Raw genomic sequence first — 57,333 nt, forward strand, 5'->3', positions numbered from 1 at the left:
ACAACCACCACCGCCGGCACTCCTCGCTCGGCTACCTAACCCCAGCCGAGTACGCTCGGCAGTGCACCCATCAAATGGAAACCGACGACTCACAGAACGTCCGGACCGAATGAAGGGGGCGGCTCAGAGTGACGCCTATCGCGACCCGACGCCCTCTTACCGGTAGTGTGTCCCGCAAGCGTGATTCAAGGAGGAGATCGTGGTTCCAATCAAGACCACTGTCGAGGACATTCAAAAGCTGCTCGCTTACCTCGGAAAGCAGATCGGCTGGGTGGAACCGGCAAAGATCGAGAAGGCTCTCGGATCGGTCGACGATCGCAAGGTTAGCGCGATGGTTGAGTTTGGTCTCATCCTCCGCGACGGCGGGAATCTTCGGACGACCCCTCGGGGGCAGCAGTTCAACACCGACCAAAGCACCGCACTCCGCGAGGTGTTGTCGAGCGTCGAGCTGTACCAGGCGACTCTGGAATGGGTCCACTACGGCAAGCGGTCTGAGGCGACAACGTCTGAAATCGGACAATACTGGGAGACGTCCCACAAGGACACCCTTGGCGGCTTGAGCGGCTCGACGCTCGCTTCTGGTGCGGTGACCTTCGGACGCATCGTCGGCGGAGCGGGGCTGGGAACCTTCGTGGTCGGCCGTAGCGGGAAGGAGACCCGCGTCACCTTCGATCTCGCTGACATAGACATGATGGTGAATGGGGCTCCTTCAGCGGAAGAAACCGAATCAGAGGTTGTCGAGGATGCGGAGGCCGAGGCAACAACGACCGCTGACACTCCGACACCCGCAGTTGCGCCTGAGGCAGCTCCGGCCATGGCCGCACCTACGCCCACAGTTTCCGTATCGACCAGCCCGAGCGTGCACGTCAACGTCGAGATTCACATCGCAGCCGACGCCACTGCGGACACTGTGCGAGAAATCTTCAAGAACATGGCTCGCTACGTCCTCGACAAGCCCGTCACCGATGACTGCGAGTGAGGACTCGGTACCTAATCTTGAACGGCTCCGAGAGTTCCAGGAGGCGTATCGGCTGCCCGTAACCGACATCGCGCGGCAGGCTCCAGCACAGGCTCTTCACTCGCTGCGAGACGCCACGAAGAACGCACCAGAGAACTACCGTCCGTATTTGGATGAGGCAGTGGACTGTTACGAAGCTGGCGCATATCGCGGCGCCGTGCTGATGGTGTGGGCGGCCACTATGGAGCACATCTACTCTGTGATCGAGGGTCATCGACAGGGATTCAAACTCCTCGAAACGGAGAACTTCAAGCGTTACGAGAAGGCGAGCTTCTACCGAAAGATCAGGAAGAAGAACGACTTACTGTATGTCAACGACGGGAATCTGCTGCTGATTTGCGAAGACGCCGGGTTGTTCAACAAGAACGCGCGCAGCATTCTCGAAGATGCTTTAAAGACGAGGAACCGTTGCGGGCATCCGACCGGCTACGTCGTTGGTCGCGAAGAAGTCGTCGTGTTCATTGAACGCCTAATTAACAACATCATCAGCGGGGCGATGGTCGACTGGGACTAGAGTTAGTCCACCCTGCCCAGCGCGTTAGCCCCGGGCGCGCTCGGAAGGAATCCCTTCGGGATCGGAATGCGCGTGACGCTCGACCGCGCGTCACGTAACGGCCGGGTATCGAGAACTCCCCGCCTCGTCTTGACGGCTGATCGTCCCGCATCGCAGGTGCCAGATAGCACGATCGCCTTGCGAGTACCCCTTGAGACGCTCCGGTCGAGATGTGGCTGGGGCCGACGGGCCGGGCGAGTCCGGCGGGTAAATCGAGGTCACTACCACTCGTGGACTCGCGACGCGAATCCCAATCGAACAGGCAGGTCTGTCCGAGTGTCGGCACGACAAAGGCGGCCCGACAGGTATCGCGTACTGTCGCGAAAGAAGCAATGCGCGGTTGATCGAGGATCGTGCCGACCCTTGCGTGCTTGGCTGATTGTGAAAATAGAGGCGTGCACGCGGCTGCACCGCCAGCGATGTTCGCGCTGGCCTCAGCCCCTAGAATCTTCATCCCCCGAGGCAAGTCCGCGGAACCGCTCGAAGAATCTGGAGAGCGCTTCGATGACCCGCTTCTTCTTGTCGCCGTGGTTGGACTCGCGGTTGAACCGTGACACTGGCGGCAAGATGCGGGTGATCTCAGTTCCCGCCGTGCGCAGCTGTCCGTCCCGGAACGCCTCATCCACGAACGACTGCGTCTCCTCCAGCTTGAGCTTGTGCGCTTCGATGAGCTCCTGAAGCTCAGCCTCGCGCTTCGCGGAGATATACGACTGCCACTGCTCATCGACCGCGCACTGCAGCGACACCGACTCGACGAAGTCCTCGACGAGGTCGCGCTTGCTGCGCAGGGTCGGGCTCGCGTCGACCGCGCGCGTGATCTCGGCACGGACTTCCTTGTCGTCGCCGTCGCCCTTCTCGGCGCGGAGCTTCTCGACGAGCATGAGGATGTAGTCGACGTTGATCTCGACCTGTTTGACGAGCTCGATTTCGAACACGACGTCGTCGTTGATGACTTCTCTGTCGCTGTCGCGGTCGCGCGTGTACTCGTCGCGGAGCCGCAGGTAGATGCTGGTGTAGTCCTGCCGCTGTCGCTCGGTGAGTGGATCGTTGCCGTCGAAGTCGTCGAACGATGTGAGGATGTTCTGCAGCCGCAGGATCGCGCCGAACAGCTGGATGAAGTCCTTCTGCGCCTGCTCCCCCACGATCTGCTGCCCGATCGGGAAGTGCGTGAGCAGCTCCGTGACCTTGTCGACGTACTCGCCGTAGTAGTCGCCGTACGGTTTCAACAGGACGACGCCGCGGGCATCCTTGTTGCCGAACAGCTCCAGCGCGGCGTTCGTCTCTTCCTCGAGGTCGCGGAAGGCGACGATGTTGCCATAGGTCTTCACCGAGTTGAGGATGCGGTTCGTGCGCGAGTACGCCTGGATCAGGCCATGGGCGCGCAGGTTCTTGTCGACGAACAGCGTGTTCAGGGTCGTCGCGTCGAAGCCGGTGAGGAACATGTTCACCACGATGACCAGGTCGATCTCGCGGTTCTTCATCCGCTGCGACAGGTCCTTGTAGTAGTTCTGGAACCGATCGGCACTCGTGTCGTAGCTGGTCCCGAACATGTCGTTGTAGTCCTGGATCGCGTCTTCCAGGAACGAGCGCGCGTCAAGGTCGAGCGCATCGGTGTCGAACGCTTCGTCATCGAGGATGCCGTCGGCTTCGGCCTCGTTCGCACCGTAGCTGAAGATCAGCCCGACCTTCAGCCGCTTGTCCGGTGGCAGCTCCTCCATCTGCAGCTGGAACTGGTTGTAGTAACGGCGTGCGGCATCGATCGACGCGGTCGCGAACAGGGCGTTGAAACCGCGAACCCGCTTCCGTTCCTTGACCGCCTCAGCCTGACGCCTGCCCCGCACCGAGTCGGCGACGTTCATCACGACGCCGTGTTCGTAGCTCGACGAGCGCTTCGTCTTCTGATCGAAGTGCTCCAGGGTGTATGCCACGACGTCCCGGATCCGACGCACATCCAGGAGAGCTCGCTCACGGTCGATCGCTGACACCTGCGAGTCGTCGGGGTTTCCGACCTTGATGGTATTGATGTAGTCGATCCGGAACGGAAGCACGTTCTTGTCTGTGATGGCGTCGACGATCGTGTACGTGTGCAGCTTGTCGCCGAACGCCTGCTCGGTCGTGCGCAGCTGGGGGTTGCCACCGCTGCTGGCGTTCGCGGCGAAGATCGGCGTGCCGGTGAACCCGAACAGGTTGTACCGCTTGAAGGCGCGTGTGATGTCGGTGTGCATGTCGCCGAACTGCGAACGGTGGCACTCATCGAAGATGATCACCGCGTGGCCCGAGAACACCTCGTGGCCCTTGTTCGCCTTGATGAACGTCGACAGCTTCTGGATCGTCGTGATGATGATCCGCGCACCACGGTCCTCAAGCTGCTTCTTCAGCACCGCCGTGGACGTGTTCGAGTTCGCCGCACCCTTCTCGAACCGGTCGTACTCACGCATCGTCTGGTAGTCGAGGTCTTTGCGGTCGACGACGAAAAGCACCTTGTCCACACTCGGCATCTTCGATGCGAGCTGCGCTGCCTTGAACGAAGTGAGCGTCTTGCCCGATCCGGTCGTGTGCCAGACGTATCCTCCGGCATCGAGTGTGCCGAGCGTCTTGTAGTTGGTCGAGATCTGGATCTTCTGCAGGATCCGCTCGGTGGCGACGATCTGGTACGGCCGCATCACCAGCAGGTCCCGATCCGCGGTGAGCACGCAGTACTTCGTCACGATGTTCAACAGCGAGTGCTTCGCGAAGAAGGTCTTCACGAACGCCGTCAGCTCGGTGATCGGCTTGTTGTTCGCATCCGCCCACCAGCTAGTGAACTCGAACGAGTTGCTCGTCTTCCTGCCCTTGCCAGCACCACCAGACTTCTTCTGCTCGGCCAGGTGCCTGTTGCGAGTGCTGTTGGAGTAGTACTTCGTGAGCGTGCCGTTGCTGATCACGAACAGCTGCACGTACTCGAACAGGCCCGAGCCCGCCCAAAAGCTGTCGCGCTGGTACCGGTTGATCTGGTTGAACGCCTCCCGGATGTCCACGCCGCGACGCTTCAGTTCGATGTGCACCATCGGCAGCCCGTTGACCAGCACGGTCACGTCGTAACGGTTGGCATACTTCGCACCACCATCGCTAGCGTCACCATCGCCGCGCGCGATCTCGTACTGGTTGATGACCTGCAGTCGATTGTTGTGGATGTTCGTCTTGTCAATCAGCGCGATGTTCTTCGTCGTCCCGTCGTCGCGCCTGAGGATCTGGACGTGATCCTCCTGCACACGCACAGTCTTCTCGACGATGCCGTCGTTGGCACCTGCGACCTTGGTTGTGAAGAACTGCTCCCACTCGGCATCCGAGAAGATCATCCTGTTGACCTTCTCGAGCTGAATGCGCACGTTCGCGACCAGCTCCGCCTCCGACGTGATCGGCAGGTAGTCGTACGCCTGCCCCTCAAGGAGTCGGATCAACTCCTTCTCGAGCCCAGACTCCGACTGATACGCATCAGCCTGCAACGGATCGTGAACATACTCAGCGACAACCGTACTCTCCGACGAGACAGCGATCGGATCGTACGTATGCGCCGGCGCATCACTCACGACGCCAGCTCCTTGAACGTCAACAGCCGATCACGATAGTGCTCGTACTGCTTGCGACGGGCAGCGAGTTCTGCCGGGAGACCGGTACTGATGTCGCCCACAAGAGCGTCAAACTTGTCAAGCGAGCGGACGATTGATTCCTGTTCCTCTAGCGATGGCACAGGGATCTCAATCGCGCCAAGACCCATCGCCGACAACCTCTTGACCTTTGCGCGCGACACGTGGCGCTCCTTCTGCTGATGGAAATCAGCAGTCTGAACCGCATATGCCACGTACTTCGGGTTGAGCTCGGAGCTAAAAGTAAACGTGTCGTCGTGCGTCGCGATCGGCTCTTCACCGAGCCAAGCCACTGCCTTCCCCACGTCTGCGACTGTCTCGCCGACGCCAGCGAACACAACGCTGCCGGATTGCGCATAACGAAGCTGATCCCGCAGCTCAGCTCGAACATTCCGCAAGGCCTGTGTCGCAGAAGTCCCGTAGGCAGTGTAGATCTCTCCGTAGTGGAGGCTTGGGATACCCGACTCAACGACGTCATTCTTGGTGAACCGGCGGCCTCGAACGAATGTCCCTAGATCGGCGAGCCTGATTCTTCGCCTACCGTTGGCACCCACGAGTTCGTCGCGATAGTGCTTGTACTGGGCGCGCCGCGCTTCCAGCTCCGCTTCCAGCTCCGCTTCCAGCTCCGCTTCCAACTGGGTGAACTTATCCAATACTTGCACGATCTCGCGCTGGACCTCGAGAGGCGGCACGGGGACGCGGAACCCACGCATCACGCTGGCGTTCAAGTTGTTGATAGTCGAGGTCGAGAGCGAGCGATCGAGGTGAGTCTTGAATCGCTCACCCGTGAGAAGATGAAACAGGAATCGACTTTCCACACGCGCATCAGTCGTGCGAAGCACCGCCATGAAGCCACCAAACGTCTGCTCGATGTCCTCACGAATGTATGCGACCTTGCCTATGTGATCGCGGCTACCGCTGCCAGCACAGATGAGTGTGTCGCCAGCTCGCAGGCGCTGTGCTTCGCGAACACGGACATGACTTGAAACACGCTTCACCTCCTCAAAGTTGAGCGTGTTGGAGGCGAGCGTGATGTTGTTGGCGCGGAGCACCTGAATCTCCCCCGCTGAATCCTCGTCGTTCTTGCTGTAAGTGATGCCACGCACATAGTCGGCGATATCGAGAACGCCAGTATGCTCCACCCCGTCCGGGCAAAGTTCCTGAATCAGGTCATCGATGCGGCTCACTTAGAGCCCTCCAGATCCGCCACGATCTCGTCGATCGCTGTCCGCAGCTCCGCTTGGCGAGCCACGATGCGCGCGATCTCGGCGTTCAGCTTGACGATGTCGACCTGCTCGCGGGTATCCTCCGCCTCCACGTACGACGACACCGCGATGTTGTACTCGTTAGCGGCAATGTCCTCGTTGCTGACGACGGCGGTGAAGTAGTCCTCGGGACCGCGGGTCGTGAATGCTTCGAGGATCCTCGCCTGGTGCTCCTCGAGCAGCTTGTTCTTGTTGCCGACGCGCTTGAACTCGGCTGACGCGTCAATGAACAGCACGTCGCTGGTCTTCTTCGACTTCTTCAGCACGAGGATGCAGGTCGCGATCGTCGTGCCGAAGAACAGGTCCGGCGGAAGCTGGATGACCGCGTCCACGTAGTTGTTGTCGACAAGGTACTGGCGGATCTTCTTCTCCGCCCCGCCGCGGTACAGCACACCGGGGAACTCGACTATTGCGGCCGTGCCGTTGACGGCGAGCCAGCTGAGCATGTGCATCGTGAACGCGAGGTCGGCCTTCGATTTCGGCGCGAGGACGCCGGCTGGCGAGAATCGCTCGTCGTTGATCAGGAGCGGGTTGGCGTCGCCTTCCCACTTGATCGAGTAGGGCGGGTTGGAGACGATCGCCTCGAACGGCTCGTCGTCCCAGTGGGCGGGGTCGAGTAGTGTGTCGCCGTGCGCGAGGTTGAAGTCCGCGTAGTTCACGTCGTGCAGGAACATGTTGATCCGCGCGAGGTTGTACGTGGTCAGGTTGATCTCCTGACCGTAGAACCCCTGGCGGACGTTGTTCTTCCCGAGCACCTTGTCGAACTTCAGCAGCAGCGACCCCGATCCGACGGCCGGGTCGTAGACCTTGTTGACCTGCTTCTTGCCGACCACAGTGATGCGCGCCAGCAGCTCCGAAACCTCCTGCGGCGTGTAGTACTCACCACCGGACTTACCCGCGTTGGCCGCATACATCTGCATCAGGTACTCGTAGGCATCACCGAACAGATCGATCGAGTTGTCCTCCCACCGCCCCAGCGGCAGATCACCGATTGCGTCGAGCAGCTTCACCAGCTGCTGATTGCGTTTGGCGACCGTCGGGCCGAGCTTGTTGCTGTTGACATCCAGGTCGTCGAACAGACCCTTGATGTCTTCCTCACTGTCTGTACCCAGCGCCGACGCCTCGATGTTCTTGAAGACCCGCTCGAGCGTCTCGTTGAGGTTCTCATCCCGCGCCGCACGCTTGCGAACGTTGGCGAACAGGTCGGACGGCAGAATGTAGAACCCCTTCTCCGCGACAACCTCGTCGCGCGCGAACTCCGCGTCGGAATCCGCCACCCGCCGGTAGTCGAACGACGCGTCGCCCGCATCGTGCTCGTGCTTGTTGAGGTACGCCGTGAGGTTCTCGGAGATGAACCGGTAGAACAGCATGCCCAGCACGTAGGACTTGAAGTCCCACCCATCGACGCTGCCACGCAGGTCGTTCGCGATACGCCAGATCGTCTTGTGCAATTCGGCTCGCTGCGCCTCTTTGGTGGTCGGTGCCATGGGTCATTCTCCTCGCGCCGCTGCGCAATCACGATGTTGGGTTGTTTGCTCTCACGCTATCGGGTGCCACTGACACTCGGGCCTCCCGCATCATCACCGCGTCGCGTAGAACGCCACAGCCGCTGCGGCCGTCACGTTCAACGAGTCGACGCAGCCCATAATCGGGAACGTGGCCCGGCGATCGAGCAGTGCATCTGTCTCCGGTGTGACGCAGTGGCCCTCCAGCTCACGCAGCGGGCATCAATGTCGAACGATCAGCGACTGGGCCTCAACTCCGAGTTGCTCTGCCAGGGCATCGACGGAGTCCAGGGTGAGGTTGCGCTCCCCACGCTCGATGCCGGCAAGGTACCGAGTCGACACTCCGAGTTCTTCGGCAAGACCTTCCTGCGACAGATGGCGCGCAAGACGCAGGTCGCGCACCTGCGCCCCAAGCACCTTCTTCAGCGGTTCTGTCACACATCCAGCCTCAGGTCTGGTAGTCATGACTTCCAGGAAGTTATCGCTTCCAGTTGCGGTCCAGGCGGGTCACGCACGACTCGCGCTGCAACCGCATCAGACCTCGAAGGAGAGCGAGACGATGTCCGATTCGCAGCAGATCCCCGACGGGAGCTCGACAGCTCTCCCCCGCGTCCTGCACACACCGCGTAGCCGCGCGTTGCTCTCGGAATCGTGGGCCCAAGCAGCGGAGGCAAAGCGGAGGGAGCGGGCAGGCGACAACCTGCAGCTGACGCACGAAGCCTATGCAGCGGGCGAACCATGTCGCGCGTGTGGGCGCGCCCTTCTCGGTGAGCCAGCCCTGGGAACTGATGAAGAGAGCCTTGCGCTGATCGATGCCGACAACGCCGAGTTCCGAGCCGAGCACACGGCATGCAACATGGGGGTTTGGCGTCTCGAGAACAACAGGGTGGAGCACTGCCATCTGTGCTGCCCGTTCCCGCCACTTTCGCCGACTCAGCGCGATGAGCTCCGACAGCTCCTATACCCACCCTCGTTGCACATCGACCGCAGCGCCACTTGGCGAGTGGAACTGACCTGCCAGCACGTCGAGACCTTGGTCGGGCATTCCCCTCGCTACGTGGAGCCAACCGTCCAATGCACCGAATGCGCTGTCATCCGCGGCGTGGTCAAAGCCGTGCGAATCGATGACCAGGCGAAGGATGGTGACGACTGCAGCGACATCGAGGGCCTCCAGTCGGACTATCAACGACTCACAGATGAGCAATGGAGCTGGATCAAGCACATCGTTCACACAGAAGATGGCCCTCGCCGCGGGCGGCCGCGCACTGACATACGCACGATCGTCGACGCCGCTCTCTACAAGACCCGCACCGGCATCCCGTGGCGCGAGCTCCCAGCAGAGTTCGGGTCATGGCAGACCGCCGTGCGCCGGCACAACCAATTGATCGCGAGCTCCCAGTGGGACGAGATCACTCGCACTCTGGCCAAACGAGACCTGCCCCAGTGAACCGCGGCGTCGTTGAGGCGACCGCCTTTCGAGTCAGACTGCTTATTGAGTCAGCGCACCTGCCGAGAGATCGCGCGTCGAACGGCTTGAACCCAACCCGGAGCTGGCCAGCCGAGACTGCGTCCCAGAGACGCTCCCGCACCGCAGAAAGCAGAATCGGCCTCTGCAGGAGCTCCGCAGAGGCCGATCAAAGTCCCAGGTCAGCGGGGCAAACGCTTAGCAACTGATGTTAAATCGGAACCCGTCCGCCGAGCCAGATCGGAAGCTGCGAGGGTAAAACCCCTGGTCAGAAGGCTTTTTTAGACATTGAATCTGAATTCAACCACGTCGCCGTCGGCCATCACGTAGTCCTTGCCCTCTAGGCGCATCTTGCCTGCGGCCTTCACGGCGGCTTCGGAGCCGTGCTCGATCAGGTCGTCGAAGGAGACGATCTGGGCCTTGATGAAACCCTTTTGGAAGTCGGTGTGGATCACCCCGGCGGCTTCGGGGGCGGTGGCGCCCTGGGGGATCGTCCAGGCGCGGGCCTCTTTGGGGCCGCCGGTGAGGTAGCTCTGCAGGCCGAGGGTGTCGTATCCGGCGCGGGCGAGCTTGTCCAGGCCCGGTTCGGTGACGCCCATCTCGGCAAGGAACTCTCGGGCTTCGTCCTCATCCATTTCGACAAGTTCGGATTCGAACTTGGCGTCGAGGAACACGGCGTCCGCGGGGGCGACGAGGGCCCGCATCCGCTCTTGGAGTTCGGTGTTGGCGAGTTCGTCCTGGTCGCAGTTGAACACGTAGATGAAGGGCTTGGCCGTCAGCAGGAACAGGTCACGCAGGTCGGTGGTGTCCATGCCGGACGCGAAGATCGTGGTGCCGGAGTTGAGCACCTCCTGGGCGGCCTGCATGGCCTCCAGCTTGGGGCGCGTCTCCTTCTTGATCCGCGCCTCCTTCTCCACCCGGGGCAGCGCCTTCTCCAGCGTTTGCAGGTCGGCGAGGATCAGTTCGGTGGTGACGGTCTCGATGTCGTTGCTGGGGTTCACCGACCCGTCGACGTGGGTGACGTCGGCGTCCTCGAACACGCGGGTGACCTGGCAGATCGCGTCCGCTTCACGGATGTTGGCCAGGAACGCGTTGCCCATCCCCTCGCCCTGGGAGGCGCCCTTCACGATGCCCGCAATGTCGACGAAGCTGACCGTGGCCGGAATGATCTTCTCCGACCCGTACACCTCGGCGAGCTTGGCCAGCCGCGGATCCGGCACCCCCACCACCCCAACGTTCGGCTCGATCGTCGCGAACGGGTAGTTCGCCGCGAGGACGTTGTTGCGCGTCAGCGCATTGAACAAGGTGGACTTGCCCGCGTTGGGGAGCCCGACGATTCCGATGGTGAGAGCCACAATCCACCATCTTATGGGAACCATGAGCCCGGACGCCGACGCCTGGCCCGTCTTGACCGGGCTCCCGCCGCTCCGCAGACTCGGGGCATGAGCGAGCACGAGTACCGGGTGGGGCTCACCTGGACGGGGAACCGCGGAACGGGCACCAGCGGCTACCGCGACTACGACAGGGCCGTCACGCTGCACGGGGCAGGTAAACCCGACCTGCTCGCCTCAGCCGATCCCCACTTTCGCGGGGATGACACCCGCTGGAACCCCGAGGAACTCCTCGTTGCCGCGCTGGCCGAGTGTCATCTGCTCAGCTACCTGCATGCCGCCGTCACGCTCGGGGTCGTGGTCGTGGATTATCGCGACACCGCCACCGCTGCCCTCACCCAATCCGGCAACGGCGGACGCATCACCTCCGTGACGTTGCGCCCTCACGTCACCGTCGAGGACGCCGCAATGGTGGACGCCGCCAGATCGGCCCACGCGCTCGCCCACGAGTGGTGCTTCATCGCCAACTCGGTCGCGTTCGAGGTCCGCATCGAACCGGAGACACTCATGGCACGCCCCACGCCCGAGTGACGCTCGGCTCGGCCTCAGGCTCCCGCGTAGTAGGCGCTCAGCGCGGCGGCCAGCCACCCCGGATCCTGGACTCCGGCCAGTTCGCGGGTCGAGTGCATGCTCAGCAGCGGAATCCCGACATCGCACATGACCAGCCCCAAGCGCTCGGCCGTCATGGGGCCGATCGTGGAGCCGCACGGGACGGCGTTGTTGCTGACGAAATCCTGCACCGGCACGTCGGCGGCGGCGCAGGCCCGGCGCCACAAGGCGTTGCCCGCGGCGTCCGTCGTGTAGCGCAGGTTCGCGTTGTGCTTGAGCAGGGGGCCCGCGTTCAGCAGCGGTCGGTGATCCGGGTCATGCAGGTGCGGATAGTTCGGGTGCACAGCATGCCCGGCGTCCGCGGAGATGCACGAACTGCGCGCCAGCATCCGCTGCCAGGCCTCCCCTTCGACGCCAAGGGCCCCAGCGATGCGGCGCAGCACCTGCTCCAGCAACGGCCCGGCCGCCCCCGAGCGTGACCCGGAGCCGACCTCCTCGTGATCGAACGCCGCCACGACGGTGATGTCGTCGCCCTCCTCGGCGGCCAGCAGCGCGGCCACGCCTGCGTGCACCGACGAGAGGTTGTCCAGCCGCGAGGACGCGAAGAACTCCCCCGTCGGGCCGAACACGGTCGGCGGCTGCGTGACATGGCAGTACAGGTCGTGCGCGACCACGTCGGCGGCGTCCAGACCTGTCTGCGCAGCGATGAGTTCCAGCAGATCCAGGTCGGGGCGCCCCACCGCGTACACCGGCTTGAGGTGCTGCTGGCGATCCAGATGCAGCGATTCGTTCACCGAACGATCCAGGTGCGGCGCCACCTGCGGCACGCGCAGCCATGCGGGCGTCGAGACGAGCACCTGACGCCCCTCCCGGGTGATCACCCGCCCGGCGACACCGAGTTCGCGGTCCAGCCACTGATTGAGCAGCGGCCCGCCATAGATTTCCACGGCGGCCTGCTGCCAGCCCGAACCGGACGCGCTGGGTTGCGGTTTGAGCTTCAACGCGGGCGAGTCGGTGTGCGCGCCGACGATCCGGAACCCGCTTCGCGCAGGATCGACGTGGGCGGGGCAGCGCCAAGCCACGATCGCGCCGTCGCGGATGAGATAGCCGCTGCCCGGGGTCGCCGCGAAGGCGTCCGCTTCCTGTTGCTCAGCAAAACCCGCCGCAGCGAGGCGGCGACCCGCCTCAGCGGCGGCGTGGAAGGAACTGGGCGAGGCGGTGATGAAGGCTGCCAAGTCGTCGATGTGTGCACGGGCGTCCATGACTTCCATCCTGCCCCACCAGGGGACCTATGACCGGGGCGTGGGAACAACCCGGGGGCATTCCCGCGGGGGACGCCCCAATTGTCGGAGCCTCCTGGCACGATCACCGACATGGACAACGTCGGCATTCTCCTGGTGGCCCTCCTGATCGGCGTCGCCCTCGGTGCGGGGGGCGCGTGGCTGGTGCTGCGCCGCGCCCCGGGCTCCCCCACCGAGGTCGCCAGTGAGCGGATGCGGGCGGCCGAGCAGACGGCCCGCGCCGATGCCGAACGCGCCCGCGCCGACATCGCCGCCGCCGAGGTACGCGTCAGTCAGGCCGTGGCACAGATGCAGGAGGCACGAACCGAAACGGAGCGCGCCCATCGCGCCGTGGCCGAAGCGCGGGCTGAGGCGTCCCGAGCCCAAGCGGCGGCAGCGGCGCAACAGGCCGATGCAGCGGCGTGGGAGGCCAAGGTGGTCGCCGCGAATGCGGCTCGAGACGTCGCCACGGCCCGTGCCACCGAGATCGCTGCCGACCGGGACGCCCTGGTCAAAGAGTTCACCGTGCTATCAGGTCGGGCCCTCGAAGATCAGGGCCGCAAGGCTGATGCGAGCGCTGAGCAGCGCCTCAAGGCCACCGAGCAACTCATGACCCCCATCAAGGAGAGCCTGGCTGCGTTCAACACGCGCCTCTCCGAGGTGGAGAAGGCCCGCGTCCAGATGTCGACGGAGTTGGCCGGCCAGGTCCGTGCCGTGCAGTTCACCGGCGAGCAGTTGCGTCGCGAAACCAACGCGCTCGCGACGGCGCTGCGTAAGCCGCAGGTGCGGGGTGCCTGGGGCGAACTCCAACTCAAGCGGGTCGCAGAGATGGCGGGCATGCTCGAATACTGCGACTTCGTCCAGCAGGAGACTTCCGCCACCAGCGAAGACCGCGTGATCCGACCAGACCTCAAGGTGACCCTCAGCGAGGGTAAGTTCATCTACGTGGACTCGAAGGTTCCGCTGTCCGCCTTCCTTGATGCGCAAGAGACCGACAACGACGCCGAACGAGACCGCCTGCTGGGGCTGTTCGCCAAGAACGTGCGCACCCACGTCGACCAGTTGTCGTCCAAGAACTACTGGAAGGCCGATCCGGGCACGCCCGAGTTCGTCGTCTTGTTCATCCCCAACGAGGCGCTCGGCTTCGAGGCGTTGCGTCTCATCCCCGACCTGCACGAATACGCCAACGCGCGCGACATCATCGTGGCGACCCCGACGACGCTCATCGCGCTCCTGCGGGCCATCGCCTATGGCTGGAAGCAGGCCAAACTGGCGACGGCCGCCGCCGAGGTCTCCCAACTCGGCCGGGAACTGTACGACCGCCTGGGCCGCATGGGGCACAACGTCGACCGGCTCGGTCGAGCCCTTGGCAGCGCGGTCAAGGCGTACAACGCGTCGGTGGGGTCGCTCGAGACCCGCGTCATGGTGACGGCGCGCCGGTTCCGGGATCTCAACGTCACCTCCGCCGACCTGGCGACCTTAACCACCGTCGAGGAACCGCTGCGGCAGATCGCGGCCCCCGAACTCGTCGAGGACGCCACCGCGGTGCCCTCCGCGGTCGGGCGCACACGCCGGGGTGAACTCACCCCGGGAGGCCTCCCGGCCGAAGCCGAGACCCTCGGCGGGGGCCCCGCCCCGCAGGCCGGGCACCCCGATGACGCTTTCCCCGAGGCCACCGACCTCCACCGGGGCGAGCCCCCTCTCCTGGATCTCATCGGCGACGCCGACGGCGAGGCCGAACGTGAGCGCGGCACAATGGCCGGGTGAGCCACCTTCCGGTCGGTAGCCGCCGCGAGCCGCTGCCCGTCACCGCTGCCGACGTCGACACCGCGAGCCGCCGCCTCGCCGGGGTCATCTCCGAGACCCCACTTCAGTACAACGAACGCCTCTCCGAGGCGACCGGTGCGCAGGTCTGGTTGAAGCGCGAGGACCTCCAGCCGGTGCGGTCCTACAAGATCCGGGGCGCCTACAACCTCATCGCCCAACTCACCGACGACGAACGTGCGGCAGGCGTCATCGCCGCATCCGCGGGCAACCACGGTCAAGGGGTAGCGATGGCCTGCGCCGCCCTCGGTATCCGCGGCCGAATCTTCGTCCCCTCCACGACACCGCGCCAAAAGCGCGATCGGATGCGCCACTTCGGCAAGGAGTTCATCGAGCTTGTCGTGGTGGGAGACGCCTACGACGAGGCGTCCGCCGCAGCCAAGCAGGCGGCCGCCGAATCCGGCGCCGTCATCGTCCCCGCCTTCGACGACGCGCGCACCATCGCTGGGCAAGGCACCGTCGCCAAGGAGACCGTCGAACAACTTGGCCGTGAACCTGACCGGATCATCCTGCCCGTGGGTGGCGGCGGTCTCCTTGCGGGGAGCCTCGTCTGGCTGGATGCACGCTCCCCCAAGACATCCGTCACCGCCGCGGAACCCACCGGTGCGGCCTGCCTGGCGGCGGCGCTGGACGCCGGGCACCCCACCACCCTGGGCACCATCGACACGTTCGTGGACGGAGCGGCTGTCCGGCGCGCCGGGGATCTCACCTTCGCCATCGCTGCTCAGCACAACCCGCGCCTGCTGTCGGTCCCCGAGGGCGCCATCTGCACCGAGATGCTCGCGCTGTATCAGTCCGACGGGATCATCGCCGAACCTGCCGGGGCGCTGGCCTGCGCGTCGCTGCGGCTGGATCCGCCCCGCCCCGGCGAGGTCGTCGTCGCCGTGGTTTCTGGTGGCAACAATGACGTGTCCCGGTATGCGGAGATCGTCGAACGATCTCTGGTGTACGAGGGTCGCAAGCACTACTTCCTCGTCAGCTTCCCGCAGGAGCCAGGAGCGCTGCGCCGGTTCCTCGACGAGGTCCTTGGCCGCGATGACGACATCACCCACTTCGAATACGTCAAGCGCAGCAACCGCGAAATCGGCCCTGCACTCGTCGGCATCGAACTCGGGGATCCGACCAGCCTGCCGGGCCTCCTGGAGCGCATCGACCGCAGCCCGATCAAAGCTGAACGCGTAGACCCGTCCAGCCCGTTCTATCGATTCATGCTCTGATGCAGGTCTACGCCCGCCCGTCGTGGCGCCTCACGCGCCAAATCCTCGCCGACCTGTTCGTGGTCGCCTGGGGGATCACGTGGTGGTGGGTGGGGCGCTTCACCGACGGGGTGATCCGTGCAGTAGCCGAGCCGTCACGGCAAGCCGGTCGACTCGCCGACGACCTTCGCACGCAGACGGCGGACGTCGCCAACCAGGCCGCAGGCATTCCGTGGGTGGGGGGCGGCCTGCGCCAGCCCTTCGATGGGATGTCGGGGACGCTCCACGACCTGTCCGCATCCGCGGCGACGCAAGTGGCGGCCATCGAACAGACCGCCACCGTGGCGGGGGCCTTGGCGTTCGTGATCCCTGTGGCCCTCATGATCGTGATCTGGTTGCCGCGTCGCATCGCGTTCGCCCGTCGCGCCGCCGAGGTCGCGGCGCTAGCGGGCACCGTGGATGGCACTGATCTGCTCGGCCTACGCGCCCTCGCGACCCAGCCTGTGGGGGCCTTGCGGAGCATCGGCCCGGATCCGGTTGGCGCGTGGCGAACCGGAGAACCCGCCGCCCTAGCCGCGCTAGCCGACCTCGAACTGGCCCGCGCGGGCGTCCGCTCCCGCTCCCTGCCCCCACGGCCCCGGGACGCCACCGGCGCCGGAGACAACCCGGCTGCTCGTTGAGGTAGCGCCCGCATCTCGTCGGGGCGGACTGCACCGACGACGACTTTTCGCGGAGACTCCCCGGCCATCACACCCGGGCGAGAGCCTCCGCAATCGTCAGATCGCCCGCGTTGAACGGGATCGTCTTCCCGATGGTGCTCGGGTCGGCCAGCACAGCGGCCACCACGGCCGCGACGTCCGCTCGGCTCACGGACCCGGCGGCGGGGGCGTCGGGATCGATGCGTCCGGTGGCGGGTTCCAGCGTCAGGGCGCTCGGCGCGACGATCGTCCAGGCCAGATCGCTGGCGCGCAGGTAGGCGTCGGCTGCCGCCTTGGCCTCCGCGTAGGGGAAGAAGGGGCTTTCCGCGGGCACGTCATGATTCAGGCTCGCACCGAAGTACGACACCATGACGTAGCGGCGCACCCCGGCCGCGATGGCCGCATCGATCGACCGAATCGCCGCGTCCTTATCCACGGCATACGTCCGCATCGGATCCCCACCTCCGGCACCAGCCGACCACACCACCGCGTCATGCTGAGAGACCAAGGACGTCAGATCCTCGGTGCCGCATTGTTCGACATCGCATACCAGGGGCGTGGCCCCCGCAGCGCGCACCGCGTCCGCTTGTTCGCTAAAGCGAATCACCGACTCAACATGGTCTCCACGCTCGGCGAGGAGCGGGGTCAACAACAGCGCCACTTTGCCGTGGCCACCGATGAGAAGGACGTCCATCCGTCGAATCTAGCGCCGCACACTGCCTATGTCAGCGGCTGTCCGGATTCACCCGTGCGTGGACTTGCGAAGAACTCCGTCCCCGCCCCGCGCCGGCGAGCCGCACGCCACCGTGCGGCGCCTCACGAGACCCGCTCTCCGGCCAGCACCCGGCGAGCCACATCGGCTTGGGTCGGGCTGCACTCGCGCCCATAGCCCGAGATCCAGCGCCCCGATGTGTTCCAGGATTCCCCCGACCGCGACACCCCCATCTGATCGGCGATGCAGTCAGCAAAGTGTTCGCCGGGCTTGTCCGTTCCGCCCCAGTACTTCTCCGAGACCTCCCCCAGCCCACCATTCAACGCGCCCGTCTGCGGGTCTGGCGGATAGACGCGGAACTGCACCACATGCCCGCATTCGTGGGAGTTGATGGACCGCACCAACGAGAATTCCGGATCCGGCAGGTCTTTACGCCCGAAATTGATAGCGATGCTGGAGGTCGCCGTCTTCACGCCATCGACCGTGGAGAACACGGCACTGTGTGACGCGTTGTACTTACCTGCCCGGTCAGGGGACGCGCTGACGTCGTAGCGCACATCGGGGCAAAAAGCCGCCACCTGACTTTGCAGCACCGCCGCATACTCCTGGTCGGTGTAGGAGTCCAGCGTTGCCCCCACTGTCGTCTTGTCGACCTGCTTCACATCGCCCAGATCAACCCAACCGCTGACGCCGCGGTAGTCGACGCGGACCCGGCTGCCTTCCACGGCCGCGTCGCGGGCCCCGAGCACATACTGACGCGGGATCACGACCGCCTGCGGGCCGGAGGATGAGTCTGCGTAGAAGCGGGTCGGGCCAGACGTCTTGTACCAGGAGGTGGCCTGACGGGTGACGTCAGCTATCGCGTCATCGCTGACGAGCGTCAGCGCCGCCCGGGTCGGCGTGAGAGCCCCGGAGGTGGGCGCGGCACCTGAGGGCCGGGATGCGGGCGTCGACGACGTCGGGGAGCCGCCCGCTGCACCCGTGGGGCTCGGTTGGGGTGCGGGGCGCTGCCGGGCGGCCTGGCTGCCTCGCGACGGCGAACCTGAAGCGGGTGTCGGCGCGGCAGGGACGCCCGAGCGCGGTGATGCGGGGGTTTCAGACGCCCCCGTTTCTGCCTGGCGCGCTGCGGGCCTCACCGGGGCGGACGGGGCCTGCGGGGGTGTTGCGGGGGTGTCTGGCCGGGGCGCCGACGAGGCAGGAACGCTTCGGTGCGCGGTCGGTTCAGCTTCCGCTTCCGACGGCAGCGGGGTGCTGGTGGGCGCGTCGTCCGCGTCGGGGGTGAAGGGGGTTGCGGAGACGGTCGGCCCCGTCAGCGTAGGGATGGGCGCCGGGGTTGCCCGATCGACGAGCGGCGATCGCGGAACCGCCGGGGTGCAGGCGCTGAGGGTCAGCGCAACCGCCGCGACGGCAATCACGCTGAGGCGTCTGCGGCCGTGAGGGCGCGGGGGTACTGGCACAAGGGGGTGGGCGTGCATGAATGCGAGGCTAACACGGCGGGGCCGACGCGCTTGTGGCGCGCGCCACGCGGCAGTTCCACGCCCCTAGCAGGTTCAGAGTTGTCGGGTGTAGCGCCAGGCGTAAGTGGCGTACTCCTCGGTCAGCGTCTCGGAACCGTGCTCCTCCAGCAGCGCCCGCCAACGGCGGAGCCGTTCAGCACGCTCGTCGGCGGAGGCCACGAGGAAAGGCGAATGCGTCATATACAAGGCGAGATACTCCCCGGCGGACACCTCCCGCTGCCAGGTGCTCGACCACTCCTCCCTCGGGCCAAAGAATGAGGGGGATACCTCCGCGGCGCCTTGCGCCGCATCGATCCCGCGGGGGTCGGGCTGCACCGCGTCGAAGCGCCGCTGCCACTCGTTGGCGAGCAAGCGCTGGTTCCAGATCATGGCAAGACGCCCGCCGGGGCGCAGCACCCGGGCGGCCTCCTGCGCGGCGGCGATCAGATCCAGCCAATGCCAGGCCTGCGCGACGAGGGCCGCATCAGCGGACTCGTCGGGCTGCCCTGAGTGCTCCGCGGCAGCGACCACCCGGGGCACGTCGGGGTGGCGAGCCGCCAGTTCCGCGAGCATGGACGCCGACGGATCCACAGCGATCACCCGCAATCTCCGCGCTACCAGGGAGTCGGTCAGCAGCCCCGTCCCAGCCCCCATTCGTGCAGGTCACGCGCTCGCGCAGGAAGCATCCAATCGAGCGCGTCGTCCGGGTAGGTCGGACGCAACCGGTGATAGTCCGAACCCGTGTTGAGGAAGGCTGCCGCCCGCTGACCTCGCTCCTGGCTGTCCATACCCTTCAGGCTACGACCGTGCCGGTAGCCGCGAGGAAGGCGCAGCGTCCACGCAACCCCAGTGCCCTCACAAACAAAACAGCACCCCATGCACGACGCTGTTCTCAGCGGCAGGGAGAACGTTTTCCTCGCGGGGATCAGGCCGCCCTCGATAGCGGCCGCCCAGAAATCACGACTTTTCGGTTCCGCAGCCACCCCGCACCGACTTACGATGAGCCGCATGAAGCCCCTTGTCCTGCGAAGCGCGCTCGTCGCTTCGATCGGCGGCCTCGTTTTCGGATTTGACACCGCCGTCATCTCCGGGACGACCGACCAGCTGAAAAGCTATTTCCTTCTCGATGACGCCCTTCTTGGGTGGACGGTCGGGATGGCCCTGCTGGGGACCATCCTCGGCGCCCTCACTGCGGGCAAACCCGCCGACCGTTTTGGCCGCAAACCCCTTCTGTTCACTATCGGGATCTTGTACCTGATCGGCGCCCTTGGCTCAGCCTTCGCCCACGACATTCTCACCTTGCAGATCGCCCGATTCCTCGGCGGGATCGGGGTCGGCGCCGCTTCGGTGTGCGCTCCGATCTACACCGCTGAAATCGCCCCCGCCAAGGTCCGCGGGCGCCTCGTGGGCCTGGTCCAGTTCAACATCGTCTTGGGCATCCTGCTGGCCTACCTCTCCAACACGATCATCCGGGCGGTCGTCCACGACACCACGACCGATTGGCGGTGGATGTTCGGCATCATGGCTGTGCCCGCCCTCCTCTTCCTGGTCTTGCTGTTCACCGTGCCGGAAACACCTCGGTGGTTGATGGCGCACGGACGGGAGGCCGACGGACGCGCGGTGATCGCCCGCCTCACGACCACCCCCGAGGAGGCGCAAGCCCAGATCCAGGAGATCGACGCCTCACTGTCGACCTCCGGCGAGTCGGCGAAGGTTCCCTTCTTTACCCGAGGGCACGCGAAGGTCATCTTGTTGGCCTTCACCATCGCCATGTTCAATCAAATGTCCGGCATCAACGCCATCTTGTATTACGCCCCCGTGGTGATGGAGAAGGCGGGCGCCTCGACCGATGCCGCCTTCCAGATGAGCGTCGCTGTCGGGTTCATGAACCTGGTGGCCACGATGGTGGCCCTGACCGTGATCGACAAAATCGGACGCCGGACCCTCATGATCTACGGATCGGTGGGCTACATTGTCAGCCTGGGCTTCCTCTCAGGCTTGATGTTCTTTTATGAGAAGGCCCGTGGCGGGGCCTTCGACGGCACATCCAGCATTCTGGTGCTCGTGGGGTTGCTCGTGTTCATCGCCGCGCACGCCTTCGGCCAAGGGTCGGTGATTTGGGTTTTCATCTCCGAGATCTTCCCCAACCGGATCCGGGGGCGCGGTCAATCGCTGGGGTCGATGACGCACTGGGTCTTCGCCTGGTTGACGTCGACCTTCTTTCCGCCGGTTATCGGTTCGTTGGGCGGTGGGGTGGCTTTCGCCGTGTTCGGCGTGTTCATGATCGGCCAGTTGATCTGGGTACTGAAGGTGATGCCGGAAACGCGCGGCGTCCCCTTGGAGGAGATGGAGGCGACCCTGGGGCTCTCCCACACCCAGGACGCCTGACGTGTGACGACGCCGTCGCGTCCCCCATCGGGGAGGGCGCGACGGCGTCGGGTCAGTTGCGCACCGGTCAGGCGACGGGCTGGCGCTGGGCCCACTCCGTCAGCTCGATCCGAGGCCCGGTGAAGAAGGGGGTCTCCTCACGGACGTGCAGGCGCGCCTCGACGGCCCGCTGGGCGCGCATGGCGTCCACCAGGCGGGTCAACTCGTCGGCCTCGAAGGCCAGCAGCCATTCGTAGTCGCCCAGCGCGAACGCCGAGGTGGTGGAGCCCAGCACGTCGGGGTACTCGCGGGCCGCCATCCCGTGCGTGCGCAGCATGTGCGAGCGCTTGGCCGGATCCATGTAGTACCACTCGTAGCTGCGGACGAACGGGTACACCGTCACCCACGGGCGCGGTGCGATCCCGGAGAAGCATGCGGGCGTGTGGGCGTTGTTGAACTCTGCGCCCCGATGGACGCCGACCGACGACCACACCGGGTCGAGGTGGCCGCCCAATTCGGAGTTCCGCAGCGCATGGTAGGCCGCCTGGAGCGCCTCGGGCGCTTCGGCGATGGTCCACATCATCAAGTCGGCGTCGGCGCGGAACCCGCTCACGTCGTACCACCCACGCAGGGTGACCCCGGTGTCGGTGACGGCGCGGACGGCGGCGTTCACCTGGTCGTCGCGGCTGGCCGGATCGGCGGGGAGCGGGGCGACGGTCGAGAAGACGCTGTACATCAAGTAGTGGTTGCTGGCGTTGACGTCTTCGGGCGACACGTAGGTGTCGCGCGGGTCACCGCTGAACGGGGCGCCGGCAACCTTCGCGGACGGTTGCGTCATGGGATTCTCCTTCGTTGAGGTGCGTCAGGACCCTGTCGCCGACTCGGTGCCACAGGCCGCCGGTTTGGCGTCCCCGGGTCGACCCGAGAGGCAGCAGTTCGCGCCGCAGGTGCGGCGCCCGCCGACCTCGCCGGGGCGCAGGTCGGCGATCTTGTCGGCCAGCATCGCGATGAAGGCGGGATGAGTGCCCGCCGTCGCCGCGCGCACATACGACAGTCCCTGTTCGGCGGCTGTCTGCGAGGCCTGAGTATCGAGGTCGTACACCACTTCCATGTGGTCGTTGATGAACCCAAACGGCACGGTGACCACCGAGGAGATTCCCTGCTCGGCAAGTTCCTCAAGGCGGTCGTTCACGTCGGGTTCCAGCCACGGAATGTGCGGGGCACCCGAGCGGCTGCAGTAGGCGATCTCCCAGCGGTCATCGTCGAGCCCTGCCTGGGCGGCGATGGCGGCGGCGACGCGCGCATGCTGGGTCGAGTAGGTGTTGTCCCCGCCCGGACCCGAGGCCGCGTCCATCGCAAGCGGAATGGAGTGGGTGACGAAGACGACGCGGGGCGTCCCTTCGGCGCGCGCCAGCGCGTCACGCAGCGCGTCAACGTTGGCGGCGATGAAGCCCTCGGTCTCGGCGAATGCTCCGACCTTGTCGATCTGCAGTTCGACGGCTGTCGCGTCCAGTGCCGCGGCGATGTCCTCGCGGTATTGGCGGCACCCCGAGTAGGACGCATACCCGGCGGTCGCCAGCGCGAGGACGCGGCGCGCGCCTGACGCGGCGAGGTCGGTGAAGGTGTCGGGAAGGAAGGGCGTCCAGTTACGGTTGCCGATCACGATCGGCACGTCGATGCCCCGCTCGCGCAGGGCGGCGCCGAGGGCTTCCATCAACTCTGCATTGCGCTCGTTGATCGGCGACGCTCCGCCGAAGAGGTCGTAGTGCTTGGAGACTTCGAGGAGACGCTCATCGGGGATCCCTCGCCCGCGGGTCGCGTTGCGCATGAACGGCAAGACGTCCTCGGGAACCCGGGGGCCTCCGTAGGAGACCACACAGATCGCGTCGTAGTCGAAACTCACATTGCCTCCAGGCGGGGTCGGGCCCCCAGATCGGAAAGCCGCAGGCCGGTGATCGGACAGGTATCGCATTCGAGCGTATCCGGCGGCACGAGAACGTCGATATCGCCCTCGCTCGCCGCAGCTACCTCGTCGTTCCCCAGGACGGACCGCAGTTGCGGCTCGATCCCCCACAGCTCTGAGAGGGCGGTGAGGTATTCGTCGGCGCGTCCTTCCTGGGCGGCCTTGCGCGCGCGCACGCTGGGCACGTGCACCAGCCGGGCGGCCAGACGGCGCAGCGCGTGCGCGGCCTCCTCGCCGGTGACCGGGCGGCCCTGCGGGAGCCGGTCGATTTCGTCCGACACCATCGCGTTGACGGTGTCGCGCAAGGCAACGACGGCGGGGTCCATTTCGCGTCCCTTCAGGCGGGTCACCAGGTCACGCACACCCTCGTCGACGAGCGTGCGCGCTCGCCCCACCTCGTGCCGGGAAGCGTCAGGGGTGTGGCGTTGGATGGTCGGCAGATCGATGAGGTGGACGCCAGGCAGGGAGCCCGCCTCGGGCGCGACGTCACGCGAAATGGCCAGGTCGAGGATCGCCAGCGGGGCCTCGCGGTCGCCGGTGGCGTGGGCGAGCAGGTCAAGGGTGAGGATCGGACGCCCCAGCCCGCGGCAGGTCAGGACGACGTCGGCCTCGGCGACGGCCTCCTCGAGGCTTCGCTCGGCGACGTGGGTGCCCGGGTGGGAGGCGACGAAGGAGGCGGCACGCCCTGAGGAGGAGAACACGGCTATGTCGTGCGCGCCGCGCTCGCTCAGCGCGGCGACGACAGCGCCCGCATAGGCGCCGGTGCCGACGAGGAGAACGTGGGTCGCCGACCAGTCGCGCGGGATCATGTCCAGCCCCACGGCGACGACCGAGCGCCCCGTGGTGGCCAGTTGTGTCAGGTGGGCGACCTTGCGGGAGGTCCGCAGCGCCTGCTCGATGGTTTCGGTGAGCAGCCCGTTGGCGGTGCCGTCGCGATGCGCGGCCTTCAGGGCGCGGCGCAGCTGACCGGCGATCTCCCGCTCCCCGACGACCATCGAGTCCAGGCCTGCACCGACATCGAACAGGTGATGCAGGGCGTCACCGTTGGTCAGCACTGTGAGGGGAACATCGTGGGCCTGCGGGAGGCCCGCAGCCACGGCACGGCGCACCCGATCGAGGATCTGAGCGGCGGACGCGTCGGCGTCCACGTAAACCTCGACGCGGTTGCACGTGGCCAACACCACGGCACCGCGAACGGCGGCGTCGTCCACGAGACGCGTCGCGAGCCCCGGCACCGCCGGACTGACCGCTTCGACGGCCGCCAGCCCGTGTTCGGCGTGATGAACGGAGATCAGATGCAACGACATGACTCACTCATTGAACCACCCTTATCTGCCCAAACCGAACCGGAAGGTGTTGTACCGGGTCCCGGCGATCTCCCCGCGCACGGAACCGACTGAGGGTGCCTCACTATGATCGAGATTGTGACTCCCCTTGTTCCTCCGCTGCTGCGCGCGCTGCGCGGCGATCGTCCTGACACGTACCCGGTGTGGTTCATGCGCCAGGCGGGCCGCTCACTGCCCGAATACCGGGAGGCCCGTCGCGGGACGGGAATGATCGAGTCCTGCCTCATCCCTGAACTGGCCGCCGAGATCACGTTGCAACCCGTGCGCCGCCATCGCGTCGATGCGGGCATTTTCTTCTCCGACATCATGGTGCCGCTGGCCTTGGCGGGGGTTGACGTCGAGATTGCGTCGGGGGTCGGCCCCGTCATCGATGAGCCTGTCCGGACTGCCGCCGACGTGCGCAGGCTGACGGCACTGGAGCCGGGCGACGCGAGCGCCATCACCGAAGCTGTCCGCCTCGTCGTCGCCGAGTTGGCTTCGACGCCGTCCGGCAACGCCACCTGGACGCCCCTGATCGGCTTCGCGGGCGCCCCGTTCACGTTGGCCGCCTATCTGGTGGAGGGGCGTCCCAGCCGCGATCACCTCGCCGCCCGCGCCATGATGCACGCCGATCCGCAGGCGTGGGCTGCGCTGATGCGCTGGTGTGCCGACATCTCGGGAGCGTTCCTCACCACCCAGGTCGACGCCGGAGCTTCCGCAGTGCAGTTGTTCGACTCGTGGGCGGGATCGCTGTCGCGTGCCGACTACGTCACCCATGTGGCGCCCTGGTCGCGCCGCGCCCTGGAGCAGGTCGCCGGACGCGTCCCGCGCCTGCATTTCGGTACCGGCACCGGTCACCTCCTCGAAGAGCTGGCTGTCGGCGCGGACGCCGTCGGCATCGACTACCGCACGCCCCTCGACGAGGCTGCTGCCCGCCTGCCCGGCGTCCCGCTGCAAGGCAACATCGACCCGGCTCTGCTGGCCGCAGGCTGGGCCCCGCTGGAGGCGCACACGCTGGACGTCCTCGCCCGCGGCAAAGCCGCCCCCGCACACGTCGTCAACCTCGGCCACGGCGTTCCACCCGACACCGATCCCGGCGTCCTGACAGCCTTGGTGGAGAGGATCCACGCGGCATGACGCAACGCGATGCCATCGTCATCGGTGGCGGCATCGGCGGCCTGCAGGCCGCCTACACCTTCAGCAAGGCTGGGCTCGCTCCGCTGCTGCTGGAATCCCGCGGCACCACCGGCGGTCTCGTCTTCGGGGCGCCGGTCGGTGGCGTCTGGGTCGACTTGGGTGCCGAATCGTTCGCGAAGCGCTCCCGTGAGGTGGCGGCCCTGTGCGCCGAACTTGGGCTGGAGACCGTCGACCCGGCGGGCGGCTCGTGGGTGTGGTCGCATCGCCTCCGCCCAGGCTCCCCCGAGGGCGCCGAGCCCGGCCACGCGATCCGGATCCCGCACGGCGTCTTGGGCATTCCCACCGATCTGGACGATCCGATCGTTGCCGAGGTGCTGTCCTCCGAGGGGCTGGCGCGTGCTCGCGAAGACCTGACGATGGGTGCCGGTCCCGGCGCGGACGCCGCGGAACTGGCTTCGCTCGTGGAGGTGCGTCTGGGCCGCGAGGTGCTCGACCGCCTGGTGGATCCGATCGCAGGCGGCGTCCATTCGGCTCACCCGTCCCGGCTCGCCGTCGATGTGGTCTCCCCCGGCCTGCGCGAGGCCTTGGCCCAGGAGGGTTCCCTCGTGCGCGCCGCCGCCGCCGTGCGGGCCAGCGCCCCTCAAGGGGCTGTCGTCTCCTCAGCGTCGGGCGGCATGTTCACGCTGCCGCGCGCCCTGGCCCACCGCATCGAAGGCAACGGCGGCACCGTCGCGACTCGGCGCGTCGTCACCGGCATCGTCCGCGACGGGCAGACCTGGAGCGTGACGCACTACGAGGCGGGCCGGGCCCCGAATCCGGCCGACCCGCCCATCCCCGTCGGGGAACCCCAGATCGACACCACCACGCGCCTCGTCGTCGCCCTCGACGGACGCGCGGCCTTGACCCTGTTGGGCTCGGTGGAATCCCTCTCCGTGTCCGACTGGCAGTTGCCGCGTGGGGCGGACCTCGCGCAGGTGTGCCTCGTCCTGGCTGATGACCGGCTGGACGCAGGCCCGCGCGGTTCCGGGCTCCTGGTGACCCCGCTGGATGAGGGCGCCCCCCGCCGCGTGCGGGCCAAGGCGCTGACGCATTATTCGATCAAGTGGCCCCGGGTCGTCACGGGCACCGGGCTGCACGTGCTGCGCGTCAGCTACGGCCGCGCGGGGGTGCCGACGCCGGAGCCCACGATGGCCGACGCGCTGGCCGACGCGTCCGTGCTGCTCGGGCTCGAACTGGATCCGTCCAGCGTGGCGGGCCACGCCGTCATCCATTTCCCCAACTCCTTGCCGCCGCAAACTCCCGAACACCGCGTCCGGGTCGCCGAGGTGACACGGCGTCTGGCCGAGGAGCCAGGCCTGGCCATCACCGGGGCCTGGTTCGCCGGGACGGGGCTCGCCGCCGTCATTCCGCATGCCACCCGCGTCGCTGAGGAGCTCGCCCGATGAAACTGACCCTGGGCACGCGTGGCTCCGAACTCGCCCGGACACAGTCGGGGCTGGTCGCCGAGGCGTTACGCGCCGGCGGGCACGAGGTCGACCTGGTGACGATCCGCTCCGAAGGCGACGTCACCGCAGGGTCGTTGCTGGATGTGGGGGGCCTGGGCGTCTTCGCCGCCACGCTGCGCGTCGCCCTGCTTGAGGGACGCGTCGACCTGGTGGTCCATTCCCTTAAGGATCTGCCGACGGCTCCCGTCCCCGGGCTGATGATCGGGTCTGTTCCGCCCCGCGCTGAACCGGCGGATGTGCTGTGTGCCCGCGACGGGCTGACGCTGGCCACCCTGCCTGCGGGCGCGTTGGTCGGCACCGGTTCCCCGCGTCGAGCGGCTCAGGTGCGCGCCGCCCGCCCCGACGTGAGCGTCGTCGAGATCCGGGGCAATGTCGGGACGCGGCTCGCGCGCACCCTGGGCCCCGACGCCGACCTGGACGCCGTCGTGCTGGCGGCCGCCGGGTTGGACCGTCTCGGGCGCCTGGACGCCGCCACTGAAGCGTTGCCGCTGCTGCCCGCGCCCGGACAAGGCGCCTTGGCGATCGAATGCCGCGCCGACGACGCGCCTTTGCTGGCCGAACTGGCGCGGTTGGACTCGCGCGCCACCCGCGCGGCCGTCACGGCCGAACGCGCGGTCCTGGCGGCCTTGGGGGCGGGCTGCGCTGCACCCATCGGGACGTCCGCGCGCCTGATCGGCCACACCTTGACCCTCACCGCAGCCGTGTTCAGCCCCGACGGGGCCGCGACGGTGCGTGCCGAGAAGGCGACCATCGTCCCTCATTCGCTCCCCGAGACCATGTTGGCTGCGGAGTCGCTCGGGTTCACCGTCGCGCAGGACTTGCTCGCGGGTGGTGCCGCGCACATCACGCCGCTGGGCGCTTCTCGGCCCAGCGAACTGGCGGACTTTCACCATGATCGGGTGCTGTGGGCGCCGGGCACCCACCCGGCGCTGATCGGTCGCCGCGTCCTTCTGCCCCGCCGCGACGGGGCTCTCGCCGATGCACTGCGCGCCGCGGGCGCCGACGTGGACGCGGTTGCGGTGACGCGCACCGAAACGTTGCCTTTCTCACTGCCTGGCCCCGCCGACTGGGTCATCTTGACCTCCCCCATCGCGGTCGAGGTCCTCGCGGCCGCCGACGTCGAGTTGTCGATGCTCGGCGACCAGATCGCCGCCGTCGGCCCCGCTACGGCCCGGGCCATCGAAGAACTCGACGCGCACGCGGACGTCGTGCCGTCGGGGCGCAGCGACGCTGAGGCGCTCGTCGCCGCCCTCGTCGACGCCGAACCGGAGGGCGCCACCGCGTTGATCCCGGGCTCGGCGTTGTCCCGGCCAGCCCTCGCCGACGGGTTGACTGCCGGCGGGTGGGACGTCGAACGCCTCGACACCTACACCACGGTGCCCGTCAAGGAGGCCCCGGGGGCGCGGCCCTGGTCGGATTACGACGCCGTCGTCCTCACCTCCGGGTCGATCGCGTCCGCCACGTCGTCCGTGCTGGGGCGTCCACCCGCGGGCGTCGCCGTCATCGCGTTCGGCCAGCCCACCGCCTCAGCCGCGACCCGTGACGGCTGGCAGGTCGACGCCATCGCCGCGACCCAGGACGCCCCGGGTGTCATCGACGCCCTCACTCGCTGTCTCGATCAGGAGAACTCATGAATCCCGTCATCCGTCCCCGCCGTCTCCGCACCACTGCGGCGATGCGTGCCCTCGTCCGTGAGGTCCGCGTGGCACCCAGCCAACTCGTCTTGCCGGTCTTCATCCGCGACGGCATCAGCGAACCAGTCGCCATCGCGTCGCTGCCCGGCGTCGTCCAGCACACCCCCGAGTCGTTGCGCCGCGAAGCCGTCAAGGTCGTGGAGGCAGGGCTGGGCGGCATCATGCTCTTCGGCGTCCCCACCGACGCCGACAAGGACCCGCTCGGTTCGGCGGGTGCAGACCCGGAAGGCATCCTCAACCGGGGGCTGCGGGCCGTGCGCGACGAGGTGGGCGACGCCACCGTCATCATGGCCGACACCTGCCTGGACGAGTTCACCGACCATGGCCACTGCGGCGTCCTGGACAAGGCCGGACGCGTGGACAATGACGCAACGCTGGACGCCTATGTGCGGCTGGCCGTCGCCCAAGCCGACGCGGGCGCCCACGTCGTCGCGCCCTCGGGGATGATGGACGGCCAGGTCGCCGCCCTTCGGGCCGGACTCGACGATGCTGGGCACACCGATGTGGCGATCTTGGCCTACTCCGCGAAGTACGCCTCGGCCTTCTACGGCCCCTTCCGCGAGGCCGTCGGGTCGTCCCTGGAGGGGAACCGCCGCGCCTACCAGCAGGATCCCGCGAACCGGCGCGAAGGGCTGCGCGAAACGATCCTGGACCTCGCCGAGGGCGCCGACATGGTGATGGTGAAGCCAGCGATGGCCTACCTCGACGTGCTGGCCGACGTCGCTGCCGCCTCGGATGTCCCCGTGGCCGCCTATCAGGTCTCCGGCGAGTACGCGATGATCCACGCTGCAGCGCAGCGGGGCTGGTTGGATCTGGACGCGACGATGGCCGAAACCGTGACGAGCATCGTGCGAGCTGGCGCCGACATCGTGCTCACCTACGCCGCCTTGGACCTCGCCGCACGTCGGTGACCACCACCCGGCCTCCCCTTGGGCAGGCACGCGCCACGGGGAGCCTCAGGGACGCGTGCCACAATGCGAGAAGAGTCGGTCGGCGTCCTGCGTCGCCCCACCGCGCCGCTGCGGCGCACCCACCACGAACTGCCGAAAGGACATCATGCCCGGCCACATGTCGATGGAAGAGGTTTTCGCGCACGCCTGCGAACTGATCCCCGGCGGGGTGAACTCCCCGGTGCGTGCGTTTGGTTCGGTCGGCGGGACGCCGGTGTTCCTGCAGTCGGCGAAGGGGCCCCACGTCGTCGATATCGAGGGGCGCCGGTATGTCGATCTGGTGTGTTCGTGGGGTCCGGCGCTGCTGGGGCACGCGCACCCCGAGGTTGTGGCCGCCGTGCAGGAGGCCGCCACGCGCGGTCTGAGTTTCGGGGCGCCCACGACGGCTGAGGTCGAGTTGGCCGAGTTGATCCGGGCTCGGGTCCCGGCAGCGGAGAAGGTGCGCTTCGTCTCGACGGGCACCGAGGCGACGATGACGGCGCTGCGCATCGCCCGCGGGGCGACCGGGCGCGATGTCATCGTGAAGTTTGCTGGCTGCTACCACGGACACTCCGATGCGCTGCTGGCCGAGGCCGGGTCCGGCGTCGCGACCGCGGGGCTGCCCGGTTCCGCCGGGGTGACGGCCGCGTCCGCCGCCGACACCATCGTGCTCCCCTACAACGACGTGCCCGCCTTGGAGGCGGTTTTCGCTGAGCGTGGCTCCGACATCGCGTGCGTGATCACCGAGGCGGCCCCCGCAAACATGGGCATCGTGACGCCCGAGCCCGGCTTCAACGAGGCGATCCGAGCGATCACGTCGGCCCACGGCGCTCTGATGATCCTCGATGAGGTGCTCACCGGCTTCCGCGTCGGGCCGTCCGGGTGGTGGGGTTGGGAGGCCGGGATCGACCACCCGACGTACACCCCCGACTTGTTCGCCTTCGGGAAGGTCGTCGGCGGCGGGATGCCGTTGGCGGGGTTGGGCGGTTCGGCCGCGCTGATGGATCTGCTGGCTCCCGTGGGCCCGGTGTACCAGGCAGGCACCCTGTCGGGGAACCCGCTCGCCACCGCCGCAGGGATCACGACGCTGCGCCTGGCCGACGCGTCCGTGTACGCGCACGTGGACGCGGCCTCCCTCACGGTGCAGTCCGCGCTCGCGGACGCCTTGACCACGGCCGGGGTTCCGCATCGCATTCAGACGGCGGGCAGTTTGTTCAGCGTGTTCTTCGGCGAGGACGCGGCCGCGCACGGCGTTCACACCTACGCCCAGGCGAAGGCCGCGGACACGTTCCGCTACCCCGCGTTCTTCCACGCGATGCTGGACGCGGGCGTGGCCCTGCCGCCGAGCGTGTTCGAGGCATGGTTCTTGTCCGCCGCCCACGACGACGAAGCGTTGAACCGGATCGCCGAAGCGCTGCCCGTCGCGGCGCGCGCGGCCGCCGCCGCACGCCCCTGACCGGCATGGATCGCCGCGAGCTGTGGGCGACGCGGTTGGTGTTGCAGCAACTCGTCGGCGATCCTGCCGAGGATCCCGTCAGCGCGGTGGCGTCGTCGCTGGCCGTTCAGAGCCAAGACGTCCCGTTGGCCCACGACTCCCTGGCGCAACGCACCGGCGGTACCGCCGCGCAGGCAGCGGACGCCTTGAATGCGGGGCACATCATCCGCACTCACGTGTTGCGGCCCACGTGGCACCACGTCGCCGCCGCTGATGCTCGGTGGCTCCTGGCCTTAACCTCACCGAAAGTGCTGTCCGGGATGCGCGCGCGTCATCGCCAGTTGGGGCTGGATGAACCGGGCACGCTCGCCGCAGAACTCGATGTGCTGTTGGCTGAGGTGGCTGCAGGGCCGCGTACCCGCGCCGATCTGGGCGTCGTGTTCGCACGGCGCTGGGAACGCCAGGACGCCTTGTTCTGGCAGCGGCTGTCCCACCTGTGCATGATCGCCGAGTTGGAGGCCCAGATCTGCTCCGGCCCGGTCGATCCCGCCGGCCTCAACGGGCACACCTACGTGCTCGCCGAGACGCGGCTGCCCGCCACGCCACCACGTCCGCGGGACGAGGCGATCGCGGACGTGGTGGAGCGCTTCTTCGCCTCTCACGGCCCTGTGGCGGTGCGCGACCTGCAGCGCTGGACGCGCTTGACGCTGGGCGAGATCCGGGGTGCGATCGCGACGCTGGGGCCTCGACTCGACAGCGTCAAGGTGGCCGATCAGACGCTGTGGTTCGGCGCCGACGCGATGGCGGCGCGCGGGCCCGGTTCGGCGGGGTTCGCTGCGGCTCGTCGTCGCGCCGAGGGCGCCTGGCTGCTGTCCACCTTCGACGAGGCACCCTTGACGCATACGACTCTGCCGCTGCCCCTTGTGCCCGGTGGGGTGGCGAGCGCCGCGAAGTACGGGGAGTCGGGTGGCGGCCCGATGGTCTGGGATCTCCACGTGGCCGGGGCCTGGAAGCGCACCCTGGCCAAGGGGCGCTTCACCGTCCGGCTGATCGCCGCAGGCCCGTTGCCGGATGCAGCGAAGGCCGCACTGGTCGACCAGGCTCAAGCGCTGGCCTACCGCGCAGGGTTCGCCGACGCCGACATGGTGATCACCTAGCCACCACGGTCGTAACGAGCGAGCGCGGTGCGTGCGTGCTCGGTCACCGATAGAGTGGATCAACCACCGCCCCGTCACACCCCGAGGGAGAGTTTCTGTGACCACGTTCCTCGTCCTCGGCGGAACGGGCATCGCGCTGGTGGTGTTGTCCTTGATTCTCGGCGACGTCCTGGAAGGCGTCCTGCATCTGGACGCGCTGGACAACGACCTGTTCTCGGTGTCGACCTTGGCCGCTTTCGTCGGCTCGTTCGGCTTCGGCGGGGCCATCGGTCTGGCGCTCAGCGACAACCTGCCCCTCGCTCTGGTCGTCGGTGTCGTTATCGGCCTCCTGGCTGCGGCGGGCGCCTGGCGGCTGACGCGCGCGCTACGCCGAGACGACGCCACAAGCTTTTCGGCCACCTCACTGATCGGTCACACCGCCAGCGTGATCACGGCGATTCCGTCCGACGGCTACGGCGAGGTTCGGCTCAATGTCGGGGGCCACGTCCGCAAGTACGCGGCCCGCTGTGCGCGTCCCGTGGCCGCCGGTGAAGCCGTCTGGGTCTCCGCCGTGGTGTCGCCTACGGCCGTCGCGGTGACCCCCCTTGATTCTCGGACCCCCGGGCTTACGCCCACCGCGTCAACCTGAAAGGACACTCATGCCCTTCCCACCTCTCCTGGTCGGGATCACCGGCCTGATCATCTTGGTCTTGGTGATCGGCCTGCTGATCGCCAGCCGTTACAAGGTCGCCAAGCCGAATGAGGCGTTCATCCTTACCGGACGCAAGGGTAAGGAGGTGCGCAACCCCGAGACCGGCCTCGTGTCGACGGACTTGTCGGGACAGAAGGTGGTCATGGGCGGCGGCATCTTCGTCGTCCCGTTCATTCAGCGTCTGCATGTGCTCGATCTGAGTTCGCGTCGCATCATGGTCACGATCCGCAACGCCGTCTCAGGCCAGGGCATCAAGCTCAACGTGGACGGCGTGGCCATCGTCAAGGTCGGCGGAAACGAAGATTCGATCCGGGCGGCCGCCCAGCGCTTCTTGTCCCAGCAGGACGAGATCGAGACGTTCACCCAGGAGACGCTGGCGGGCTCCTTGCGTTCCATCGTCGGTTCGCTGACCGTCGAGCAGATCATTCGGGACCGGGCGGCGTTCGCCCAGCGCGTCACCGACGAGTCGGAGGCTTCCCTCACCGGCCAGGGCCTGGTGCTGGACACCTTCCAGATCCAAGACATCACCGACGACGGCACCTACCTCTCCGACCTGGGGCGTCCCGAGTCGGCGAAGGTCGGGCGTCTGGCTGCGGTCGCCGAGGCCGAGGCACGCCGGGAGGCCGAGCAGGCCCAGATCGCCGCCGAGCAGGAGATTGCGATCTCGCAGCGGGCGCTGGTCTTGAAGCAGGCCGAGATCCAGTCTGAGACGGACGCGGCCCGCGCCCAGGCTGCCGCGGCAGGACCGCTCGCCCAGGCCGACCGCGACCAGGCCATCTTGCAGGAGCAAGAGAAGGTGGCCGTCGCTCAGGCGGCGCTGAAGGAACGTCAACTCGACACGGAGGTGCGGCGTCCGGCGGATGCGGAGCGCTACCGCGTGGAGACCGCCGCGCAGGCGCAGCGCAACGCGGCGATCTTCGAGGCGGACGCGGAAAAGGCCGCCTCCATCGCGAATGCCGAAGCCGAGGCCGAGAAGGCGCGTCTGACCGGTGTGGGCGAGAAGTCCCGGCGTTCCGCGCTGGCCGAAGCCGAAGCCGTGGAGGGCGCCAAGCGAGGCGAGGCCGAGAAGGCTCGTCGTATCGCCGAGGCCGAGGCGGTGCGGGCTGAGGGCGAGGCGAAGGCCGCCGCAGTGTCGGCTGTCGGACAGGCTGAGGCCGAGGCGATGAACAAGCGCGCGGAGGCGTTCAAGAACTACAACGACGCCGCCGTGTTGCAGATGCTCGTGGAGATCCTGCCCCAGATGGCGGAGAAGGTCGCGGCGCCGATGGGCAGCATCGACAAGCTGACGGTGGTTTCCACCGATGGCGCTGGCCAGTTGCCCAAGCAGGTCACCGACACGCTCACGCAGACGTTGCAGATGGTGTCGGACACGACCGGGTTCGATCTGCAGGCGCTCCTCAAGCGGGTAGGCAACCAGGGCGGCGGCTCCGCGCCCACCCTGTCTGGCACCGTCGAGTAACCCTTCGACGTGTCATCGACGCCGACCTGAGCCACGCGCTCGGGTCGGCGTCGGCGCGTAAACTCCCAGAAACCGCTTCGCCGTCGTGAGGATCCCCCATGAGTTCCACCAGCACGCATCGTCGGCGCTTTAAGCAGACCACCTCGCAGGTGAAGAAGCTCCGCGGCTGGGTGGGCAGCGACGCCAGCGTCGGAGAGTCCCTCGTGGACGCGCTGAATGAGGTAACCGCACTCCGGCTCCTGGATCACTCCTACGCCGACGCCGCAGCTGACGCCCAGGACGCGCTGACCCGCGCCAACGCGCTGGTCGCCGAGCATGGCGCGGTCGGTCCGTTCACTCCGGCCGATGATGCCGTCCGCTTCGTGACGGCCACCGCCCAACTGGCGCTGTTGCAAGCCGGGCTGGGGCAACCGGGCGCCGCCGCCGCAACCGCGGGGGCCGCCCAGGCCTGGATGGGCCTGCTCCCCCATCTGGATGTGGCACCCTATCTGGCTCCGCGCACCGCCTCCTGGCTGCTGCAGGCCCGGGCCGTTGGCGCACTCACTGCCGGGGACGTCGCCGCGGCGAACGCCTTCGCGGACGCGGCGGTGGTGCGTGCCCGTGAGGGTGGACTCGTGGGGCGCGACGCCCAGGTGCTCGTGGACGCCGCACTCCTGGCCTCCCAAGCGCGCACGGTAGCGGGCCTGCCTCAGGATGCGGCGCTGCTGGCCCGCGAGGCCATGACGGCGGCGTCCAACGCGCTGCGTCAGGCAGAGCCCGTCCAGCAGGCGTCCCTCACCGGCATCGAGGTGGAGAGCCTTGTCGCGGCGGGTGACGCCGTGGCGTCCGCGTGGGGCGCGCAGGGGCGCTGGGATGAGGCGTCTGCGGCGAGGCGAGCGGTGCTGGTCCAGATCGAGGGGGCCACCACAGCCCCGTCCGCACAGGCGTGGGCGTACCGGGTTCGCGCTGATGTTGCCCGCGATCTCGCCCAGGCTGGGGACACCGTGGGGGCTCGCGCGGCTGCTGAGCAGGCCGCTCAGGGTGTGAGCCGCTTGGCCGCGCTAGGCCTGCCCGCTGAGGAACTCCTGCCTGCGCAGTTCGCCGCGACGACCGCGCTGGCGGAGGCGTTGCTCCGCGACGGTGAGGCAGCAGACGCCGTGGCGGCACTCCAGGCTGTCGTGGAGCGTGATGCGTCCTTGCGCCATCCGGCGTGGGCCACCGCATGGCGTGCCCTCGCCGCGATCACGCTGGCCCAGGCGCAGCGACTCGGCGGGGATCCCGCCGCGCCGCAGACGCAGGCCTGGGCTGAGGAGGTGGCCGCGCACGTGCCCTCCCCCTTCCCCGTCCCACCGGGTGTTCCCCTCACCTCCCGGCTGGTGGCCGCGGCCCGTGGCGTCCCGCTGCCCGGTGTCGGCCCGGCACCGTCCTGGTCGGTGCTCGACGATGACACGGCACTCAGCGCGAGCACGCGCGCACCCCGGTCCCTGGGCGACGCTGTGGCGCCGGTCGCCGCAGCCCCCGACCTGCATGATGAGCCAGACGCGGTCGCTGCCGCACCAGAGGCAGCCCCTGCCCCGGCGCCCTCCGCACCGACCATCGCGGCCCCCCCGCCTGACCCATCCGGGCTCACCGAGGACGCGGGCGCAGCGAGCGACCCGCAGGCAGCCTGGCGTACTGCGACGCAGTCGCTGGAGGCAGCAAGGGTTCGCAACGATCGACGTGACGTGTTGCAGGCCTCTCAGGCGGTGGTGGATGCGCTGCGTCCGCTCGCCGAAGCCGAGTCGACCCGCTGGACGCCCACCCTCATCGAGGCGCTGGAGAATCTGGGCGACGCGACGTTTAAGGCGGGCGATTGGTGGGGTTCCCGGGCGCCCAAGCGCGAGGCGAAGGCCCTGGCCAAATCACTCCCCCGCTAGGCGTCCCGCACACGCTAGGCGTCCCGCATGCACGTCAGGTGTGAGGGGCCACACTAAGGCCCGACGCCACCGCGTCAGCGTCCGGTGCGCTGCTTAAGGTCTTTGCGGAGTTCAGGCGGGAGGGCAAACGTCAGGTTCTCCTCGGTGAGGCGCTCCTCGACGGCTGCCGGGAACCCATGCGTCTGCAAATGATCCAAGACGCCCTGCACCAGCGCGTCCGGCACTGAGGCCCCCGACGTGACCCCGACCCGCTCGACGCCCTCGAGCCACGCCGGATCGATTTCGCCTGCGTTGTCGACCCGGTGGGCAGCCTTGGCGCCCGATTCGAGGGCGACCTCCACCAGGCGCACCGAGTTTGAGGAGTTCTTGGAGCCCACGACGATGACCAGATCGGCGTTGCTGGCGATCTGCTTGACCGCCGACTGCCGGTTCTGCGTCGCGTAGCAGATGTCGTCGCTGGGCGGGTCGATCAGCAGCGGGAACTTCTCACGCAGCTTGCTGACCGTCTCCCACGTCTCGTCCACGCTCAGCGTCGTTTGCGACAGCCAGGCGACGCGTGAGGGATCCTCCACCTCGACACCCGCGACATCGTCGGGATGTTCGACGAGGATCGTCTGTTCGGGCGCCTCCCCCATCGTGCCTTCGACCTCTTCGTGACCGGCGTGACCGATGAGCAGGATCTGCTGGCCTTGGCTCGCGAACCGCTTCGCCTCGTGGTGCACCTTGGTGACCAGCGGGCACGTTGCGTCGATGGTTTTGAGGTGACGTGACGCCGCCTCGGCGTGCACGGCCGGGCTGACGCCGTGGGCGGAGAACACGACCGTGGCACCCTCGGGCACCTCCGCGAGTTCCTCAACGAAAACGGCCCCGCGCTGCTCGAGATCTTCGACCACATGCTTGTTGTGGACGATCTGCTTGCGGACGTAGACGGGCGGCCCGTAGAGATCCAGGGCCTTCTCGACCGTCACGACGGCCCGGTCGACGCCCGCACAGTATCCGCGCGGCGCGGCCACGACAACGCTTTTGGTCATGGCGCCCAGTCTAGACGGCGTCGCTGACGCTCCCCCACGCCCGCCCGCGTCACACTGGGGGCGTGAGGCAACCACGCACCTGCACGCTCGCCCAACTGATCGATCGCGCGGCCACGCTGGCGGCGTCCGGGAGTCGCACCCTGCTGGGGATCACGGGCGCCCCCGGGGTCGGTAAATCCACGCTGGCTTCTGCGCTCGCGCTGGCGCTGGGCCCGGAGCGTGCTGTCGTCGTCCCGATGGACGGCTTCCACCTCGATCAGCGCGTGCTGGATTGGTGGGGGCGCGCCGACCGCAAGGGCGCCCCCGACACGTTCGATGCGGACGGGTTCGTGGCTTTGCTGTCACGGCTTCGCGTCGGAGAAGACGGGCACACCGTGTGGGCGCCACGTTTCGACCGCGACCTGGAGCAGCCCATCGCCGGGGCCATCGAGGTGCCCGGCGCCGTCCCGCTGGTCATCGTCGAGGGCAACTACCTCTTGTTCGACGGGCCGTGGCGCACGGTCGCCCACCTGTTGACTGAATCCTGGTTCCTGGCGCCGCCCGAATCGCTGCGTCAAGAAAGGCTGGTTGCCCGCCACGTGCGGCACGGCCGCTCACCCGAGGCGGCCCGCGCCTGGGCGCTCGGCCCCGACCAGGCCAACGCAGACGCCATCGCCGCCACGGCGTCGCGAGCCGACCACATCGTCACGCTCATCGACATCGACGACGAGAAACGTCACCTCGGCCCCCTACGCTGAACACCGTGGCGCTGGACAGTTCTCCCGAATCACCGCAGCCTCTGCGGGTTGTCGTCGGCGCGCTCAAGAACTGGGTGGAACGCACCTCACCCATTTGGGTTGAAGGGCAGATCGTCCAGCTCAAACGGCGCGCGGGCTACGGCATCCACTTCCTGACCTTGCGTGACAAGGTCGCCGACGTGAGCGTCCAGGTGTCGGTGTCCACCGCCACCCTCGACGCCGCGGGCCCGATCACCGAAGGCACCCTCGTAGCGGCCTGGATGCGCGCCACCGTCTACGCCAGCAACGGGTCGTTGACGTTCGAATGCCGCGATCTGCGCCCCTCGGGCGAAGGCCGCCTCCTGGCGCACCTGGAGCAGCGCAAACGGGCCCTGCAGGCGGAGGGCCTGTTCAGCCCGGATCGCAAGCGCCCCTTGCCGTTCCTGCCCACCGCGATCGGCCTGATTACCGGCAAGGATTCGGCGGCAGAACGGGACGTGGTGCACAACATCGCCCGCCGTTGGCCGGGCGCCCGCGTCGTCGTCGAGCATGCCCTCATGCAGGGTCCCCACACCGTCGAGCAGGTCATGGCGGGGCTGCGGGCGTTCGACGCAAACGAGGCGGTCGAGGTCATCATCATCGCCCGAGGTGGCGGCTCGATGGAGGACCTGCTGCCGTTCAGCGACGAGACGCTGGCCCGTGCGGTCTTTCACTGTCGCACACCGGTCGTCTCCGCGATCGGGCATGAGACCGATACGCCGATCCTCGATCTGGTCGCCGACGTGCGCGCCTCGACGCCCACCGACGCGGCCAAGCGAGTCGTCCCTGACGCCCAGGCGGAGGCTCAGGTCATCGCCACCGGAGTCAGCCGCCTGCGTGGCGCGATCACGCGCCGGATCCTGTCTGAGCAGCAGTCGCTGGATGCGTTGCGTTCTCGCCCCGTCCTGCGCGACCCGGGTGGGGCCCTGGCCCTCCACGCGGAGCGTTTGGGCGATCTGACCGGACGCCTACGCCGAGGCATTGAGCGCAGCTTGGAACGCGAGCGCGGCGACCTAGGGCACATGCTGATGCGCGTGCGTGCCCTGTCGCCCCAGGCCACGCTGCAACGCGGCTACGCCATCGTGACCACCGACGACGGCCGCACCGTGTCGTCCATCGAGCAGGTCGAGCCAGACGAGATCATCGTGGCGCGGCTCATCGACGGTGACATCGCCGCGGCGGTCGTCGACGTCGAACCACACAACCACGATCCGCAGCAGGAGGAGTCATGAGCGAGAAGGAACTGACCTACGAAGAGGCTCGTGAGCAGTTGGTGTCCGTCGTCACGCAACTGGAGTCGGGCAAAGTGCCGTTGTCGGAGTCCATGGCGTTGTGGGAGCGCGGCGAGAAGCTAGCGGCCCGGTGCCAGGCGTGGCTGGACGGCGCACGAGCCACCGTCGACGCGGCCCGCGAGGCACATCCGGACGCCTAAACCGGCGGAGTTGGGGCGAAGCCTCCCAGTGCCCTATACTTCATCGCGCCTGTCCCCATCGTCTAGTGGCCCAGGACTCCGCCCTTTCACGGCGGCAACACGGGTTCGAATCCCGTTGGGGATGCCAGAGTGGCCCCGCGAAGCTCACGAGCTTCGCGGGGCCACGTCTTTTCCTCACCTGGGGCGCCGCCTGCCCCTCACCCTCGACACCGCCTGCCCCTCACCCTCGACACTGCCTGACCTTTCGTTGGGCACTACACCCCCAGGAGCCCACTCCTGGACCAACACACCTCCACCCCGGAGGCCTGCAACCGAATATCCCTCTCGGACAAGGGGCGATGCCCCCCTGTCGCCACCCGCGGGAACCCGATTTCACACACGGCCCTTGGCTACGTTATGCTTCTCAAGCTGTCCGAGAGGGCAGCGGCCTTCACAAGAGGCCCCGTAGCGCAGTTGGTTAGCGCGCCGCCCTGTCACGGCGGAGGTCGCGGGTTCGAGTCCCGTCGGGGTCGCTGCCGAGAGGCAATGGCCAGGTAGCTCAGTTGGTACGAGCGTCCGCCTGAAAAGTGGAAGGTCACCGGTTCGACCCCGGTCCTGGCCACCCAGAGTTCGCTTTTTCGCCGTCGAGAGTGACGGCATCGAACCACGTCCTTATCCTCTGATCGCGCCCCTGTCGCGCGCCTCTATTCCGCCTGCGGCGCTTCCCCGCAACATCGGGCGCGGGATCATCAACCGGCTCCTCACCCGAGCCGCCCGCCAGAACCCGACCGTCCAGTGGGGCCTTCACCAAGGCATGCATGTGATGGGGGTTGCCACGCCGTACGACTTCCTTCGGGCGTCGCTCCAGTTCGATACCGCATCCTGGAGTCCCTCGATCCGGCAAGACGTCCTCCTCCTGGCGGGGGCAGAGGACCACTACGTTCCTCAGGGGCAACTCGCCGTGCAGATCGACGGCTTGACCCGGACGCGTTCGCTCACCGCACGGCTGTTCACGGCCGAGGAACAGGCCAGCAGTCACTGCCAACTTGGGAACATCGGCCTGGCACTCGACACGATGCTCGACTGGATGAATCGCCTCGACGCTTCACGGGAGCGACTCTCCCTCGCCTTGGCGCCTCAGGAAGTCTGAGGCGACCTTGCAGCCCGTCAGTGCACGGTCGGCGGGACGTACGCGCCCAGCCAGACGCTGACGGCGTCGAACCAGCGTTGCCGAGGTTCGGCCTGCGACAGCGACAGATCGTGCATGCCACCCTCGATGCGGCTGATGGTCACCTGGTCGCCCAGGCGCCACGCGGCGGCGGCAATCCGGTCGACGTCCAGCACGGTGTCGACGCTCTTGGCTCGGGGAGAGTACTTGCGCAGGAAGCTGGTTTTGGTGGAGGTGGTCACCAGGACGGGGCAGTCGATGCCCAGGCCACGCGCCACCCGGGCGTGCCCGTTCAAGATGGCGCGCACCCAGCCCAGCCGGACTACCTCCGACCCCGGGGACTTCAGTTCCAGCGAGTAATCCCACTCCCCGCCCATGTCGGCGTGGGTGGCCATCGCGTAGATGGGCTCCTCCATGTCGGGTAGCCGCAGGGGCGACGTCGGGTTGCGACGACCGAGCGGCCCGAAGATGGGACGCATCGCCCCGGCGATCCCGGCAGGACCCCACATGTCGAGCCAAGGGGAGTTGAGCACCAGCCCCGCGAGACGCCCCGGGCGCTCGGACGCCCACAGTGCGGCCGTCAGGCCACCGGTGGAATGCCCTGTGAGGACGACGCTGGGATGCTCACGACGCAGCGCCGAGACGGCGGCGTCGATCTCCTCGTGATAGTCCCGCAGATCCCCGATGTAGCCGCGAAACTGCCCCTCGCGCAGGCTGCGACCGTAGCGTCGCAGATCGAGCGCATAGAAGGCGTATCCGAGCCCCTCATAGAACTCCGCCACATGCGGATGGAAGAAATAGTCGTTCCATCCGTGGACGTGTAAGACGGCTCGCTCCCCCGCCCTCAGCGTCGGGTCAGAGCGACGCACCAACGTACCGACGAGCGGGGTTACCGGTTCACCGGACAGTGGTTGCGCTGTGAGTGGCAGATCGCGGTTCTCAAACCCGTCGAGGAGGGGATCCCGCCGCCACTGATGAAGGTCGAGGCTCTTAGTATGCGCTGCGCCCCGCAGAGTCATCGTCGTCTTCTTCGTCGTCTTCGGCGTAAGGATCGTCGTACTCGTCAGCCTCGTCCGTTTCGACCTCCACTGGGGTGCCGTAGGGCGATTGGCCGCCCCTCAGCTCCCGTTCCAGGGAGGAGAAATCCGTATCGAAGGTACGGTACTTAAGATCGCGAGCGACCTTGGTCTGCTTCGCCTTTGCACGGCCGCGCCCCATGTCCGGGTCGACCCCCTTAGCATTCTTGGCGGTCTAGCCGCGTGAGGTTGATCTGTTCGTGACGCCGATGCTACCCGAGTTCAAGGCGTGGACAAAGCTGACCACGGCACATGGACCGGCGGGTGGGAAACAGCGCTTCGTCAGCGGTGCTGTCCCACCAGTTCGACCACGGCGGGGGCCTCAGCGGCCTCCTGCGCAGTGATCTCACCGAGCAGCCATGGCAACAGCCCGCGCGCCGTCGCCTCGGTCATCAGCGCGTCCACGGACGCCGCAGGAACGACCAAAGCCATGCCGACGCCCATGTTCAGCGTCGCCTCGATGTCGGCCTGGGAGACCCCACCCAGGCCCTGCACGAGGGAGAAGATCGGCGCAGGCGTCCAGGACGCGCGACGCAGCGTCGCCCGCACACCCGCGGGCAGCACACGCACCAGGTTGTTGGCGAGCCCGCCGCCGGTGATGTGGCTGATGGAGTGCACCGGGGCCGTCTCAATCAGGGCGAGGATGTCGCGCGCATACACCCGCGTGGGCGTGAGTAGCGTCTCGCCCAGCGTTGCCCCCAGTTCGGGAACGTCGCGATCCAGTGACCAGCCAGCCTGGTCGAGCAGCACGTGCCGGACGAGGGAGTAGCCGTTGGAATGCAGCCCCGAGGAAGCCAAGCCGATGACCACGTCGCCAGGACGGACACGTTCCGGGCCCAGGATCGCCGCACGCTCGACGACGCCCGTCGTGGCGCCCGCCATGTCGTATTCGTCCGGTTCGAGGAGACCGGGGTGTTCGGCCGTCTCGCCGCCCAGCAGGGCCGCGCCCGCGACCTCGCACGCGGCAGCGATGCCGGAGACGATGGCGGCGATGCGTTCGGGGACCACTTTCCCCGTCGCGATGTAGTCGGTGACGAACAGCGGCTCGGCCCCGACAACCACCAGATCATCGACCAGCATGCCGATGAGGTCGAACCCGATGGTGTCGTGACGATCCATCGCTTGGGCGATCGCAACCTTCGTGCCGACCCCATCGGTCGAGGTGGCCAGGACCGGATGCTCGAAGCGGGTGAAGGCGGACGCGTCGAAGAAGCCCGCGAACCCGCCGAGCCCGCCGAGCACCTCCGGACGCCGCGTGCGGGCCACGTGTGCCTTCATCAACTCGACGGCCCGATCACCCGCCTCAATGTCGACACCGGCTGCGGCGTAGGCGTTGGTGGGCTCACTCATCGGTTTCCTCCTGCACGGTGAGGCGCATCTGCTCGGCGATCCGGGCGGGCACCGGGACCGGGTACTGACCGTCGAAACACGCCCGGCACAGCCGGCGCTTCGGCACGCCGGTGGAGGCCACGAGCCCCTCCAGGCTGATGTAGGCCAACGAATCGGCGCCGATCGAGCGGCAGATCTCGTCGGTCGTCATGCCGGGCGCGATCAACTCGGCGCGCGTGGCGAAGTCGATGCCGTAGAAGCACGGCCACTCCACTGGCGGGGAACTGATGCGGACATGGACCTCGGCCGCCCCCGCCTCTCGCAGCATCTTCACCAGGGCGCGCTGGGTGTTGCCGCGAACGATCGAATCGTCCACCACCACAAGGCGCTTGCCCTCGATGACGTCGCGGATCGGGTTGAGCTTGAGGCGGATTCCGAGCTGACGGATCGTCTGCGAGGGCTCGATGAACGTGCGTCCGACGTAGGAGTTCTTCACCAAACCCAGCCCATAGGGGATGCCGGACGCCTCCGCGTAGCCGATGGCACTGGGGATGCCCGACTCGGGCGTGGGGATCACCAGGTCGGCGTCCACCGGCGATTCCAGCGCCAGGGTGCGGCCGATCTCGACACGCACCGAATGGACGCGGCGGTCGGCGATGATCGTGTCGGGGCGAGCCAAGTACACGTACTCGAACAGGCAGCCTTTGGGGTTGGCTTCGGCGAAGCGCACCGACCGCAGGCCGCCGGAGTCGACGGCGATGAGTTCGCCGGGTTCGACCTCACGAATGAACGTGGCGCCCACGATGTCGAGGGCTGCGGTCTCCGACGCGACGACCCAGCCGCGTTCCAGGCGTCCGAGCACCAGGGGGCGGATGCCTTGCGGGTCACGGGCGGCGTACAGCGCCGAGGCGTCCATGAACGTGAAGCAGAAGGCCCCCTGCAAGCGGGGCAGGACCTGCAGTGCCGCGTCCCACGTGCTGCCCGCGAAGGTCGAGAGCAGGGCCGTCACCAGGGAGGTGTCGTTGGTGGAGTCCATCGAGTCTTTGGTGACGATCTTGGCGCGCTCGTCGCGTGAGCGGAGCCAGGCCTCCAACTCCTCGGTGTTGGTGAGGTTGCCGTTGTGCGCCAGGGCGAGGCCACCGTTCTCGGTGGGCCGGTACGTCGGCTGGGCGTTCTTCCACACCGAGGCCCCGGTCGTGGAGTACCGGTCGTGCCCGATCGCGAGGTGTCCCGTCAGGGAGTTCAGCGTCGGCTCGTCGAAAACCTGGGACACCAGACCCATGTCTTTGAAGACCATGATCCGGTCGCCGTTGCTGACGGCCATGCCAGCGGATTCCTGACCGCGATGCTGGAGCGCGAACAGCCCGTAATAGGTGAGTTTGGCGACCTCCTCGCCGGGGGCCCAGACTCCGAACACCCCACATTCTTCACGGGGTGCGGGGTCACCGACGGGATCGAGGCTCGAGGCGTCCGTACAGGTCACAAGCGGATTCTACCTTCTAGGCCGACGCGGGCCGTGCGGTGGCCATTCAGACGCTCCGACCAGGTCACCATGGAGTCTTGCTGGGGCGTCGCTCAGCGCACCAACCGGAGGGATCCGGGGTAGCGCACGAGACGTCCGCGCGCGGCTCGCGCCGCAGCCACGATGCGGGCCAGGAACCAGATCGCGCCTGTCAGGCCCATGATGACCGCGCCCACCCCCCAGGGGAGCGTGGCGGCACCGACCAGGAGCGCCAAGGCCACGGTGATCTCGAAATTGAGGGAGGCACACGCATGGGCACGGACGCGGGGGTCGCGCTCCCCCACCGTCAGCAGGATGGCCACGGGGCCAACCCAGGTGGTCACCAGCCCCAGCCAGTGACTCGCGGGCACCCAGAAGCGCTGCGAGGGGCTGAGCGGCACCCCCTTCCAGGGGTCGCGGGAATCCCCTTGCCTCAGCGCCCCGGGGACGGGCGTCGGCGCCTCAGCGAACAGATGCGGCGGCAGGACGAGGGTCGGTTCGGGCGTGTTCGCCTCGAACGGCCCCGCGCCTGCGGCCTCGACGCCGCCCTCCCGCGATGGGGGGCCAAACCAGGGGCGCTCCGCGGTGACGCGAGGCTCCTGGGGAGGCTGGAATCCGGGCGCGCTCATAGGGGCCATTGTGCCCCGGAAGGAGAGGATTCCCCTCCGGGGCGTGGGGTCCTGATCAGCCGGCCATGGCTGCCGGAATGGGGGCAGCCCAGCGTTCGCGGATCTCGGGCAGGGTCAACGAGAACTGGCCGTGCACTTCGAGGACGCCCTCACCGGTGACCTCACCCAGCCGTGTGAGCGGTACGTTCTTGTCGGCGCACAGTTGCGCAAACGCGCTGTAATGCTCCCCCGACAACGACACCAGCGCACGGGCTGGGGATTCGGAGAACAGCCACATCGTCGGATCGCCCTCGGGAAGGGTGAGGGACACGCCCAGGTCGTTGCGCAACGACGCCTCCACGAGGCCTTGAGCCAGGCCACCGTCGGACAGGTCGTGCGCCGAGGAAAGCAGCCCTCGCCGAGCGGCCTCGATCATGACCTCGGCCAGCGCCTTCTCGGCGGCGAAGTCGGGCATCGGCGGCAACCCACCCAGATGATGGTGGATCGCGTCGGCCCACGAAGAACCAGACAATTCGTCGCGGGTCTCCCCCAGCAGCATCACGGCGTCACCGGGGAAGGCGAAGCCCATGCGCGTCCGGGTAGCAACATCGTCGATGACCCCCAGCATGCCGATCACCGGCGTCGGGTGAATGTTCACTCCGTCGGTCTGGTTGTAGAAGCTGACGTTGCCGCCGGTCACCGGGGTGCCCAGTTCGCGGCAGCCGTCCACCAGGCCCATGATCGCCTCGATGAACTGCCACATGACATCGGGATCCTCGGGGGAACCGAAGTTGAGGCAGTCCGTGATCGCGACCGGCTGGGCGCCCGACGTGGCCACGTTGCGGTAAGACTCCAGCAGCGCCAACTGCGCCCCCAGGTACGGGTTGAGCAGGCAGAAACGCGGGTTGTTGTCGGTCGCCAAAGCGATACCCAGGCCGGTCTCTTCGTCGATGCGGAGCATGCCGGAGTCTTCAGGCTGGGCCAAGACGCTGTTGCCGCGCACGTAGCGGTCGTACTGGTCGGTGATCCAGCTCTTGTCGGCCTGGTTCGGGGAACTCACCAGCGTGAGGAGTTGATCGGCCAACTCGCCCCCGGAGCCCGCACGGGGCAGATCTTCGGCCTTGTCGGCGTTCAGAGCGTCGATCCAGGTGGGCCGCGCGGCCGGGCGGTCATAGACGGGGCCGTCGTGCGCGACGGTGCGGGGGTCGACGTCGACGACGCGCTCGCCGTGGTAGTCGATCAGCAGCCGATCGCCCTCGATGACTTCGCCGACGACGGTGGCCAGCACGTCCCACTTGGCGCAGATCTCCATGAAGGTGTCGACGTCCTCGGGGCGCACGACGGCCATCATGCGCTCCTGGCTCTCGCTCATGAGGATCTCCTCGGGCGAGAGCGTCGGGTCGCGCAGCACGACGGTGTCGAGGTCGACGTGCATGCCGCCGTCGCCGGCGCTGGCCAGCTCGGAGGTGGCGCACGAGATGCCGGCGGCGCCGAAGTCCTGGATGCCGGTGATGATGCCGGCCGCGAACAGCTCCAGCGTGCACTCGATGAGCAGCTTCTCCATGAACGGGTCGCCGACCTGCACGCTGGGACGCTTGGCGGGACCGTCGGCGTCGAACGTCTCCGACGCCAGGATGGAGGCCCCACCGATACCGTCGCCACCGGTGGCAGCGCCGTACATGATCACCTTGTTGCCCAGGCCGGACGCCTTGGCGAGCTTGAGGTCGTCGTGCTTGAGGACGCCGACGCACAGCGCGTTGACCAGCGGGTTGCCCGCGTAGGTGGCGTCGAACATGACTTCGCCGCCCAGGTTCGGCAGGCCCAGGCAGTTGCCGTAGCCGCCCACTCCGGCGACGATGCCTGGCAGGACGCGGGCCGTGTCGGGGGCGTTCAGCGGGCCGAAACGCAGCGGATCCATCACGCCGATCGGCCGGGCGCCCATCGCGAGAATGTCGCGCACGATGCCACCGACGCCGGTCGCCGCACCCTGGTAGGGCTCCACGTAGGAGGGGTGGTTGTGGGATTCGATCTTGAAGGTGACCGCCCAGTCGCCACCGATGTCGACCACGCCCGCCTGCTCACCGATCCCGGCCAGCAGCGGCCCGCGGGGAGTGTCATTACCGAGCACCCCGAACCGGGCCAGATGCTTCTTCGAGGACTTGTAGGAGCAGTGCTCCGACCACATCACCGAGTACATCGCGAGCTCGCATCCCGTCGGACGCCGCCCGAGGATCTCCTTGATGCGCGCGTACTCGTCGGCCTTCAGCCCGAGTTCAGCCCAAGGCTGCTCTGTATCGGGGGTTGCCCAAGCGTTCTCTACCGTGTCAACCACACGGTCAATCTATCGTGCCGCATCACCGGTTCGCGTCCGCGCCCACCCGCGTCCGCCTGTGTGCCGTACCGCGGCAGCATCCCCGGAGGTAGCGTGGTCTCCAGGGCGCGACGCCGAGGTCGCGACCTCAACGAGGAGGGTTACCATGGGGTATCCGAACATCTCCTTGGCCGTGGACGCTGGCCAATCCTCCACCCGCGTGCGCGCGGTCGGGAGCGACGTCCCCGACCTTTCCCTGCCGGGGGTGAACACCGCGGCGCCGCTGCCCCCACAATGGGCGACGCTGCTCCGATCGGCGTTGGCTAGGACCGGTCCCGCTTCCACCGTCGCGCTCGGGTCGAGCGGGCTGGGCGCCGAGACCGCGCAAGAATTGCTGGACCTGCTGGAGGACACCCCCGTACAGCGGCTCATCCTCGCCCACGACTCGGTCACCAGCTACCTGGGAGCCCTCGGCGACGGTGAAGGCTGTGTCATCGCGGCGGGCACCGGCACGATCTGCCTCGCCGTCGGCCCGCACGAAACAGCGCGGGTGGACGGGTGGGGCAACCTGATCGGTGACGCCGGTTCGGCGTACTGGATCGGCCGCACCGCCATGGAAGCCGCCCTGCGTGGCTACGACGGCCGCCGTCAGATGACCGCGCTCACCGGACTGATGCAGCACGAGTTCCCCGACCTGGAGAGCGCCTACCTCACTCTGCAGTCCGACCCCGACAAGGTCGCGCGTATCGCCGCGTTCTCGTCGCAGGTCAATGAGGTGGCGGCGTCCGACCGCGTGGCGGGCACCATCTTGGACAAAGCGGCAGCCCACCTGTCGGAGTCGGTGCAGGCAGCGTTGCGGCGGGTGCGGCTCGGCGGCCCCAGCGTCCCGCGCGTCGCAGCCATTGGCGGAGTGTTCCGCAGCGAACGCGTCCTGCGACGGTTCACCGACTATCTGACGTTGGAGTGGCCGACGTTCGCGCTCGCCTCCACGACAGGCGAGGGCATCGATGGCGCGCAAGCCTTGCTGACGCTGGCTGCCACGCACCCCTTGTCCGCACGGCTGTCGATCGCCGAACGCTGACCCTCAGGCGTGTTTGCGCTGAATGCGCGCCGTGATAGGCATCACAGAATCGTGACGCTGAGCCCTCGTGGACGCCTATCGCGGCGGAGGTGAGATTTCTAGACTCCCAGGTGCCACCCGCCATCACCGTTGATGCGGGCCCTCCTCGGATTCGACAAGGGGTTTCACCGATGAAACGCAGAACTTTCCTGATGCTGTCCAGCGCCGTCGCCGGCGGATTCGCCGTGAGTGGCTGCTCCGGCACCACCCAGCCCGCAGGCGGCGGCGCCAGCGGCGGGTCCACGGCGCTCAGCTTGTACTCTTCCTCCCCGAAGGATCAGTACGAGCCGGCCGTATCCGCCTTCAAGAAGAGCACCGGCATCGACGTCGAGGTCGTCAGCGCCGGGACCGGCGAGTTGATCAAGCGTATCCAGGCCGAAGGTAACAACCCGCAGGCCGACGTGCAGTGGGGCGGGCTGGGGCAATCCGTTGCTGGAGCGCTGGACCGGTTCGAGGAGTTCGTTCCCGCCGACGACGCCGCCTTCCTGCCGGCCTACCAGGCCTCCACCGGCAGGGATAAGCGCCTTGTCCCCTTCTCCATCATCCTTAACGCCTTCATGGTGAACACCAAGCAGACCTCGTCGGCAATCACCAGTTGGGAGGCTCTGCTCGATCCCACGCTCAAGGGCAAGATCGCCTTCGCCGATCCGGCGAAGTCGTCCTCGTCCCTGTCGCAGATCGTGAACATGCTGCATGCCATGGGACACGGCAACCCCGAGCAGGGCTGGGATTACGTTGGCCAGTTCGCCAAGCAGCTGAACAACAAGCTGCAAGCCAGCTCGTCAAACGTCTACAACATGGTCAGCAGCGGCGAGTACGCCGTCGGCATCACGAATGAGACCAACGCCGTGAAGTACGCGGTTGTCCAACCCGAGATCAAGACGATCTACCCTTCGGAGGGAACGATGGTCGAGGCCGACAACATCATGCTCATCAAGGGTGCCAAGAACGCGGCCAACGGCAAGACGTTCATTAACTACCTCACCGGCAAGGACTACCAGTCCGGGATGGAAGAGGTGGGCCTACGAACCGTCCGCGTCGACGTGACGCAGAAGGCGTTCCCGGCGCTGGCCTCCATCACCGTCGTCGAGCAGAACAAGGCGTGGATGCAGGAGAACGGCTCCAAGATCAAGGACCGCTTCATGGATCTGTTCACCCGCTAGGGAAAACCATCACCGTGACGTTTGCCGCCGGGGTCGCAAGACCCCGGCGGCCCCATTGAGCCGAGGCAACCATGAGCGTTCCGATCAGCATCCGCAACATCACCAAGAAGTACGGGGACACCGTCGTCATCCCCGACCTGTCCGCCGACATCCACGATGGCGAGTTCTTCACACTGCTAGGCCCCAGCGGCTGCGGCAAGACCACGTTGCTGCGCATGATCGCGGGTTTCATCGACATCCAACGAGGAACCATCGCCTTCGGCGATCAAGTGATCAACGACGTCCCCGTGAACAAGCGCGATTACGGCATGGTCTTCCAGAACTACGCCATCTTCCCCTCCATGACCGTGGAGAAGAACGTCATGTTCGGGTTGGAGAACCGGCACGTTCCCAAGGCCGAGGCGCAACGGCGCACCGAGCAGATGCTCGCCCAGGTCAAGATGGAGCACCTCGCCAAACGATTCCCGGAGAACCTCTCTGGCGGCCAGCAGCAACGCATCGCCCTCGCCCGCGCCATCGTGATTAATCCCCAGGTGCTTCTCATGGACGAACCCCTGTCCAACCTGGACGCCAAACTGCGCATCGAGATCCGGCAGGTCATCGCCGACATCCAGCGTGAGATCGCGATCACCACGGTCTACGTCACCCACGACCAGGAAGAGGCCCTGTCGGTTTCTGACCGCATCGCCGTCATGAATCATGGCGTCATTCAGCAGGTCGCTAGCCCGGAGTCGATCTACCGGCGCCCGTTCAACCAGTTCGTCGCCGGGTTCATCGGCCACTCCAACAGCTTTGACGCCGTGGTCGTGGAGAACGTCGGCGGCCAGGCGACGGTCCGCTTGGAGGGGGGCTACACCTTCGCTATCGACGTGCTTCGCCGAGACGTCGCCCCGGGAACACACGTCATCGTCAGCGTCCGACCCGAAGACTTCACCGTGCACGACAGTCCCAGCGGCCTGTCCGGACGCGTTCGACTACGCCAGTTCCTCGGCTCGCACGTTCAGTACAACCTGGACAACGACAGCGGCCGGGAATTCCTCCTCAATCAGAGCGCGGACTTCGGCACACGACTGTTCCAACCTGGTGATGTGATCCATCTGGGCGTCGACTCGCGCGCCGTCAACATCTTCGACGCCACCACCAGCGAAACGTTGGTCGAGGGGGTGCTCAGCAATGTCATCGGCAGCCCCGTCACTGAAGTTCCGGCGTCCTGACTTTTGGAGCTGGACGACCCTCGCCGCGTTTCTAGCGTTCGGCCTGTTTCTGGTCTACCCCCTGGTCACCTTGATCGTGTGGGGCTTTCAAGACGCCGAGACTGGCGCCTGGACGCTGGATAACTTCACGAAGTTCTTTGGCCGGGACTACTACCGCAACGCGCTCGTCAACAGCATGGTGGTGACGCTCGTCGTCACCTTCTGGACGGTGATCATCGCCGTACCCATGGCGTACTTCGTCACCCGGTTCACGGTGAAGTTCCAACGCACCATCGACGTCTTGATCATCATCTCGCTGCTGTCGCCCCCCTTCATCGGTGCCTACGCGTGGATCTTGCTGTTTGGTCGCGCGGGGATCGTCACACGCTTCCTCTCCGACACTGTCGGATTCGAGATGCCCTCGATCTACGGCTTCAACGGCATCGCCATGGTGTTCGTCCTGAAGCTGTTCCCCTACCTCTACCTGTACGCGTGCGGGGCGCTACGAAAGATGGATGCTTCCATCGGTGAAGCCTCCGAAAGCCTGGGGGCGACCGCGTGGGCCACCGCCACGAAGGTGATCCTTCCGGTCATCGTGCCAACCATCCTCGCGGGCAGCGTCATCGTGTTCATGCGCGCGATTGCCGACTACGGCACGCCGCAGCTCATCGGCGAGGGCTACACCGTGCTGCCGGTGCTGATCTACAACGAGTTCATCGGGGAGACGGGCGGCAGTTCCAACTTCGCCGCCGCCATCTCGATCATTCTCATGGCCATCGCCGGGCTGGTCTTTTGGGTGCAGAACTGGCTGGGGAATCGTCGCAAGTTCTTGATGAGCGCGTTGAACCCGATGAAGCGACGCCAACTGACGGGCCCCAAGAACTGGGCAGTTCACGCCTTCCTGTACCTCGTAGTGTTCGTCGCGACCCTCCCGCAGCTCACGGTCGTCTACACGTCCTTCCTGAAAACCCGCGGCGTGATCTTCGTCCCCGGGTTCTCGCTAGACAGCTACCGGCAGGTGCTCGACGGGATGCTGACGCCCATCATCAACACGTTCGTGTTCGGCCTCATGGCGATCATCATCATCGTCGTGGTCGGCGTCTTGGTGGCGTATGTCTCCGTGCGACGCGCCAACATCCTCACGCGCGTCTTGGATCTGTTCATCATGTTCCCGTACGTGATCCCTGGTGCAGTGCTTGGTATCACCATGCTGTTGACCTTCAACAGCCCCCCACTCATGCTGGCGGGCACCGTCGCGATCCTGGTCATCATGTATGTGGTGCGGCGCATCCCGTACACAGTGCGGTCCTCCGCGGCGATCCTGCACCAAATCAATCCCAACATCGAAGAGGCTGCCGTCAGCCTGGGTGCGTCTCCCATGAAGGCGTTTTGGAAGGTCACTCTGCCCGCCATGATGCCGGGCGTGCTCTCGGGCGCGATCTTGAGTTGGGTGACGGTGATCAATGAGCTGAGTTCGACCCTCATCCTGTACACGGGAAAGACGGCGACGATGTCGGTCGCCATCTTCACCGAGGTGATGCGAGCCAGCTACGGGACCGCCGCGGCACTGTCGACGATCCTCACCGTGACGACGGTGTTGTCACTGCTGCTGTTCTTCAAGCTGAGCGACTCAGACGACATCAACGTCTAGGCCGGTGTCATCCGCGACGGGGCCGCTCACCTTCATGGGGGCGGCCCCGTCCGCGTCAGACGCGCGCGGACAGGAAGGACGCCAGGCTCTCGAAGAACAGACGACCATCCAGCGAAGGGCCGGTGAGTTCCTCGACGTTGTGCTCGGGATGCGGCATCAGGCCCACCACGTTGCCGCGGCGGTTCGTGACACCGGCGATGTCGTTGACCGAGCCGTTCGGGTTGAGCCCGGAGTACCGGAACACGATTTGGTTCTCGCCCTCAAGGCGGGCCAGCGTTTCCTCGTCGGCGATGTAGCGACCCTCGCCGTTCTTCAAGACGATGTCGATCTCTTGCCCCTCGCCCATCGCGCACGTCCACACGGTGTCGCGGGAGATCACCTCAAGGCGTTGGTCGCGGCACACGAAGGTGCGCCGGTCATTGCGGATGAGGGCGCCGGGCAGCAGGTGCGACTCGCACAACACCTGGAAGCCGTTGCAGATTCCCAGGACGGGCAGGCCCTGGTTCGCAGCGTCGATGATCTCGGACATGATCGGGCTGAACCGCGCGATGGCACCGCAGCGCAAGTAATCGCCGTAGGAGAACCCGCCGGGCAAGATCACCGCGTCGACCCCCTCCAGATCATGGGCGGCGTGCCACAGCGGGACGGCCTCCAGGCCCATCACCGTGACGGCGCGGGCGGCGTCCTGATCGTCGAGGGATCCTGGGAACGTCACGACCCCGACGCGGGTCATGCGTTCTCCACCCGCACGTCGAAGGCCTCGATCACCGTGTTGGCCAGGAGCTTCTCCGCGGCATCGCGAACCTCGTCCAGACGATCGGGGGTCACCTCATCGCCCTCGACAGTGATCTCGAACCGCTTGCCCTGCCGGACAGTCAGCCCCTCGAATCCGAGACGCTTCAGCGCCCCGGTCACCGCCTTGCCCTGGGGATCCAGGATCTCGGGCTTCGGCATCACGTCAACGATCACTCGCGCCATGGCCGCGATCCTATCGGAATCGACACGCCTCACCGCCGCAGGTCACGATGGTGGGCGCCGACCGCCCTCAGGCGGTAAACGGACGCCCGGTGAGCCGGGTGTAGGCCTCCAGGTAGCGATCCCGGGTGGCGGCCACCACGGACGCCGGAAGCGCAGGCGGCGGGACGTCGGAGTTTTTGTTCCAGCCCGAATGCTCGGCCAGGTAGTCGCGGACGAACTGCTTATCAAAGCTCGGTTGCGCACCGCCGGGGAACCAGCGCTCCGCATCCCAGAACCGCGAGGAATCCGGGGTGAGTACTTCGTCGGCCAACACGATTGTGCCGTCAAGGCGGCGCCCGAACTCGAACTTGGTGTCGGCCAAGATCACGCCGCGCTCGCGCGCGATCTTCTCGGCGCGGGCATAGATCGCCAGTGAGAGGCGGCGCAGTTCCTCCGCCGTCTCCTGGCCATGGAGTTCGACGATCGTCTCGAACGGCACATTCTCGTCGTGCTCCCCCAGTTCAGCCTTGATCGCCGGGGTGAAGATCGGCTCGGGCAGGCGATCACCGTCGCGCAGACCCTCGGGCAGGCGGATGCCGGTCACCGTCCCGGTCTTGCGGTACTCGGCCCACCCCGAACCCGTGAGGTATCCGCGCACCACACATTCGACGGGGATCATGGCGAGCCGCTCCGTCACCAGCGCACGCCCGGCAACCGCGGGCGGAACGTCAGCAGACACCACATGGTTGGGAACCAGATCGGCCAACTGGTCGAACCACCACAAGCTCAGCTTGGTCAACACGGCACCCTTATCGGTGATGACGCTGCTGAGGACATGGTCGAACGCCGAGATGGAGTCGGTGGCAACCATCAAGAACCGTCCGGGCCCTCTGCCGTCGACCGCCTCAACATCGGGCAGCGCATACATGCGTCGCACTTTGCCCGCATACACGAGCGGGAGATCGAGGCCGTAGTAGTCGTCCGTCACACTGCGATGGTAAGGCGGAACGGCGCCGCCTACAGGCGGTGTCCGGGGTGCAGTACCCGCACCCCGGAACTCTCGCCAGCGGCTAGGACGCCCCCAGCACCTCGCTCTCCAACCGGGCGTAGGAGGCCTCCATGCCGTCGGTCATGCCCGTGGCCAAGATCATGTCGCGCGTGGCGGCGTCCGGGTAGGTGACGACCAGCGACAGCAGCGTCCCACCCTGGCTGGGGGTGAGGGTCAACTCGTTGCGCGTCTGCGGGCCGTCCGTCCCGATCATCTGCTCGGTGGTGACTTCCCGGTGCGGGGACGCGGACTCGATCAGCGTCCCGGTGAACCCGAAGCGCTGCGAGCCGTCGTCGCTTTCCCACTCCTGGATGTAGGTGTCGCCCACCTTCTCCGCGACGACGCACACCGGCATCGTCCAGCCGTCGGGGCCCAGCAGCCAGCGCTTCATGAGATCGGGATCGTGATGGGCGCGCCACACCTGGGCGACGGAACCATGGATGACGCGAGTGATGCGGACCTGGGTGTCGCTCAGGATCTGCTTCTCGGTGCCCGCGCCGGCGGCGAACGAGGCCAGGACGGCGTCGATTTGGCTCATCGACTCCTGCAGGCCTCCCTCCATGCCCATCGCCACCACCTGTTCTAGCTGCTCTGCGCTGGCGAACGTCGACGTGACGGTGAGCCGAGACCCGGTGGGGGTTTCGTCGAAAGCGAACTCGGCGCGCATGACCGGCATGGACTCGACCGGGTTGCCCTCCAGGTCAGCGAAACCGTCGGTGACGACGAACTGGCGCGGCGCGTCCACGCTCTCCCACACCCAATACCCACCGTGCTGGTCGCCCTCGGGGCCGGTCATGGCGTAGTGGCTCCGCCCTCCGGCGAAGGCGTCGTGGCGGGTGAAGGTCGGCGGTCCCCAGAACTTCTCGATCTGCCGAGCATCCACGTAGGCGTCCCACAAGCGCTGCCGCGAGACGGCAAAGTCCGCAACGACGGTCAGCGTGAGCGCCTCGGCGTCACGGGTGAGGGAAGTGACAGGCATGGCGGTTCCTTTCGGTCATCCAACGCGGCGGTGCCGCTCAGGTGGCGGGGTGATGGCTGGGGAGCAACACTGGTTCACAGCAGCGAGGGCGCCCACCCCTCGGGGGCGGTGAGGTTCACCATCCATTCGATCCCAAACGCGTCCTTCACGTCCCCGTAGAACGAACCCCAGCCCTGCATGGCCAGCGGCACGCCAACGCTGCCCCCGACAGCCAGCGCCGCAAACCAGCCGACGACCGTGTCGGCGTCCTCAGCACCCTCGGCCATAAAGGCGAGGTAGACCCGCGTCCCGCCCCAGGTGTCCTCAGCGCCAGGCTGGGCGTCGGACGCCATGAGCGTGAAGCTGTCGCTGACCAGGCGCGCGTGCATGATGCCGTCGGCGGGCATATCGGGTACGCCCGTGTCACCGAAGGTGAGGTAGTTCACCTCGCCGCCGAAGATGCTGCGGTAGTGCTCGAACGCGGCACGAGTGCCACCGGAGAGGAAGTTCAGGTAGGGAACGAGACTGATGGACATGATTCCTCCGCTGAGGTGATGGGGACGCGTGGGCCGCGTCGCCGGTCACTCCAGGAGTTCCCACCGACACCTCACCAGGGCCCACGGTGCCGCAGGAACGCGACCACTGTCGGACGCGGACGCCGGGATCGCTAGCCTGGTCCGGTGACCAGACGAGGCTCCGAATACACGGCGACGGTCCTGTCGCGCACCCTGATCGATCCGCAGCTGGCACGCCTGGAGCTAGGCGGGGAGGGCCTAGCAGAGTTCGCGTCCACGAACATCCCCGACGAATGGGTCGGCTTGGTGGTCCCAGGCCAGTTCCAGTCGCGCTACTACACGGTGCGTTCGTGGGACGGCGTCCGCCTGGTGCTGGACGTGGTGTTGCACGCCAGCGGCCTGGTCACGCAGTGGGCTGCCGGGGATTGCGTCGGGGACAAGGTCACCCTGCAGCAGCCACAAGGCTCCTTCTCCGCGCCTGCGGACGCCGCCTGGGTCTGGCTCGTGGGCGACCTGACCGCGCTGCCCGCCATGGCCCGCATCGCCGCAACACTCGACCCGCAGATCGACCTGCGGGTGTGGGCCGAGGCCCCCGCCCCGATTCCGGGTTACTTCCCCGACGCGCTCACCGATACCGGACGGCTGACCTGGCTGGCGTCCGAGCCCGGCGGCAGCCGCCTCGCATCCGTGGTGGACGCGTTCGACTGGCCCCCCGGCGCGGGCCACTTCTGGATGGCTGGCGAGTCCGCCCAGATGCGCGCCATCCGTCGTCACCTCATGCGCGACCTCGCCGACGCGTCCTTCACCCACGACGTCATGGGGTATTGGCGCGACGCCGCCCGCGCCCCTCGCCGCGCCGCGGACCCGGGCCCGATCTATCGGGCAGGCAAAGCCGCGGGCAAGAGCGACGCCGAAATCTGGGCCGACTACGACGCCCAGCGCAGTTGAGCGCGCCTTCTGGCCGATGGCCTCTGTCCCAGCCAGCGGTCCGTTGTTGAGGAGGTGGAGCCTCAGCGAGTGACCTGCACGACGCCGTGAGCGCCACGTTCGGCGTCCACCATGATGTGGGAGACCACCGAATAGTGGCCCTCCTCGGGGAAGCTCAGCTCCACAAAACCGCCCTGGGCGGGCTGCAGCGGGAGCACTTGGGCACCGCCGTCAGAGCCTCCGAGAGCGGCCTTGCCGTGACGGAGCGTGTAGGTCCCTTCGGTCCACACGGTGTCGAATTGGCCGCCCACGATATGGAAGGCGCTCGCCCGGTTGGGGCCAGCGTCCAGAACCCAGAACCGGACACGCTCCCCCACCTTCGCGGCGAAGGGGGTGAGGTCGTACTGGTTGGCGATGCCGTTGAACACCACCCGGTCGGGACGCTCGGCGACGATCTTGTCCGAGTCCACTTCGCG

The 57,333-nt window shown here is 67.1% G+C and carries 50 protein-coding genes, 3 tRNA genes and 2 pseudogenes (1 of these 55 only partly in view); 30 read left to right on the forward strand and 25 right to left on the reverse strand.

From position 1 onward, the window contains the following. Positions 1-199 precede the first annotated feature (199 nt). Complete coding sequence (locus tag C1706_RS12325) at positions 200-979, forward strand: hypothetical protein (RefSeq protein WP_129459551.1); 780 nt, start codon at positions 200-202, stop codon at positions 977-979. Further along, positions 966-1,532, forward strand: coding sequence for a hypothetical protein (locus C1706_RS12330; RefSeq protein ID WP_129459552.1), 567 nt, complete (start codon positions 966-968; stop codon positions 1,530-1,532). The genes C1706_RS12325 and C1706_RS12330 overlap by 14 nt, the downstream gene beginning before the upstream one ends. Before the next feature lie 473 nt (positions 1,533-2,005). Here the strand turns inward: C1706_RS12330 and C1706_RS12335 are convergent, their stop codons facing one another. From C1706_RS12335 to relB, 4 genes are all read right to left on the reverse strand, one after another. After that, entirely contained in the window at positions 2,006-5,140 is a 3,135-nt protein-coding gene (locus C1706_RS12335) for a type I restriction endonuclease subunit R (RefSeq protein WP_129459553.1), read from the reverse strand. Continuing rightward, positions 5,137-6,384: a restriction endonuclease subunit S gene (locus C1706_RS12340; RefSeq protein ID WP_129459554.1), complete on the reverse strand. Its 1,248-nt coding sequence runs from the start codon at positions 6,382-6,384 to the stop codon at positions 5,137-5,139. Before C1706_RS12340 ends, C1706_RS12335 begins: the two co-directional genes overlap by 4 nt. Next, on the reverse strand, positions 6,381-7,949 hold the full coding sequence (locus C1706_RS12345) for a type I restriction-modification system subunit M (RefSeq protein ID WP_129459555.1): 1,569 nt from the start codon (positions 7,947-7,949) through the stop codon (positions 6,381-6,383). Before C1706_RS12345 ends, C1706_RS12340 begins: the two co-directional genes overlap by 4 nt. Before the next feature lie 240 nt (positions 7,950-8,189). Further along, a complete protein-coding gene (gene relB / locus C1706_RS12355; RefSeq protein WP_129459556.1) occupies positions 8,190-8,405 on the reverse strand; it encodes a type II toxin-antitoxin system RelB family anti-toxin in 216 nt (71 codons plus the stop codon). Between the two features lie 121 nt (positions 8,406-8,526). Here relB and C1706_RS14665 point away from each other — a divergent pair, with 121 nt between their 5' ends. Then, positions 8,527-9,414, forward strand: coding sequence for a transposase (locus C1706_RS14665; protein ID WP_206661129.1), 888 nt, complete (start codon positions 8,527-8,529; stop codon positions 9,412-9,414). A 299-nt stretch (positions 9,415-9,713) separates the two neighbouring features. On the opposite strand, the gene ychF is transcribed toward C1706_RS14665, so the two are convergent. Next, a complete protein-coding gene (gene ychF, locus C1706_RS12365) occupies positions 9,714-10,787 on the reverse strand; it encodes a redox-regulated ATPase YchF (protein WP_129459557.1) in 1,074 nt (357 codons plus the stop codon). A gap of 87 nt (positions 10,788-10,874) precedes the next feature. Here ychF and C1706_RS12370 point away from each other — a divergent pair, with 87 nt between their 5' ends. Next, a complete protein-coding gene (locus C1706_RS12370; protein WP_129459558.1) occupies positions 10,875-11,354 on the forward strand; it encodes an OsmC family protein in 480 nt (159 codons plus the stop codon). Between the two features lie 14 nt (positions 11,355-11,368). On the opposite strand, the gene C1706_RS12375 is transcribed toward C1706_RS12370, so the two are convergent. Further along, complete coding sequence (locus C1706_RS12375; RefSeq protein WP_129459559.1) at positions 11,369-12,634, reverse strand: M18 family aminopeptidase; 1,266 nt, start codon at positions 12,632-12,634, stop codon at positions 11,369-11,371. Positions 12,635-12,745: 111 nt separating this feature from the next. On the opposite strand from C1706_RS12375, the gene C1706_RS12380 reads away from it, so the two are divergent. The 3 genes from C1706_RS12380 to C1706_RS12390 are packed head-to-tail and all read left to right on the forward strand — an operon-like array spanning position 12,746 to position 16,352. Next, the gene (locus C1706_RS12380) at positions 12,746-14,419 is read left to right on the forward strand and encodes a DNA recombination protein RmuC (RefSeq protein WP_129459560.1); all 1,674 of its coding nucleotides are present in this window, start codon (positions 12,746-12,748) and stop codon (positions 14,417-14,419) included. Continuing rightward, positions 14,416-15,693, forward strand: a complete 1,278-nt coding sequence (ilvA, locus tag C1706_RS12385; protein WP_241653566.1) for a threonine ammonia-lyase IlvA — start codon at positions 14,416-14,418, stop codon at positions 15,691-15,693. Before C1706_RS12380 ends, ilvA begins: the two co-directional genes overlap by 4 nt. Continuing rightward, positions 15,693-16,352, forward strand: coding sequence for a hypothetical protein (locus tag C1706_RS12390; protein ID WP_129459561.1), 660 nt, complete (start codon positions 15,693-15,695; stop codon positions 16,350-16,352). Before ilvA ends, C1706_RS12390 begins: the two co-directional genes overlap by 1 nt. 67 nt (positions 16,353-16,419) lie before the next feature. Here the strand turns inward: C1706_RS12390 and C1706_RS12395 are convergent, their stop codons facing one another. From C1706_RS12395 to C1706_RS14085, 4 genes are all read right to left on the reverse strand, one after another. Next, positions 16,420-17,064, reverse strand: coding sequence for an NAD(P)H-binding protein (locus C1706_RS12395; protein WP_129459562.1), 645 nt, complete (start codon positions 17,062-17,064; stop codon positions 16,420-16,422). 122 nt (positions 17,065-17,186) lie between these two features. Then, entirely contained in the window at positions 17,187-18,497 is a 1,311-nt protein-coding gene (locus tag C1706_RS14080; RefSeq protein WP_164987550.1) for a hypothetical protein, read from the reverse strand. Positions 18,498-18,632: 135 nt separating this feature from the next. Then, positions 18,633-19,232 carry a class I SAM-dependent methyltransferase gene (locus tag C1706_RS12410; protein WP_129459565.1) on the reverse strand — a complete coding sequence of 200 codons (600 nt, stop codon included), beginning with the start codon at positions 19,230-19,232 and terminating at the stop codon, positions 18,633-18,635. Then, positions 19,208-19,366 (reverse strand): hypothetical protein, encoded by a 159-nt coding sequence (locus tag C1706_RS14085; protein WP_164987551.1) that lies wholly within the window; start codon positions 19,364-19,366, stop codon positions 19,208-19,210. Before C1706_RS14085 ends, C1706_RS12410 begins: the two co-directional genes overlap by 25 nt. 220 nt (positions 19,367-19,586) lie before the next feature. Here C1706_RS14085 and C1706_RS12415 point away from each other — a divergent pair, with 220 nt between their 5' ends. Further along, positions 19,587-20,966 carry a sugar porter family MFS transporter gene (locus C1706_RS12415; RefSeq protein WP_129459566.1) on the forward strand — a complete coding sequence of 460 codons (1,380 nt, stop codon included), beginning with the start codon at positions 19,587-19,589 and terminating at the stop codon, positions 20,964-20,966. A gap of 67 nt (positions 20,967-21,033) precedes the next feature. Here the strand turns inward: C1706_RS12415 and hemQ are convergent, their stop codons facing one another. From hemQ to C1706_RS12425, 3 genes are read right to left on the reverse strand one after another with little or no spacing between them, the layout of a single operon-like run. Then, a complete protein-coding gene (gene hemQ / locus C1706_RS14995) occupies positions 21,034-21,783 on the reverse strand; it encodes a hydrogen peroxide-dependent heme synthase (RefSeq protein ID WP_241653567.1) in 750 nt (249 codons plus the stop codon). Positions 21,784-21,807: 24 nt separating this feature from the next. Continuing rightward, on the reverse strand, positions 21,808-22,848 hold the full coding sequence (locus C1706_RS15000) for a ferrochelatase (protein WP_241653568.1): 1,041 nt from the start codon (positions 22,846-22,848) through the stop codon (positions 21,808-21,810). Next, positions 22,845-24,215 carry a glutamyl-tRNA reductase gene (locus C1706_RS12425; protein ID WP_129459567.1) on the reverse strand — a complete coding sequence of 457 codons (1,371 nt, stop codon included), beginning with the start codon at positions 24,213-24,215 and terminating at the stop codon, positions 22,845-22,847. Before C1706_RS12425 ends, C1706_RS15000 begins: the two co-directional genes overlap by 4 nt. A gap of 105 nt (positions 24,216-24,320) precedes the next feature. Between C1706_RS12425 and hemE the strand changes: the two genes are divergently transcribed. The 10 genes and pseudogenes from hemE to C1706_RS12470 all read left to right on the forward strand — a co-directional run bounded on the left by hemE (position 24,321) and on the right by C1706_RS12470 (position 36,135). Next, on the forward strand, positions 24,321-25,370 hold the full coding sequence (gene hemE / locus C1706_RS12430; RefSeq protein WP_129459568.1) for a uroporphyrinogen decarboxylase: 1,050 nt from the start codon (positions 24,321-24,323) through the stop codon (positions 25,368-25,370). After that, positions 25,367-26,815: a protoporphyrinogen/coproporphyrinogen oxidase gene (locus tag C1706_RS12435; protein WP_129459569.1), complete on the forward strand. Its 1,449-nt coding sequence runs from the start codon at positions 25,367-25,369 to the stop codon at positions 26,813-26,815. Before hemE ends, C1706_RS12435 begins: the two co-directional genes overlap by 4 nt. Then, positions 26,812-27,750 (forward strand): annotated as a pseudogene (hemC, locus tag C1706_RS14680) (hydroxymethylbilane synthase); the annotation flags it as partial. The gene C1706_RS12435 and the pseudogene hemC, both read left to right, overlap by 4 nt. 24 nt (positions 27,751-27,774) lie before the next feature. Beyond that, positions 27,775-28,509, forward strand: a complete 735-nt coding sequence (locus C1706_RS14685; protein ID WP_284690571.1) for a uroporphyrinogen-III synthase — start codon at positions 27,775-27,777, stop codon at positions 28,507-28,509. Next, the gene (gene hemB, locus C1706_RS12445) at positions 28,506-29,480 is read left to right on the forward strand and encodes a porphobilinogen synthase (RefSeq protein ID WP_129459570.1); all 975 of its coding nucleotides are present in this window, start codon (positions 28,506-28,508) and stop codon (positions 29,478-29,480) included. Before C1706_RS14685 ends, hemB begins: the two co-directional genes overlap by 4 nt. Before the next feature lie 145 nt (positions 29,481-29,625). Continuing rightward, the gene (hemL, locus tag C1706_RS12450; RefSeq protein WP_129459571.1) at positions 29,626-30,954 is read left to right on the forward strand and encodes a glutamate-1-semialdehyde 2,1-aminomutase; all 1,329 of its coding nucleotides are present in this window, start codon (positions 29,626-29,628) and stop codon (positions 30,952-30,954) included. 5 nt (positions 30,955-30,959) lie between these two features. Beyond that, positions 30,960-32,090: a winged helix DNA-binding domain-containing protein gene (locus C1706_RS12455; RefSeq protein WP_164987553.1), complete on the forward strand. Its 1,131-nt coding sequence runs from the start codon at positions 30,960-30,962 to the stop codon at positions 32,088-32,090. Positions 32,091-32,187: 97 nt separating this feature from the next. Then, on the forward strand, positions 32,188-32,718 hold the full coding sequence (locus C1706_RS12460; protein WP_129459573.1) for an NfeD family protein: 531 nt from the start codon (positions 32,188-32,190) through the stop codon (positions 32,716-32,718). A gap of 10 nt (positions 32,719-32,728) precedes the next feature. Next, positions 32,729-34,240 (forward strand): flotillin family protein, encoded by a 1,512-nt coding sequence (locus C1706_RS12465; protein WP_129459574.1) that lies wholly within the window; start codon positions 32,729-32,731, stop codon positions 34,238-34,240. Positions 34,241-34,338: 98 nt separating this feature from the next. Continuing rightward, positions 34,339-36,135 (forward strand): hypothetical protein, encoded by a 1,797-nt coding sequence (locus C1706_RS12470; RefSeq protein WP_129459575.1) that lies wholly within the window; start codon positions 34,339-34,341, stop codon positions 36,133-36,135. A gap of 74 nt (positions 36,136-36,209) precedes the next feature. On the opposite strand, the gene C1706_RS12475 is transcribed toward C1706_RS12470, so the two are convergent. Then, positions 36,210-37,166: a 4-hydroxy-3-methylbut-2-enyl diphosphate reductase gene (locus C1706_RS12475; RefSeq protein WP_129459576.1), complete on the reverse strand. Its 957-nt coding sequence runs from the start codon at positions 37,164-37,166 to the stop codon at positions 36,210-36,212. A gap of 62 nt (positions 37,167-37,228) precedes the next feature. On the opposite strand from C1706_RS12475, the gene C1706_RS12480 reads away from it, so the two are divergent. The 7 genes from C1706_RS12480 to C1706_RS12510 all read left to right on the forward strand — a co-directional run bounded on the left by C1706_RS12480 (position 37,229) and on the right by C1706_RS12510 (position 40,482). After that, complete coding sequence (locus C1706_RS12480; RefSeq protein ID WP_129459577.1) at positions 37,229-37,903, forward strand: nucleoside/nucleotide kinase family protein; 675 nt, start codon at positions 37,229-37,231, stop codon at positions 37,901-37,903. A gap of 5 nt (positions 37,904-37,908) precedes the next feature. Next, positions 37,909-39,153, forward strand: a complete 1,245-nt coding sequence (xseA, locus tag C1706_RS12485) for an exodeoxyribonuclease VII large subunit (RefSeq protein WP_129459578.1) — start codon at positions 37,909-37,911, stop codon at positions 39,151-39,153. Then, a complete protein-coding gene (locus tag C1706_RS12490; protein ID WP_129459579.1) occupies positions 39,150-39,353 on the forward strand; it encodes an exodeoxyribonuclease VII small subunit in 204 nt (67 codons plus the stop codon). Before xseA ends, C1706_RS12490 begins: the two co-directional genes overlap by 4 nt. Positions 39,354-39,404: 51 nt before the next feature. After that, a tRNA-Glu gene (locus tag C1706_RS12495) sits at positions 39,405-39,480 on the forward strand. Between the two features lie 311 nt (positions 39,481-39,791). Further along, positions 39,792-39,865, forward strand: a tRNA-Asp gene (locus C1706_RS12500). 15 nt (positions 39,866-39,880) lie between these two features. Further along, a tRNA-Phe gene (locus C1706_RS12505) sits at positions 39,881-39,954 on the forward strand. 201 nt (positions 39,955-40,155) lie between these two features. Continuing rightward, positions 40,156-40,482: a hypothetical protein gene (locus C1706_RS12510; protein WP_129459580.1), complete on the forward strand. Its 327-nt coding sequence runs from the start codon at positions 40,156-40,158 to the stop codon at positions 40,480-40,482. Between the two features lie 17 nt (positions 40,483-40,499). Here the strand turns inward: C1706_RS12510 and C1706_RS12515 are convergent, their stop codons facing one another. The 6 genes from C1706_RS12515 to purL form a co-directional block, all read right to left on the reverse strand. After that, complete coding sequence (locus tag C1706_RS12515; protein WP_129459581.1) at positions 40,500-41,519, reverse strand: alpha/beta hydrolase; 1,020 nt, start codon at positions 41,517-41,519, stop codon at positions 40,500-40,502. Continuing rightward, positions 41,491-41,718: a DUF3073 domain-containing protein gene (locus C1706_RS12520; protein ID WP_129459582.1), complete on the reverse strand. Its 228-nt coding sequence runs from the start codon at positions 41,716-41,718 to the stop codon at positions 41,491-41,493. Before C1706_RS12520 ends, C1706_RS12515 begins: the two co-directional genes overlap by 29 nt. A gap of 140 nt (positions 41,719-41,858) precedes the next feature. After that, complete coding sequence (gene purM / locus C1706_RS12525) at positions 41,859-42,926, reverse strand: phosphoribosylformylglycinamidine cyclo-ligase (RefSeq protein WP_129459583.1); 1,068 nt, start codon at positions 42,924-42,926, stop codon at positions 41,859-41,861. Then, positions 42,919-44,388: an amidophosphoribosyltransferase gene (gene purF, locus C1706_RS12530; protein ID WP_129459584.1), complete on the reverse strand. Its 1,470-nt coding sequence runs from the start codon at positions 44,386-44,388 to the stop codon at positions 42,919-42,921. The genes purM and purF overlap by 8 nt, the downstream gene beginning before the upstream one ends. Positions 44,389-44,480: 92 nt before the next feature. After that, positions 44,481-45,035, reverse strand: coding sequence for a DUF4870 domain-containing protein (locus tag C1706_RS12535; RefSeq protein WP_164987554.1), 555 nt, complete (start codon positions 45,033-45,035; stop codon positions 44,481-44,483). 55 nt (positions 45,036-45,090) lie between these two features. Continuing rightward, positions 45,091-47,346, reverse strand: coding sequence for a phosphoribosylformylglycinamidine synthase subunit PurL (gene purL, locus C1706_RS12540; protein WP_129459586.1), 2,256 nt, complete (start codon positions 47,344-47,346; stop codon positions 45,091-45,093). Between the two features lie 145 nt (positions 47,347-47,491). Between purL and C1706_RS12545 the strand changes: the two genes are divergently transcribed. The 4 genes from C1706_RS12545 (at position 47,492) to C1706_RS12560 (ending at position 52,452) form a co-directional block, all read left to right on the forward strand. After that, a complete protein-coding gene (locus C1706_RS12545; protein ID WP_164987555.1) occupies positions 47,492-48,406 on the forward strand; it encodes an N-acetylglucosamine kinase in 915 nt (304 codons plus the stop codon). A 170-nt stretch (positions 48,407-48,576) separates the two neighbouring features. After that, positions 48,577-49,608 (forward strand): extracellular solute-binding protein, encoded by a 1,032-nt coding sequence (locus tag C1706_RS12550; protein WP_129459588.1) that lies wholly within the window; start codon positions 48,577-48,579, stop codon positions 49,606-49,608. A 71-nt stretch (positions 49,609-49,679) separates the two neighbouring features. Beyond that, positions 49,680-50,822, forward strand: coding sequence for an ABC transporter ATP-binding protein (locus tag C1706_RS12555; RefSeq protein ID WP_129459589.1), 1,143 nt, complete (start codon positions 49,680-49,682; stop codon positions 50,820-50,822). Beyond that, positions 50,782-52,452: an ABC transporter permease gene (locus tag C1706_RS12560; RefSeq protein ID WP_129459590.1), complete on the forward strand. Its 1,671-nt coding sequence runs from the start codon at positions 50,782-50,784 to the stop codon at positions 52,450-52,452. Before C1706_RS12555 ends, C1706_RS12560 begins: the two co-directional genes overlap by 41 nt. A gap of 55 nt (positions 52,453-52,507) precedes the next feature. On the opposite strand, the gene purQ is transcribed toward C1706_RS12560, so the two are convergent. The 4 genes and pseudogenes from purQ to C1706_RS12585 form a co-directional block, all read right to left on the reverse strand. Further along, positions 52,508-53,185, reverse strand: a complete 678-nt coding sequence (gene purQ / locus C1706_RS12565; protein ID WP_129459591.1) for a phosphoribosylformylglycinamidine synthase subunit PurQ — start codon at positions 53,183-53,185, stop codon at positions 52,508-52,510. Next, a pseudogene (locus tag C1706_RS12575) lies at positions 53,182-54,337 on the reverse strand (phosphoribosylaminoimidazolesuccinocarboxamide synthase). Before C1706_RS12575 ends, purQ begins: the two are co-directional and overlap by 4 nt. A 142-nt stretch (positions 54,338-54,479) precedes the next feature. Next, positions 54,480-55,436, reverse strand: coding sequence for an SRPBCC family protein (locus C1706_RS12580; protein ID WP_129459594.1), 957 nt, complete (start codon positions 55,434-55,436; stop codon positions 54,480-54,482). 74 nt (positions 55,437-55,510) lie between these two features. Beyond that, the gene (locus C1706_RS12585; protein ID WP_129459595.1) at positions 55,511-55,951 is read right to left on the reverse strand and encodes a VOC family protein; all 441 of its coding nucleotides are present in this window, start codon (positions 55,949-55,951) and stop codon (positions 55,511-55,513) included. 144 nt (positions 55,952-56,095) lie between these two features. Between C1706_RS12585 and C1706_RS12590 the strand changes: the two genes are divergently transcribed. Beyond that, positions 56,096-56,878 (forward strand): siderophore-interacting protein, encoded by a 783-nt coding sequence (locus C1706_RS12590; protein ID WP_129459596.1) that lies wholly within the window; start codon positions 56,096-56,098, stop codon positions 56,876-56,878. 62 nt (positions 56,879-56,940) lie between these two features. Here the strand turns inward: C1706_RS12590 and C1706_RS12595 are convergent, their stop codons facing one another. Further along, on the reverse strand, positions 56,941-57,333 hold the 3' portion of the coding sequence (locus C1706_RS12595; RefSeq protein ID WP_129459597.1) for a multicopper oxidase domain-containing protein. The gene runs 2,244 nt beyond the window's last position; 393 of the gene's 2,637 nt are visible here — the last part of the coding sequence; the start codon falls outside the window, past its right edge; it ends in the stop codon at positions 56,941-56,943.

It is taken from the genome of Propioniciclava flava, assembly GCF_004126535.1.
GTDB lineage: Bacteria > Actinomycetota > Actinomycetes > Propionibacteriales > Propionibacteriaceae > Propioniciclava > Propioniciclava flava.

What these genes read in the sequence shown, in the direction of transcription:
- C1706_RS12425 (WP_129459567.1), bottom strand. Translation starts at nt 24,215, where the DNA reads ATGTCGTTGCATCTGATCTCCGTTCATCACGCCGAACACGGGCTGGCG.
- hemB (WP_129459570.1), top strand. Translation starts at nt 28,506, where the DNA reads ATGAATCCCGTCATCCGTCCCCGCCGTCTCCGCACCACTGCGGCGATG.
- C1706_RS12515 (WP_129459581.1), bottom strand. Translation starts at nt 41,519, where the DNA reads ATGACTCTGCGGGGCGCAGCGCATACTAAGAGCCTCGACCTTCATCAG.
- hemE (WP_129459568.1), top strand. Translation starts at nt 24,321, where the DNA reads ATGATCGAGATTGTGACTCCCCTTGTTCCTCCGCTGCTGCGCGCGCTG.
- C1706_RS12555 (WP_129459589.1), top strand. Translation starts at nt 49,680, where the DNA reads ATGAGCGTTCCGATCAGCATCCGCAACATCACCAAGAAGTACGGGGAC.
- C1706_RS12475 (WP_129459576.1), bottom strand. Translation starts at nt 37,166, where the DNA reads ATGACCAAAAGCGTTGTCGTGGCCGCGCCGCGCGGATACTGTGCGGGC.
- C1706_RS12580 (WP_129459594.1), bottom strand. Translation starts at nt 55,436, where the DNA reads ATGCCTGTCACTTCCCTCACCCGTGACGCCGAGGCGCTCACGCTGACC.
- C1706_RS12465 (WP_129459574.1), top strand. Translation starts at nt 32,729, where the DNA reads ATGCCCTTCCCACCTCTCCTGGTCGGGATCACCGGCCTGATCATCTTG.
- C1706_RS12380 (WP_129459560.1), top strand. Translation starts at nt 12,746, where the DNA reads ATGGACAACGTCGGCATTCTCCTGGTGGCCCTCCTGATCGGCGTCGCC.
- C1706_RS12370 (WP_129459558.1), top strand. Translation starts at nt 10,875, where the DNA reads ATGAGCGAGCACGAGTACCGGGTGGGGCTCACCTGGACGGGGAACCGC.
- purM (WP_129459583.1), bottom strand. Translation starts at nt 42,926, where the DNA reads ATGAGTGAGCCCACCAACGCCTACGCCGCAGCCGGTGTCGACATTGAG.
- C1706_RS12560 (WP_129459590.1), top strand. Translation starts at nt 50,782, where the DNA reads ATGTCATCGGCAGCCCCGTCACTGAAGTTCCGGCGTCCTGACTTTTGG.
- C1706_RS12535 (WP_164987554.1), bottom strand. Translation starts at nt 45,035, where the DNA reads ATGAGCGCGCCCGGATTCCAGCCTCCCCAGGAGCCTCGCGTCACCGCG.
- C1706_RS12395 (WP_129459562.1), bottom strand. Translation starts at nt 17,064, where the DNA reads ATGGACGTCCTTCTCATCGGTGGCCACGGCAAAGTGGCGCTGTTGTTG.
- C1706_RS12410 (WP_129459565.1), bottom strand. Translation starts at nt 19,232, where the DNA reads ATGGGGGCTGGGACGGGGCTGCTGACCGACTCCCTGGTAGCGCGGAGA.
- hemL (WP_129459571.1), top strand. Translation starts at nt 29,626, where the DNA reads ATGCCCGGCCACATGTCGATGGAAGAGGTTTTCGCGCACGCCTGCGAA.
- C1706_RS12345 (WP_129459555.1), bottom strand. Translation starts at nt 7,949, where the DNA reads ATGGCACCGACCACCAAAGAGGCGCAGCGAGCCGAATTGCACAAGACG.
- C1706_RS12435 (WP_129459569.1), top strand. Translation starts at nt 25,367, where the DNA reads ATGACGCAACGCGATGCCATCGTCATCGGTGGCGGCATCGGCGGCCTG.
- C1706_RS12520 (WP_129459582.1), bottom strand. Translation starts at nt 41,718, where the DNA reads ATGGGGCGCGGCCGTGCAAAGGCGAAGCAGACCAAGGTCGCTCGCGAT.
- C1706_RS12585 (WP_129459595.1), bottom strand. Translation starts at nt 55,951, where the DNA reads ATGTCCATCAGTCTCGTTCCCTACCTGAACTTCCTCTCCGGTGGCACT.
- C1706_RS14085 (WP_164987551.1), bottom strand. Translation starts at nt 19,366, where the DNA reads ATGGACAGCCAGGAGCGAGGTCAGCGGGCGGCAGCCTTCCTCAACACG.
- C1706_RS12490 (WP_129459579.1), top strand. Translation starts at nt 39,150, where the DNA reads ATGAGCGAGAAGGAACTGACCTACGAAGAGGCTCGTGAGCAGTTGGTG.
- C1706_RS12390 (WP_129459561.1), top strand. Translation starts at nt 15,693, where the DNA reads ATGCAGGTCTACGCCCGCCCGTCGTGGCGCCTCACGCGCCAAATCCTC.
- C1706_RS12415 (WP_129459566.1), top strand. Translation starts at nt 19,587, where the DNA reads ATGAAGCCCCTTGTCCTGCGAAGCGCGCTCGTCGCTTCGATCGGCGGC.
- C1706_RS12545 (WP_164987555.1), top strand. Translation starts at nt 47,492, where the DNA reads ATGGGGTATCCGAACATCTCCTTGGCCGTGGACGCTGGCCAATCCTCC.
- C1706_RS12375 (WP_129459559.1), bottom strand. Translation starts at nt 12,634, where the DNA reads ATGGACGCCCGTGCACACATCGACGACTTGGCAGCCTTCATCACCGCC.
- C1706_RS14665 (WP_206661129.1), top strand. Translation starts at nt 8,527, where the DNA reads ATGTCCGATTCGCAGCAGATCCCCGACGGGAGCTCGACAGCTCTCCCC.
- C1706_RS12510 (WP_129459580.1), top strand. Translation starts at nt 40,156, where the DNA reads ATGGGGGTTGCCACGCCGTACGACTTCCTTCGGGCGTCGCTCCAGTTC.
- C1706_RS12550 (WP_129459588.1), top strand. Translation starts at nt 48,577, where the DNA reads ATGAAACGCAGAACTTTCCTGATGCTGTCCAGCGCCGTCGCCGGCGGA.
- C1706_RS12470 (WP_129459575.1), top strand. Translation starts at nt 34,339, where the DNA reads ATGAGTTCCACCAGCACGCATCGTCGGCGCTTTAAGCAGACCACCTCG.
- C1706_RS12455 (WP_164987553.1), top strand. Translation starts at nt 30,960, where the DNA reads ATGGATCGCCGCGAGCTGTGGGCGACGCGGTTGGTGTTGCAGCAACTC.
- hemQ (WP_241653567.1), bottom strand. Translation starts at nt 21,783, where the DNA reads ATGACGCAACCGTCCGCGAAGGTTGCCGGCGCCCCGTTCAGCGGTGAC.
- purQ (WP_129459591.1), bottom strand. Translation starts at nt 53,185, where the DNA reads ATGACCCGCGTCGGGGTCGTGACGTTCCCAGGATCCCTCGACGATCAG.
- C1706_RS12330 (WP_129459552.1), top strand. Translation starts at nt 966, where the DNA reads ATGACTGCGAGTGAGGACTCGGTACCTAATCTTGAACGGCTCCGAGAG.